General features: G+C 59.9%; 28 protein-coding genes, 2 tRNA genes and 4 rRNA genes (2 of these 34 running past the window's edge). 18 read left to right on the top strand and 16 right to left on the bottom strand.

Annotated features, from left to right (window positions below):
• The 5 genes from E4T63_RS00575 to E4T63_RS00595 all read right to left on the bottom strand — a co-directional run.
• Positions 1-794 carry the 5' portion of an acetyl-CoA hydrolase/transferase family protein gene (locus E4T63_RS00575; RefSeq protein WP_003220411.1) on the bottom strand. It extends 700 nt beyond the left edge of the window, so 794 of the gene's 1494 nt are visible here — the first part of the coding sequence; the start codon lies at positions 792-794; its stop codon lies beyond the left edge, outside the window.
• A 214-nt stretch (positions 795-1008) separates the two neighbouring features.
• Positions 1009-2442, bottom strand: a complete 1434-nt coding sequence (locus E4T63_RS00580) for an NAD(P)(+) transhydrogenase (Re/Si-specific) subunit beta (RefSeq protein WP_135294679.1) — start codon at positions 2440-2442, stop codon at positions 1009-1011.
• Positions 2442-2762 (bottom strand): NAD(P) transhydrogenase subunit alpha, encoded by a 321-nt coding sequence (locus E4T63_RS00585; protein WP_003220416.1) that lies wholly within the window; start codon positions 2760-2762, stop codon positions 2442-2444. Before E4T63_RS00585 ends, E4T63_RS00580 begins: the two co-directional genes overlap by 1 nt.
• A gap of 15 nt (positions 2763-2777) precedes the next feature.
• Complete coding sequence (locus E4T63_RS00590; RefSeq protein ID WP_135294680.1) at positions 2778-3899, bottom strand: Re/Si-specific NAD(P)(+) transhydrogenase subunit alpha; 1122 nt, start codon at positions 3897-3899, stop codon at positions 2778-2780.
• Between the two features lie 434 nt (positions 3900-4333).
• The gene (locus E4T63_RS00595) at positions 4334-5233 is read right to left on the bottom strand and encodes a LysR family transcriptional regulator (RefSeq protein ID WP_135294681.1); all 900 of its coding nucleotides are present in this window, start codon (positions 5231-5233) and stop codon (positions 4334-4336) included.
• A gap of 157 nt (positions 5234-5390) precedes the next feature.
• On the opposite strand from E4T63_RS00595, the gene E4T63_RS00600 reads away from it, so the two are divergent.
• The 9 genes from E4T63_RS00600 (at position 5391) to E4T63_RS00645 (ending at position 15248) form a co-directional block, all read left to right on the top strand.
• Positions 5391-6572: an acyl-CoA dehydrogenase gene (locus E4T63_RS00600; RefSeq protein ID WP_003220420.1), complete on the top strand. Its 1182-nt coding sequence runs from the start codon at positions 5391-5393 to the stop codon at positions 6570-6572.
• A 13-nt stretch (positions 6573-6585) separates the two neighbouring features.
• The gene (locus E4T63_RS00605) at positions 6586-7806 is read left to right on the top strand and encodes a CaiB/BaiF CoA transferase family protein (RefSeq protein WP_098966520.1); all 1221 of its coding nucleotides are present in this window, start codon (positions 6586-6588) and stop codon (positions 7804-7806) included.
• 643 nt (positions 7807-8449) lie between these two features.
• Positions 8450-9986: ribosomal RNA gene (locus tag E4T63_RS00615) — 16S ribosomal RNA — on the top strand.
• 81 nt (positions 9987-10067) lie between these two features.
• Positions 10068-10144 (top strand) — tRNA-Ile (locus tag E4T63_RS00620).
• A gap of 29 nt (positions 10145-10173) precedes the next feature.
• Positions 10174-10249: transfer RNA gene (locus E4T63_RS00625), tRNA-Ala, on the top strand.
• Between the two features lie 247 nt (positions 10250-10496).
• Positions 10497-13388 (top strand): 23S ribosomal RNA (locus tag E4T63_RS00630).
• Between the two features lie 153 nt (positions 13389-13541).
• Positions 13542-13657, top strand: a 5S ribosomal RNA gene (gene rrf, locus E4T63_RS00635).
• 107 nt (positions 13658-13764) lie between these two features.
• Positions 13765-13880: ribosomal RNA gene (gene rrf, locus E4T63_RS00640) — 5S ribosomal RNA — on the top strand.
• Together the 16S, 23S and 5S rRNA genes with 2 tRNA genes alongside form the textbook arrangement of a ribosomal RNA operon.
• 108 nt (positions 13881-13988) lie before the next feature.
• Positions 13989-15248 carry an IS256 family transposase gene (locus E4T63_RS00645; protein ID WP_098964685.1) on the top strand — a complete coding sequence of 420 codons (1260 nt, stop codon included), beginning with the start codon at positions 13989-13991 and terminating at the stop codon, positions 15246-15248.
• Between the two features lie 78 nt (positions 15249-15326).
• On the opposite strand, the gene E4T63_RS00650 is transcribed toward E4T63_RS00645, so the two are convergent.
• The 4 genes from E4T63_RS00650 to E4T63_RS00665 form a co-directional block, all read right to left on the bottom strand.
• Positions 15327-16505, bottom strand: a complete 1179-nt coding sequence (locus E4T63_RS00650) for a PepSY-associated TM helix domain-containing protein (protein WP_135294682.1) — start codon at positions 16503-16505, stop codon at positions 15327-15329.
• Positions 16506-16580: 75 nt separating this feature from the next.
• A complete protein-coding gene (locus tag E4T63_RS00655) occupies positions 16581-19082 on the bottom strand; it encodes a TonB-dependent siderophore receptor (RefSeq protein ID WP_135294683.1) in 2502 nt (833 codons plus the stop codon).
• A gap of 87 nt (positions 19083-19169) precedes the next feature.
• Entirely contained in the window at positions 19170-20171 is a 1002-nt protein-coding gene (locus E4T63_RS00660) for a FecR domain-containing protein (RefSeq protein WP_134785115.1), read from the bottom strand.
• Positions 20171-20671: a sigma-70 family RNA polymerase sigma factor gene (locus E4T63_RS00665; RefSeq protein WP_134785116.1), complete on the bottom strand. Its 501-nt coding sequence runs from the start codon at positions 20669-20671 to the stop codon at positions 20171-20173. Before E4T63_RS00665 ends, E4T63_RS00660 begins: the two co-directional genes overlap by 1 nt.
• A gap of 311 nt (positions 20672-20982) precedes the next feature.
• Here E4T63_RS00665 and E4T63_RS00670 point away from each other — a divergent pair, with 311 nt between their 5' ends.
• Positions 20983-22863, top strand: a complete 1881-nt coding sequence (locus tag E4T63_RS00670; RefSeq protein ID WP_135294684.1) for a methyl-accepting chemotaxis protein — start codon at positions 20983-20985, stop codon at positions 22861-22863.
• A 126-nt stretch (positions 22864-22989) separates the two neighbouring features.
• Here E4T63_RS00670 and E4T63_RS00675 read toward each other — a convergent pair whose 3' ends face one another.
• The 5 genes from E4T63_RS00675 to E4T63_RS00695 form a co-directional block, all read right to left on the bottom strand.
• Positions 22990-23457 carry an SRPBCC family protein gene (locus E4T63_RS00675; RefSeq protein ID WP_135294685.1) on the bottom strand — a complete coding sequence of 156 codons (468 nt, stop codon included), beginning with the start codon at positions 23455-23457 and terminating at the stop codon, positions 22990-22992.
• A 24-nt stretch (positions 23458-23481) separates the two neighbouring features.
• Positions 23482-26874 carry a non-ribosomal peptide synthetase gene (locus E4T63_RS00680; protein WP_135294686.1) on the bottom strand — a complete coding sequence of 1131 codons (3393 nt, stop codon included), beginning with the start codon at positions 26872-26874 and terminating at the stop codon, positions 23482-23484.
• 13 nt (positions 26875-26887) lie between these two features.
• A complete protein-coding gene (locus E4T63_RS00685; RefSeq protein ID WP_135294687.1) occupies positions 26888-27817 on the bottom strand; it encodes a diiron oxygenase in 930 nt (309 codons plus the stop codon).
• Complete coding sequence (locus E4T63_RS00690) at positions 27814-28590, bottom strand: DUF3050 domain-containing protein (RefSeq protein WP_135294688.1); 777 nt, start codon at positions 28588-28590, stop codon at positions 27814-27816. The genes E4T63_RS00685 and E4T63_RS00690 overlap by 4 nt, the downstream gene beginning before the upstream one ends.
• Positions 28591-29358: 768 nt before the next feature.
• The gene (locus E4T63_RS00695) at positions 29359-30069 is read right to left on the bottom strand and encodes a GntR family transcriptional regulator (RefSeq protein ID WP_135294689.1); all 711 of its coding nucleotides are present in this window, start codon (positions 30067-30069) and stop codon (positions 29359-29361) included.
• Positions 30070-30265: 196 nt separating this feature from the next.
• Between E4T63_RS00695 and lapG the strand changes: the two genes are divergently transcribed.
• Together lapG and lapD are read left to right on the top strand one after the other, a co-directional pair.
• Positions 30266-30958, top strand: coding sequence for a cysteine protease LapG (lapG, locus tag E4T63_RS00700; RefSeq protein WP_007962016.1), 693 nt, complete (start codon positions 30266-30268; stop codon positions 30956-30958).
• Positions 30959-30972: 14 nt separating this feature from the next.
• Positions 30973-32919: a cyclic di-GMP receptor LapD gene (gene lapD / locus E4T63_RS00705; protein WP_135294690.1), complete on the top strand. Its 1947-nt coding sequence runs from the start codon at positions 30973-30975 to the stop codon at positions 32917-32919.
• A 127-nt stretch (positions 32920-33046) separates the two neighbouring features.
• Here lapD and E4T63_RS00710 read toward each other — a convergent pair whose 3' ends face one another.
• Both E4T63_RS00710 and E4T63_RS00715 read right to left on the bottom strand, forming a co-directional pair.
• Positions 33047-33385 (bottom strand): tryptophan synthase subunit beta, encoded by a 339-nt coding sequence (locus E4T63_RS00710; RefSeq protein ID WP_098966540.1) that lies wholly within the window; start codon positions 33383-33385, stop codon positions 33047-33049.
• A gap of 147 nt (positions 33386-33532) precedes the next feature.
• Positions 33533-49771 (bottom strand): LapA family giant adhesin, encoded by a 16239-nt coding sequence (locus E4T63_RS00715; protein ID WP_135294691.1) that lies wholly within the window; start codon positions 49769-49771, stop codon positions 33533-33535.
• A 357-nt stretch (positions 49772-50128) separates the two neighbouring features.
• Between E4T63_RS00715 and E4T63_RS00720 the strand changes: the two genes are divergently transcribed.
• From E4T63_RS00720 to E4T63_RS00745, 6 genes are all read left to right on the top strand, one after another.
• On the top strand, positions 50129-51481 hold the full coding sequence (locus E4T63_RS00720) for a TolC family outer membrane protein (protein ID WP_007961502.1): 1353 nt from the start codon (positions 50129-50131) through the stop codon (positions 51479-51481).
• 42 nt (positions 51482-51523) lie between these two features.
• Positions 51524-53680: a type I secretion system permease/ATPase gene (locus E4T63_RS00725; RefSeq protein ID WP_135294692.1), complete on the top strand. Its 2157-nt coding sequence runs from the start codon at positions 51524-51526 to the stop codon at positions 53678-53680.
• Complete coding sequence (locus tag E4T63_RS00730) at positions 53670-55037, top strand: HlyD family type I secretion periplasmic adaptor subunit (protein ID WP_096796933.1); 1368 nt, start codon at positions 53670-53672, stop codon at positions 55035-55037. Before E4T63_RS00725 ends, E4T63_RS00730 begins: the two co-directional genes overlap by 11 nt.
• Before the next feature lie 373 nt (positions 55038-55410).
• Positions 55411-56307 carry a TauD/TfdA dioxygenase family protein gene (locus tag E4T63_RS00735; RefSeq protein WP_134785122.1) on the top strand — a complete coding sequence of 299 codons (897 nt, stop codon included), beginning with the start codon at positions 55411-55413 and terminating at the stop codon, positions 56305-56307.
• A gap of 18 nt (positions 56308-56325) precedes the next feature.
• On the top strand, positions 56326-57351 hold the full coding sequence (locus tag E4T63_RS00740) for an ABC transporter substrate-binding protein (protein ID WP_135294693.1): 1026 nt from the start codon (positions 56326-56328) through the stop codon (positions 57349-57351).
• A gap of 5 nt (positions 57352-57356) precedes the next feature.
• Positions 57357-57671, top strand: partial view of an ABC transporter ATP-binding protein gene (locus E4T63_RS00745; RefSeq protein WP_027611118.1) — the beginning only. It continues 546 nt past the right edge of the window; the window shows 315 of its 861 coding nt (coding positions 1-315); the start codon lies at positions 57357-57359; its stop codon lies off the right edge, out of view.

Genomic DNA, 57671 nt, shown 5'->3' on the forward strand with positions numbered 1-57671 from the left:
CCGATCCCGGCCTGCAACGGGCCGAGCTTGTTGGTCATGCGCCCGGCGTCGACCTCCTGCTTGAAGAAGGTGATCAGGTGTTCGGCGATGGCATTGGTGTCGACATCCGGGGTCGACACCGTGGACGGCGAATCCGCCTGCTGAGTGATGACGATGGCGACAATCTTCTCCGGCGGGATCGGGATCGCGGTGCTGCCGATGCGATCGTCGACTTTCACCAGCGGGATCGGCGTGCGCGTCGGGCGATAGGTGGGGATATAGATGTCATGCAGGCCTTCGAGGTTGGCGTTGTGCGCCAGGTTGATCTCGACAATCACTTGCTTGGCGAAAATCGCGAAGCTCGCCGAGTTGCCCACCGAGGTGGTCGGCACGATGTGGCCTTGCTCGGTGATGGCCACGGCTTCGATCACTGCGATGTCCGGCAGCTTCAGTTGCTGGTTGCGCAGTTGCTCGACGGTTTCCGACAGGTGCTGGTCGATGAACATCACTTCGCCGGCGTTGATCGCCTTGCGCAAGGTGCTGTCGACCTGGAACGGCATGCGCCGCGACAGCACGCCGGCCTCGGTCAGTTGCTTGTCGAGGTCGTTGCCCAGGCTGGCGCCGGTCATCAGGCTGATCTTCAGCGGCGTGACCTTGGCTCGCTCGGCCAGTGCGTGAGGGACGGCTTTGGCTTCGCCAGCGCGGGTGAAGCCGCTCATGCCGACGGTCATGCCGTCTTCAATCAGCGCGGCGGCGTCGGCGGCGCTCATCACTTTATCCAACAACGAAGGCAGGCGAATACGGTCACGGTACATGGATTATTTTCTCGGGAAGCGAGTAGCAGGATGCGCAGTCTAGTGAATTTCGCGGGCGCCTGTCCCGCTACCAAGGTCGCAAACGAGGCGTCTATTTAGCGGGTTTCAAGTAAAACACCGTTACTGGATCTGCAACAACGTGGCAAATTGTCCGACGGTTTGCGCAAACAAAAACGCCCCGACAAGTCGGGGCGTCCGGTGCAGCTGCGGAGGATTACTCCACCGCTTTGACCATGTCTTCGATGACTTTTTTCGCGTCGCCGAACACCATCATGGTCTTGTCCAGGTAGAACAGTTCGTTGTCCAGACCGGCATAACCGCTGGCCATCGAGCGCTTGTTGACGATGATGGTCTTGGCCTTGAACGCTTCGAGAATCGGCATGCCGGCAATCGGCGATTTCGGATCGTTCTTGGCGGCCGGGTTGACCACGTCGTTGGCGCCGAGTACCAGCACCACGTCGGCCTGGCCGAACTCGGAGTTGATGTCTTCCATCTCGAACACCTGGTCGTAAGGCACTTCGGCCTCGGCGAGCAGGACGTTCATGTGCCCCGGCATGCGACCGGCCACCGGGTGAATCGCGTACTTCACGGTCACGCCGCGATGGGTCAGTTTCTCGGTCAGCTCTTTCAATGCATGCTGCGCACGGGCCACCGCCAGGCCGTAACCCGGGACGATGATCACGGTGTCGGCGTTGGTCAGCAGGAACGTTGCGTCGTCGGCCGAACCGGATTTCACCGGACGGGCTTCTTTCGCACCGGCAGGTCCTGCGTCGGCCGTGTTGCCGAAACCGCCAAGCAGTACATTAAAGAAGGAACGGTTCATCGCCTTGCACATGATGTACGAGAGGATCGCACCGCTCGAACCCACCAGAGAGCCGGCAATGATCAGCATCGAGTTGTTCAGCGAGAAGCCGATACCTGCTGCCGCCCAACCCGAATAGCTGTTGAGCATCGACACCACCACCGGCATGTCGGCGCCGCCAATCGGGATGATGATCAGCACCCCCATCACGAACGCCAGAGCCAGCATCAGCGCGAACGCGGGGAGGTTGCCGGTGAGCATGAAGGTCACGCCCAGCACCAGTGTCGCCAGACCGAGTACCGCGTTCAGCTTGTGCTGACCGGCGAACTGTACCGGCGCGCCCTGGAACAGGCGGAACTTGTACTTGCCCGACAGCTTGCCGAAGGCGATCACCGAACCGGAGAAGGTGATTGCACCAATCGCCGCGCCGAGGAACAGCTCCAGACGGTTACCCGCCGGGATCGAGTCGCCCAGTTGCTTGACGATGCCCAGCGATTGCGGCTCGACCACCGCAGCAATGGCGATGAACACCGCCGCCAGACCGATCATGCTGTGCATGAACGCGACCAGCTCTGGCATCTTGGTCATTTCGACGCGCTTGGCCATGATCGAACCGGCGGTGCCGCCGATCAGCAGGCCGACGATCACGTAACCGATACCGGCAGTCGCCAGTTCCGCACCGAGCTTATAGATGAGGCCGATGGTGGTGAGGATGGCCAGCGCCATGCCGAGCATGCCGAACAGGTTGCCGCGCCGCGACGTGGTCGGGTGCGACAGGCCTTTAAGGGCCTGGATAAAGCAGATTGACGCGATCAGGTAGAGCGTCGTGACGAGATTCATGCTCATTACTTCGGCGCCTCTTCTTTTGCTTTCGGGGCTTTCTTCTTGAACATCTCAAGCATGCGGCGGGTAACCAGGAAGCCACCGAACACATTGACCGCAGCCAGTGCCACGGCGAGGGTGCCCATGGTCTTGCCTAGCGGCGTGACGGTCAGCGCAGCAGCGAGCATGGCGCCGACGATCACGATTGCCGAAATGGCATTGGTCACCGCCATCAACGGCGTGTGCAGCGCAGGTGTAACGTTCCAGACCACGTGGTAACCGACATAAATCGCCAGCACGAAGATGATCAGGTTGTAGATACCGGGGGAGATAAGCTCTTCCATCGTCTGAATCCCTGCTTAGGCGTTTTTGCGGATGACTTGGCCGTCGCGGCACATCAGGCACGCGGCGACGATGTCGTCTTCGAGGTTGACGTCGAACTGGCCTTCTTTGGTGAACACCAGCTTGAGGAAGTCCAGCAGGTTGCGGGCGTACAGCGCCGAGGCGTCTGCAGCGACTTCACCGGCCAGGTTGGTCGGGCCGACGATGGTCACGCCGTTCTCGACCACGACCTGATCGGCGACGGTCAGCGGGCAATTGCCGCCCTGCGCAGCCGCGAGGTCGATGACCACCGAGCCCGGCTTCATCTGCGCCACGGTGTCCGCGCTCAACAGTGTCGGCGCCTTGCGGCCCGGGATCAGTGCGGTGGTGATGACGATGTCGGCCTGCCTGGCGCGTTCGTGCACAGCCTGGGCCTGACGCTGCATCCAGCTTGCCGGCATAGGCCGCGCGTAACCGCCGACACCCACCGCGCATTCACGTTCTTCGTCAGTTTCGTACGGCACATCGACGAACTTCGCACCGAGGGATTCGATCTGTTCCTTCACTGCCGGACGCACGTCAGACGCTTCGATCACCGCACCCAGACGTTTCGCCGTGGCAATCGCCTGCAACCCGGCCACGCCGGCACCCAGAATCAGCACGCGCGCCGCTTTCACGGTGCCCGCAGCGGTCATCAGCATCGGCATGAAGCGCGGATAGTAGTGCGCGGCCAGCAACACCGCCTTGTAGCCGGCAATGTTCGCCTGCGACGACAGCACATCGAGACTCTGTGCGCGAGAGGTGCGCGGCGCCGCTTCGAGGGCGAACGCGGTGATCCCGCACTCGGCCATTTTGGCGATGGTTTCGTTATTGAAGGGGTTGAGCATGCCCACCAGCACCGTGCCGCGCTTGATCAGCGCCAGTTCGGCGTCGCTGGGGGCGACCACTTTGAGAATCAGCTCGGCGCCGAACGCGTCGTTGGCACTGCCAATGGTTGCGCCCGCCGCTTCATAGGCACTGTCGACAACACTGGCTTTAACGCCGGCGCCGGTTTGCACAGTGACCTTATGGCCTTGGCTGATCAGCTTTTTAATGGTTTCCGGGGTTGCAGCAACCCGTGTTTCACCGGTCTGGGTTTCGAGAGGAACACCAATGTGCACGTCAAATCTCCTGCGTGATCTTATTGAGTAAACCCAGGCACTGCGGATGGTGCGACTGGGGCGGCCGATCAGCACGATCCCGCCAAATCAGGGCGGGGCGCGGCATTTTGCAGGCGAACTTTATGCCCTTCAAGGGATTATGACGGGTGACGGAAAATTAACTACAAGTCATCCCGTGACCGAATGTCGCAGATGGCCAGATGAATCCCTTGCAGGCCGTGCCTTGCAAGGATTCTGGCTCAATTTGAAAATATTTCTCATCGGTGGCGTGAATAGGCTGTAATGAGTCGTGGATGGAGGCTCAAAGCCACGTCTTCAGGCGCTTGTGGGACGTCTGTACGACTTTCGGATACAGTCTGTGATTTTGCGACAAATACTTATATCTGTAGGGCTTTGATTTTCCTGACTACCGGGTTAGTAATCGCTTTAAGCCTTTATCCTTCTAGGCTGTAGCTGTTTGCCTGATTGACCAGCCAATCGCGAAAAGCCTTGAGTGATGCCGATTCGACCTTTCGCTCCGGAATCATCAGGTAATAAGCCTTGATGCTGGAGAGCGCATTCGGGTTGGCGACCACCAGGCGTTTCTCGGCCAGTTCGCGCTGAATCAGAAACGGTGGAATCAGCGCGATACCCATGTCGTGCATGGCCGCCTGAGCCAGCATGGAGAATAGCTCGTAGCGCGGACCTGTCATGTCGCGTGGGATGTTCAGGTGCTGTGAATTGAACCATTGGCGCCAGGCGTAGGGGCGAGTGGTTTGCTGCAACAGAGGCAGCTCGGCAATCTCGTCAGGAGTCAGATGTGTCCTGCTGCCGAGTAGGGTGTGGCTGCACACCGGCATCGGATTTTCGCCCATCAGCCTGTGGGATTCGGTACCCGACCAATCGGCGTCGCCGAAGTAGATCGCTGCGTCGAAATCGGTGTCGGCAAACAGGAACGGGCGAGTGCGGTTGGTCAGGTTGACGGTGACCTCGGGGTGCTTGAGCTGGAAGTCCTTGAGTCGTGGCAGCAGCCATTGCGTGCCGAAGGTGGGCACCACCGCCAGTTCGATCACATTTGTGCCCTGCTGGCCCATCACCGAAAGCGTGTCGCGCTCGACGGCGTCGAGCTGCGTGGCCACCCGACGGCTGTAGGAAAGTCCCGCTTCCGTCAGCTTCACTCCACGTCGCGAGCGTCGGAACAGTTCCACACTGAGGAACTCCTCAAGGCTGGCGATCTGTCGGCAAATGGCGCCCTGGGTGAGGGAAAGTTCTTCGGCAGCCTTGGTAAAGCTTTCGTGGCGGGCGGCGGCTTCGAAGCTGATCAGGGCCGTGGTGCTGGGTATCTTCCTGCGCATGTACGTCAACCTCACTAATGCGCCGCATAAAAGGCATTCAGCGACGTTTCGGAGTGAGAAATTAGCACAACAGGATGCGAAATCCTCGTTTGCCGCGCTGGCCAACCGGGCCTAGGATCAATGCCACGTTAATTCACCGATTTGCGAGGACTCACTCATGGGCGGTAAAGCTAGCTTCAACTGGATCGATCCCCTGCTGCTGGATCAACAGCTCACCGAAGAGGAGCGCATGATCCGCGACACCGCCGCCCAATTCGCTCAGCAGAGCCTGGCGCCACGCGTGCTTGAAGCTTTCCGCCATGAGAAAACCGACCCGGCAATCTTCCGCGAAATGGGCGAAGTCGGTCTGCTCGGTGCGACCATCCCTGAACAATACGGTGGCAGCGGTCTGAACTACGTCAGCTACGGGCTGATTGCTCGCGAAGTCGAGCGTGTCGACTCTGGCTACCGTTCTATGATGAGTGTGCAGTCCTCATTGGTGATGGTGCCGATCAACGAATTCGGCACTGAAGCACAGAAACAGAAATACCTGCCGAAATTGGCTTCCGGCGAATGGATCGGCTGCTTCGGTCTGACCGAGCCAAACCACGGCTCCGACCCGGGCGCGATGATCACCCGTGCGCGCAAAGTCGACGGCGGCTACAGCCTGACCGGCGCCAAGATGTGGATCACCAACAGCCCGATCGCCGATGTGTTCGTGGTCTGGGCCAAGGACGATGCCGGCGACATCCGTGGCTTCGTCCTGGAGAAAGGCTGGAAGGGCTTGAGCGCTCCGGCGATTCACGGCAAGGTCGGCCTGCGCGCCTCGATCACCGGCGAAATCGTCATGGACAACGTGTTTGTGCCGGAAGAAAACATCTTCCCGGACGTGCGCGGCCTGAAAGGCCCGTTCACCTGCCTTAACTCCGCACGCTATGGCATCTCCTGGGGCGCATTGGGCGCTGCCGAGTTCTGCTGGCACACCGCTCGCCAGTACACCCTTGATCGTCAGCAGTTCGGGCGCCCATTGGCTGCCACCCAGCTTATTCAGAAGAAGCTGGCCGACATGCAGACCGAGATCACTCTGGCGCTGCAAGGCTGTCTGCGCCTGGGTCGCATGAAGGATGAGGGCACTGCCGCGGTCGAAATCACTTCGATCATGAAGCGCAACTCCTGTGGCAAGTCGCTGGATATCGCTCGCATGGCCCGTGACATGCTGGGTGGTAACGGTATCTCTGACGAGTTCGGTGTGGCCCGTCATCTGGTCAACCTGGAAGTGGTGAATACCTATGAAGGTACTCACGACGTTCACGCGCTGATCCTCGGTCGCGCGCAAACCGGTCTGCAGGCGTTCTATTAACAGGAGAGCGACCATGGGCGCGCTGTCGCATCTGCGGGTACTGGATTTATCGCGCGTGCTGGCCGGGCCGTGGGCCGGGCAGATTCTCGCCGACCTTGGCGCCGAGGTGATCAAGGTCGAGCGCCCGGGCAATGGCGATGATACGCGCGCCTGGGGGCCGCCGTTCCTTAAGGATGCTTATGGGGAAAACACCAGCGAGGCGGCCTATTACCTGTCGGCCAACCGCAACAAGCAATCGGTGACGATCGACTTCACTCGGCCTGAAGGGCAGAACCTGGTACGGGAGCTGGCGGCGAAGTCGGACATTCTGATCGAGAACTTCAAGGTCGGTGGGCTGGCTGCCTATGGGCTGGACTACGAGTCGCTGAAGGCGATCAATCCGGATCTGATCTATTGCTCGATCACTGGCTTCGGTCAAACCGGGCCGTATGCCAAGCGTGCGGGTTATGACTTCATGATTCAGGGGCTGGGCGGGTTGATGAGCCTGACCGGTCGCCCTGAAGGTGATGAAGGCGCCGGGCCGGTGAAGGTGGGAGTGGCGCTGACGGACATTCTTACGGGGCTGTATTCGACCGTGGCGATACTGGCGGCGCTGGCTCATCGTGATCACGACGGTGGCGGGCAACACATCGATATGGCTTTGCTGGATGTGCAGGTCGCATGTCTGGCGAATCAGGCGATGAACTATCTGACTACCGGCAATGCGCCGAAGCGTCTGGGTAATGCACACCCGAACATCGTGCCTTATCAGGACTTCCCGACGGCCGACGGTGATTTCATTCTTACCGTTGGCAATGACGGCCAGTTCCGCAAGTTTGCCGAGGTGGCGGGCCAGCCGCAGTGGGCGGACGATCCGCGATTCGCGACTAACAAGCTGCGGGTGGCTAACCGCGCGGTGTTGATTCCTCTGATCCGCCAGGCGACGGTATTCAAGACTACCGCCGAATGGGTGGCTCAGCTGGAGCAAGCGGGTGTGCCGTGTGGGCCGATCAATGATCTGTCCCAAGTGTTTGAGGATCCGCAGGTGAAGGCGCGTGGGTTGGCGATAGAGCTTCCGCACGCATTGGCGGGGATGGTCCCGCAGGTGGCGAGTCCGATCCGGCTGTCGCAGACGCCGGTCGAGTACCTTCGCGCGCCTCCTTTATTGGGCGAGCATACGTTGGAGGTTTTGCAGCGGGTGCTGGGTCTGGGCGCTGGCGCGGTAGAGGCACTCAAGGCTGATGGAGTGCTTTGAGTATCGCTTCTATATAGAAGAAGGCTGTTTTCTGTCTATATATAGATGGATTTGTGCGTTTTTTAACCGATCTGTAAGTTGTTGAAAGAAAACTGAAATTAACGGTTGACGGCAGATTCAGGAGGTCTATAATTCGCCCCACTTCCGGCGCAGTCGAAACGGAAAACTCCTTGAGATTCAATGAGTTACGCAGTTTTCGACGGCGACTTGCTTCAGTTCATCGAAGCCTGGAAGGAGTTGAAAGAGCGGTGATGTTTGGCTCTTTTGACGGTTCGATCTTCTCGGTCGAAAGCGGAGAAAAAGAGGTGTTGACAGCAGCGTGTAACGCTGTAGAATTCGCCTCCCGCTAACGAGAGATCGGAAGCGCAAGTGGTTGAAGTTGTTGAAGAAATCTTCGAAAACTTCTGAAAATAATCACTTGACAGCAAATGAGGCTGCTGTAGAATGCGCGCCTCGGTTGAGACGAAAGATCTTAACCTACCGCTCTTTAACAACTGAATCAAGCAATTCGTGTGGGTGCTTGTGGAGTCAGACTGATAGTCAACAAGATTATCAGCATCACAAGTTACTCCGCGAGAAATCAAAGATGTAACCAACGATTGCTGAGCCAAGTTTAGGGTTTCTTAAAAACCCAAAGATGTTTGAACTGAAGAGTTTGATCATGGCTCAGATTGAACGCTGGCGGCAGGCCTAACACATGCAAGTCGAGCGGATGAAAGGAGCTTGCTCCTGGATTCAGCGGCGGACGGGTGAGTAATGCCTAGGAATCTGCCTGGTAGTGGGGGACAACGTTTCGAAAGGAACGCTAATACCGCATACGTCCTACGGGAGAAAGCAGGGGACCTTCGGGCCTTGCGCTATCAGATGAGCCTAGGTCGGATTAGCTAGTTGGTGAGGTAATGGCTCACCAAGGCGACGATCCGTAACTGGTCTGAGAGGATGATCAGTCACACTGGAACTGAGACACGGTCCAGACTCCTACGGGAGGCAGCAGTGGGGAATATTGGACAATGGGCGAAAGCCTGATCCAGCCATGCCGCGTGTGTGAAGAAGGTCTTCGGATTGTAAAGCACTTTAAGTTGGGAGGAAGGGTTGTAGATTAATACTCTGCAATTTTGACGTTACCGACAGAATAAGCACCGGCTAACTCTGTGCCAGCAGCCGCGGTAATACAGAGGGTGCAAGCGTTAATCGGAATTACTGGGCGTAAAGCGCGCGTAGGTGGTTTGTTAAGTTGGATGTGAAATCCCCGGGCTCAACCTGGGAACTGCATCCAAAACTGGCAAGCTAGAGTATGGTAGAGGGTGGTGGAATTTCCTGTGTAGCGGTGAAATGCGTAGATATAGGAAGGAACACCAGTGGCGAAGGCGACCACCTGGACTGATACTGACACTGAGGTGCGAAAGCGTGGGGAGCAAACAGGATTAGATACCCTGGTAGTCCACGCCGTAAACGATGTCAACTAGCCGTTGGGAGCCTTGAGCTCTTAGTGGCGCAGCTAACGCATTAAGTTGACCGCCTGGGGAGTACGGCCGCAAGGTTAAAACTCAAATGAATTGACGGGGGCCCGCACAAGCGGTGGAGCATGTGGTTTAATTCGAAGCAACGCGAAGAACCTTACCAGGCCTTGACATCCAATGAACTTTCCAGAGATGGATTGGTGCCTTCGGGAACATTGAGACAGGTGCTGCATGGCTGTCGTCAGCTCGTGTCGTGAGATGTTGGGTTAAGTCCCGTAACGAGCGCAACCCTTGTCCTTAGTTACCAGCACGTTATGGTGGGCACTCTAAGGAGACTGCCGGTGACAAACCGGAGGAAGGTGGGGATGACGTCAAGTCATCATGGCCCTTACGGCCTGGGCTACACACGTGCTACAATGGTCGGTACAGAGGGTTGCCAAGCCGCGAGGTGGAGCTAATCCCACAAAACCGATCGTAGTCCGGATCGCAGTCTGCAACTCGACTGCGTGAAGTCGGAATCGCTAGTAATCGCGAATCAGAATGTCGCGGTGAATACGTTCCCGGGCCTTGTACACACCGCCCGTCACACCATGGGAGTGGGTTGCACCAGAAGTAGCTAGTCTAACCTTCGGGAGGACGGTTACCACGGTGTGATTCATGACTGGGGTGAAGTCGTAACAAGGTAGCCGTAGGGGAACCTGCGGCTGGATCACCTCCTTAATCGACGACATCAGCTGCTCCATAAGTTCCCACACGAATTGCTTGATTCATTGAAGAAGACGATAGAAGCAGCCCGAAATTGGGTCTGTAGCTCAGTTGGTTAGAGCGCACCCCTGATAAGGGTGAGGTCGGCAGTTCGAATCTGCCCAGACCCACCAATTTTTGTGTGGGAAACCTGTAGAAATACGGGGCCATAGCTCAGCTGGGAGAGCGCCTGCCTTGCACGCAGGAGGTCAGCGGTTCGATCCCGCTTGGCTCCACCACCACTGCTTCTGAAGTTTGAAAGCTTAGAAATGAGCATTCCATCGCTGTGATGGTGAATGCTGATTTCTAGTCTTTTGATTAGATCGTTCTTTAAAAATTTGGGTATGTGATAGAAAGATAGACTGAACGTTACTTTCACTGGTAACGGATCAGGCTAAGGTAAAATTTGTGAGTGACTCTTAAGAGTTTTGCGAATTTTCGGCGAATGTCGTCTTCACAGTATAACCAGATTGCTTGGGGTTATATGGTCAAGTGAAGAAGCGCATACGGTGGATGCCTTGGCAGTCAGAGGCGATGAAAGACGTGGTAGCCTGCGAAAAGCTTCGGGGAGTCGGCAAACAGACTTTGATCCGGAGATGTCTGAATGGGGGAACCCAGCCATCATAAGATGGTTATCTTGTACTGAATACATAGGTGCAAGAGGCGAACCAGGGGAACTGAAACATCTAAGTACCCTGAGGAAAAGAAATCAACCGAGATTCCCTTAGTAGTGGCGAGCGAACGGGGACTAGCCCTTAAGTGGCTTTGAGATTAGCGGAACGCTCTGGAAAGTGCGGCCATAGTGGGTGATAGCCCTGTACGCGAAAGTCTCTTAGTCATGAAATCGAGTAGGACGGAGCACGAGAAACTTTGTCTGAATATGGGGGGACCATCCTCCAAGGCTAAATACTACTGACTGACCGATAGTGAACTAGTACCGTGAGGGAAAGGCGAAAAGAACCCCGGAGAGGGGAGTGAAATAGATCCTGAAACCGTATGCGTACAAGCAGTGGGAGCCCACTTTGTTGGGTGACTGCGTACCTTTTGTATAATGGGTCAGCGACTTATTTTCAGTGGCGAGCTTAACCGAATAGGGGAGGCGTAGCGAAAGCGAGTCTTAATAGGGCGTCTAGTCGCTGGGAATAGACCCGAAACCGGGCGATCTATCCATGGGCAGGTTGAAGGTTAGGTAACACTGACTGGAGGACCGAACCGACTACCGTTGAAAAGTTAGCGGATGACCTGTGGATCGGAGTGAAAGGCTAATCAAGCTCGGAGATAGCTGGTTCTCCTCGAAAGCTATTTAGGTAGCGCCTCATGTATCACTGTAGGGGGTAGAGCACTGTTTCGGCTAGGGGGTCATCCCGACTTACCAAACCGATGCAAACTCCGAATACCTACAAGTGCCGAGCATGGGAGACACACGGCGGGTGCTAACGTCCGTCGTGAAAAGGGAAACAACCCAGACCGTCAGCTAAGGTCCCAAAGTTATGGTTAAGTGGGAAACGATGTGGGAAGGCTTAGACAGCTAGGAGGTTGGCTTAGAAGCAGCCACCCTTTAAAGAAAGCGTAATAGCTCACTAGTCGAGTCGGCCTGCGCGGAAGATGTAACGGGGCTCAAACCATACACCGAAGCTACGGGTATCACGCAAGTGATGCGGTAGAGGAGCGTTCTGTAAGCCTGTGAAGGTGAGTTGAGAAGCTTGCTGGAGGTATCAGAAGTGCGAATGCTGACATGAGTAACGACAATGGGTGTGAAAAACACCCACGCCGAAAGACCAAGGTTTCCTGCGCAACGTTAATCGACGCAGGGTTAGTCGGTCCCTAAGGCGAGGCTGAAAAGCGTAGTCGATGGAAAACAGGTTAATATTCCTGTACTTCTGGTTATTGCGATGGAGGGACGGAGAAGGCTAGGCCAGCTTGGCGTTGGTTGTCCAAGTTTAAGGTGGTAGGCTGAGATCTTAGGTAAATCCGGGATCTTAAGGCCGAGAGCTGATGACGAGTTACCTTTTAGGTGACGAAGTGGTTGATGCCATGCTTCCAAGAAAAGCTTCTAAGCTTCAGATAACCAGGAACCGTACCCCAAACCGACACAGGTGGTTGGGTAGAGAATACCAAGGCGCTTGAGAGAACTCGGGTGAAGGAACTAGGCAAAATGGCACCGTAACTTCGGGAGAAGGTGCGCCGGTGAGGGTGAAGGACTTGCTCCGTAAGCTCATGCCGGTCGAAGATACCAGGCCGCTGCGACTGTTTATTAAAAACACAGCACTCTGCAAACACGAAAGTGGACGTATAGGGTGTGACGCCTGCCCGGTGCCGGAAGGTTAATTGATGGGGTTAGCTAACGCGAAGCTCTTGATCGAAGCCCCGGTAAACGGCGGCCGTAACTATAACGGTCCTAAGGTAGCGAAATTCCTTGTCGGGTAAGTTCCGACCTGCACGAATGGCGTAACGATGGCGGCGCTGTCTCCACCCGAGACTCAGTGAAATTGAAATCGCTGTGAAGATGCAGTGTATCCGCGGCTAGACGGAAAGACCCCGTGAACCTTTACTATAGCTTTGCACTGGACTTTGAATTTGCTTGTGTAGGATAGGTGGGAGGCTTTGAAGCGTGGACGCCAGTTCGCGTGGAGCCATCCTTGAAATACCACCCTGGCAACTTTGAGGTTCTAACTCAGGTCCGTTATCCGGATCGAGGACAGTGTATGGTGGGTAGTTTGACTGGGGCGGTCTCCTCCTAAAGAGTAACGGAGGAGTACGAAGGTGCGCTCAGACCGGTCGGAAATCGGTCGTAGAGTATAAAGGCAAAAGCGCGCTTGACTGCGAGACAGACACGTCGAGCAGGTACGAAAGTAGGTCTTAGTGATCCGGTGGTTCTGTATGGAAGGGCCATCGCTCAACGGATAAAAGGTACTCCGGGGATAACAGGCTGATACCGCCCAAGAGTTCATATCGACGGCGGTGTTTGGCACCTCGATGTCGGCTCATCACATCCTGGGGCTGAAGCCGGTCCCAAGGGTATGGCTGTTCGCCATTTAAAGTGGTACGCGAGCTGGGTTTAGAACGTCGTGAGACAGTTCGGTCCCTATCTGCCGTGGACGTTTGAGATTTGAGAGGGGCTGCTCCTAGTACGAGAGGACCGGAGTGGACGAACCTCTGGTGTTCCGGTTGTCACGCCAGTGGCATTGCCGGGTAGCTATGTTCGGGAAAGATAACCGCTGAAAGCATCTAAGCGGGAAACTTGCCTCAAGATGAGATCTCACTGGAACCTTGAGTTCCCTGAAGGGCCGTCGAAGACTACGACGTTGATAGGTTGGGTGTGTAAGCGCTGTGAGGCGTTGAGCTAACCAATACTAATTGCCCGTGAGGCTTGACCATATAACACCCAAGCAATCTGCATGCTCGAAAGAGACCAGATTGCGGTGTGTGAAGACGCAATGAACCGAAAGTTCGCGATGCTCACAAACACCTGTATCACATACCCGATTTGCTGAAGCGAGGCCAACCGGTCACGAGTCAGTACCCGAATTTCTTGACGACCATAGAGCGTTGGAACCACCTGATCCCATCCCGAACTCAGAAGTGAAACGATGCATCGCCGATGGTAGTGTGGGGTTTCCCCATGTGAGAGTAGGTCATCGTCAAGATTAAATTCCGAAACCCCAATTGCGAAAGCAGTTGGGGTTTTGTTTTTTAGTAGAAGTCACCGATTTTGCTGGCACGTTACCGTGTTGACGGGCCAGATACAGAATTTCTTGACGACCATAGAGCGTTGGAACCACCTGATCCCATCCCGAACTCAGAAGTGAAACGATGCATCGCCGATGGTAGTGTGGGGTTTCCCCATGTGAGAGTAGGTCATCGTCAAGATTAAATTCCAGAACCCCTGTCTGCTAACGCAGACAGGGGTTTTGTCGTTTCAGGGCGGGAGTGTCATAAATTTTGTGTTCGGGCATAACATGTCGCAGAGGTGCATGTATGCCGACCAAAAAGAAACCGGCCCGAGAGGCCCAGCGTGACCTTCCTTCCATTCCCCAAGAGCTGATCGACCAGTTCGTCAGCGGCCCGATGAGTGCCGACGCTATTCAGGATGCCGCGATGGCGTTTAAGAAAGCGCTGATCGAGCGAGCCCTTGGCGCCGAGATGGGGCACCACCTTGGTTATCCTCAGGGCGCGGAGCGCCCTGAGGATTCGAGTAATCAGCGTAATGGCAGAAGCAGCAAGACCGTGCTGACCGAAGACGGCCCGTTGCGTCTGGATATTCCCAGAGACCGCGACGGCAGTTTCGCCCCGATCCTGATCCCCAAGCACGAGCGCCGTTTCACGGGTTTCGACGACAAAATCATCGCCATGTATGCCCGTGGCATGAGCGTTCGCGAGATTCGTGCTTTCCTCTCGGAACAGTACGGCACAGATGTCTCTCATGACTTCATCAGCTCCGTCACCGATGCGGTTCTGGAGGAAGTCAGTACCTGGCAGCAACGCCCGCTTGAGCCCATGTATCCGGTCATTTTCTTCGATGCTCTGCGGGTCAAGATCCGTGACGAAGGCGTGGTTCGCAATAAGGCCATCTACTTGGCTCTGGGCGTGCTGCCGGATGGGACCCGAGATATTTTGGGGATCTGGATCGAGAACACTGAAGGTGCCAAGTTCTGGATGAAGGTCTTCAATGACCTCAAAACCCGGGGCGTCGAAGACGTGCTGATCGCGGTAACTGACGGGCTCAAAGGTATGCCGGAGGCTTTGAGTGCGGTGTTTCCAGAGACAACGCTGCAGACATGCATCGTCCATTTGATCCGCAACAGCCTTGATTACGCGGCGTGGGACAAGCGCCGTGAACTGGCCAAGGCCCTTAAGCCGATTTATCAAGCTCTCAATGCCGATGTCGCCGAACAGGCTCTGGACGCCTTCGAAGCGGGGCCGTGGGGCAAGCAGTATCCGACGATAGCGGCGGCTTGGAGACGCGCCTGGGAGCGGGTTATCCCATTTTTCGTGTTCCCACCCGCGATACGCAAAGTGATCTACACCACCAACGCGATCGAAAGCATCAATTCGCAGTTACGCAAGATCATCAAGACAAGAGGCCACTTTCCAACCGATGAGGCGGCGACAAAACTGATCTGGCTGGCGCTGAAAAACATCACCGCCAACTGGGGCAGCGCCGCCCATGACTGGAAAAGCGCCATGAATCAGTTTGCGGTTTTATATGGAGACCGATTCATCAGGCCGAACTGGTGAAATGAAGGCCTGCCTGACGGCAGGCCATTACCGGCCCGCACACAAAAAATCTGACACTCTCTTCAGGGCTCCCAAAACTCAGGCCGCTTTGCGAGCCTTGCTGATGCGCCGGGCCTGCCACTTGCGCCACCAGATGTAGACGCCAGTCCCTGACAGCCCCGCAATCACAACCCCCAATACCGCGATGATCACTTGCCCGGTGAAGCCGATGATCCGTCCGCCATGTATCGGTAGTTGCAAGCGGTAAAACCGTTCCCCCAGTGTCCCTTGTCCGGCAATTTCCTGACCTAATAATCGCCCGTCAGTACCGTGAAAAAACAACCAGGACTTGCCATGCGCTTCAGTGTCGTGATGCCCGAGTCCTGCGCCGTAGAAGTTGTACTCAAAGCTGTAATACAACTCCCCGATCGCCGCTGTCAGTCCTAGCCTCTTCCCCTCGACCAATGCCCTTTCGTACGCCTGTTGATAACTCAACTGTGTCACCCCCAACTCAGATGGAGGCATTCGCCCTCGAGCCTCATAAACGCTCGGCTCGATCGGTGAAAGCAGCGACACCGCCGGTTTGAAGACCTGACTGGGCAAGTTCATCGCGACACTGCTGACCGCAATCGGTAGCAACAACAACCACAGCCACAATCCACCGGCCCGATGCAGATCGAAGTTGAGTCGATAAACGTGGCCGCCCTTGATCTTCCAGGCCGCCGACCACTTTTTCCAGAACGGCTTGCCACGAGGAAACGTCAGCCACAGCGCGATGAAACAATCGATCACCCAGGCGCTGGCAACCAGCCCCATCAACCACAAGCCCCAGTTTCCGGGCAGCGTCAAGTTGTAATGAAACTCAAGAATGAACGGAATGAAGTTCTCCCGGGAAAAGCAGCACTCGCCCCAGTAACGTTGCCCTTTCTGCTCGGCACTCACCGGGTCCAGGTAGAACACCTGATTGCGCTCATCAAACGGTTTGCCCGTCGCCGGATCCTTACGTGGAACAGCTGCCAATAGCGCGGTATGCCCCAACTCGTCCGGATACTCCATGTACCAGACCTGCAGCTTCGGATGCGTGGTCTGCACAGCGTCGACCAACGCCCCGGGAGGCAATCTTTGCCCCTCAGATGAGGCCGCGTAGAACTTCGGATTCAGCCACTCATCCAGCTCATGATTAAACGCCAGAATGCTCCCGGTGATCCCGGCCAGCAGTAAAAATACCGCTGTTGCCAGCCCGATATAGCGATGCAACAACACCAACAATGCGCGCATGAGAATTTCCCCACAGAAGCGACAAAGCCAGCCCCTGAAAACAGGGGCTGGCCTTTTTATGCACAAGGCAAAGGTTTAGAACTGGTAGCTGACCGTGGCGGCGACGTTGCGCTCTTCGCCCATGTAGCAGAAGTTCAGACTCGCGCAGGAGGCTACGTAGGATTCATTGGTCAGGTTGTTCGCGTTCAGGCGCACGTCGACGCCCTTCAAGCCGACCTTGCCCAGGTCATAACCGATGGATGCGTCGAACAAGGTGTAGGCAGGTACCTTCAGCGTGTTTTCCGCATCCGCCCAGCTGTAACCGACATAACGCACACCACCGCCCAGGCGCAGGCCGTCGAGTGCCGCACTGTCGAATTTGTAGTCGGCCCACAACGAGGCCATGTGCCGCGGTGCCTGAGTTGGCGAGTTGCCCTTGTTCTCGATCACATCGGTCGGCGTGCTCAAGGTGCTGACCATCGACTTCGAGTACTCGATATCGGTGAAGGTATAGCTGCCGAGCACTTTCAGGTTGTCGGTCAACTGCATGTGCGCTTCCAGCTCCAGGCCTTGCGAGCGGACAGCGCCTACCGCGCGGTAGAAGTTTTCCTGAGGCAGCTTGGTCGCCAGATTTTCCTGATCGATCCGGAACAGCGAGGCGGTGAACAGGTTGTCGGTGCCCGGCGGTTGATACTTCAGGCCGACTTCCCACTGTGTGCCATCGGTCGGAGGCAGAGGATTGCCAGCGCTGTCGGCATACGAGTTCGGGTTAAACGACTCGGAGTAGCTGATGTACGGCGCCAGGCCGTTATCGAACAGATACAACGCGCCAGCACGGCCGGTCAGTTTGGTGCGACGGTCATTGATTTCAGTACCGACCGGACGGCCCGCTTCGGCGATACGGTTCTCATCCGACGTCTCGACCCAGTCCTGACGCAGGCCCACCGAGAACCGCCACTGGTTCATCTCGATCAGGTCTTGCAGGTAGACCCCGGTCTGCTCCAGGCGCCGCAGGTAACTGGTGTCGCCGTACATATCGATCGCCGAGTTGCCATAGACCGGGTTGAACGCGTTGATCGGGGCCAGGCCGCCACTGGTCCAGTCGACCACGGTTTTGCGCCGTTGATAGTCGGCGCCCATCAACACGGTGTGCTTGGTGGCACCGGTGAAGAATTCGGCCTGCAGCATGTTGTCGACGATGAACGCATGCAGACGTTCATCGCCGCCGGTGTAGTAGCGGTTCAGTTCGTTGCTGGTTGGCGTCGTCCAGCCGTAGGCGTAGACCTGATCCATGTTGACCTTGGAGTCGAGGTAACGGAAATTCTGCCGCGCCGTGAAGACATCGTTGAAGCGATGTTCGAACTGATAGCCGAACGATTGCTGATCCCGCGAGTAGCCATCAATCCTCGGCTCACCCTCGAAGAAGTGCGGCGAGATGCGATTGCCGTTGCGCTGATGAATCGTCCCGTCCGCCGGCACGCCGCCGTGGTAGCCGCCATCCGGATCGTGCTGCAGATACGCCTGCAGTGTCAGCGAGGTGTCTTCAGTGAAATCGATACTCAGGGTCGGGGCGAGGGCGAAGCGTTTTTCCTTGTTGTGGTCGAATTGTGTGTCGGACTGATCCGACAAACCGGTCAGACGATAGGCAATGCGCTTGTCGTCATCGACTGGGCCGCTGAAGTCAAACCCGACCCCGCGCTGACCTTGGGTACCGACCGTGGCCTGAACCTGATGATAGGCCTCGTACAACGGCTTTTTGCTGGTCAGCGCCACCAGGCCACCGGGCGAACTGCGGCCATACAAGACCGACGACGGGCCTTTGAGAATATCCACGCGCTCGAGGAAATACGGATCGACCTGCATGGTGCTGTAGGTCCCGCTGTCGCCCATCGACTTGAGGCCGTCGAGGTAGATGTTATCCACCGAGCCATCGTTGAAGCCGCGCATCGCCACATAGTCGTAGCGATGGGTCGCCCCGTAAGGGTTGGTCAGCACGCCGGGGGTATAACGCATCGCCTGGGAGACGGTCTGCGAGCCTTGATCGTCCATTTGCTCGCGGGTGACCACGGAAACGCTTTGCGAAGTTTCCAGCAACGCGGTACTGGTCTTGGTGGCGATCTGGCTGTGGGTGGCGTTATAGCCTTCCATGCTGCCGAGTGCGTTGCCGAGGGCGAAACCTTTGATATCGGTGGTTGGCAGAGCCAGCGCATCGGTTTCACTGACTGGACGCAGGACGTAGCTGCTGCCGTCCTGGCTGACTGCTTCCAGGCCCGAACCGCTGAGCAAATGGCTCAACGCCTGATCAGTTGAATATTCGCCCTGTACGCCCGGAGACTGTTGTCCCTGCGTTTGCTGCGGAGTCATCGCCAGGGTAATGCCGGCCTGACGGGCAAACTGGTTCAGCGCTTCGCCCAGCGGGCCGGCGCCGATGCTGTAGCGATGACTGCTCGCTTCACTGGCAGGGGCGGCGACGCTCAGGCCGGGCAGCGCACCGGCACCCAGAACGGTGGACAGCAGGGCGGCGCGAACGGCGTGGCGCAGCAGGCCCGATTCGGCAGTGAAATTCAGCGGTTTCTTACAGGTGAGGCGGACAGTCATTGTCGGTTTCCGTGGCAAGTCGCAAAGGCTGAGTTGAAGTGCTTACTGACCAAGCCGGACTTGTCGCGAAAACCCGCCAAAATAATTTCAGGCCACCGCCTCGAGTGTGACCCACCATCGGGTGCGATAACGCAATTGCACCGGCAGGGTCTGCGGCAGGATGGCCAGCAGCGTGTCGGTGTCCTCCAGGCGGAACACTCCGGACAGGCGCAAGTCCGCCACCTGCGGCGCGCACGTCACGAAGCCCTGCCGATAACGTCCGACTTCATTGAGGAAATCGCCCAGGCGCATGTTGCGAGTGACGATCAAACCGTCGACCCACGCACCCGCCTCCATACTCAGTGGCAGTGCCGGGCGCACCTGATGGTGATCGATCAGATAGGTCTGCCCGGCGAGCGCCTCGACGGAGGTTGCGCCGCTGCGAATGGCGACGCTCCCTGAGCTGACGGTGAGCCGTGTGCAATCGCTGTCCTGACGCAGGATGAAGCGGGCTTTTATCGGCTCATAAATGCCATGACGACTTTGCACGCGAAGTGGCCGGTTGAACGTCGCGCCTTCATCGTTACCGCCGCATGTGACGATGATTTCGCCGCGAGTGAGTTTGATCAGCCGCTGCTGCGCGGTGTAGTCCAGATCCACTGCGCTGGCAGTGTTCAGCTCGATCCGCGTGCCGTCGGGCAACTGGAACCCGCGACGCTCGCCGGTCGCCGTAGCGTAATCAGCGCGCCACTGCTGCCACACGGAGGTGTCCTTGGCCAGCCATGCCGCGGAGCCCATCAGCACCGCGCCAGACAGCAGCTTCAAGGCTTGTCGCCGCCCCAGCCCTTGCGCACTGTTTTCCAGCGTATTGAACGCCACGTGCGCGCCGGGCACTGCGCGCAGGTTATGGCTCAATTCCGCCTGCAGCGACTGCACGCGCTGCCAGGCCAGTTCATGTTCATGATGTTCGGCGCGCCACGCGTCGCACTGATGACTCAGGCGCGCATTGCCATGGTTGTTACGCAGCCGCAGCAACCAGTGGATGGCTTGCTTGACCACCTGTTGCTGCGGCTCGGCGCGGCGCGCGACTGAGTTGTTATCCACAGGCATCAACTTGCGTACCGCAACACGTAGCAGTGATACATCGCATCGGCGACGTAACGTTCGACGGAGCGCAGTGACAAGCCCATCTGCGCGGCGATCTGCTTGTGGGTCAAACCTTCGCACTGCGCCAGCAGAAACGCCTGACGCACTTTCGGTCGCAAGCCTTCAAGCATGCGCGCGATGCTCTCGAGCAACTCGATTACCAGCGCGCGGGTTTCGGCGCTTGGGGTTTCGGCTTCGGGCAAATGGGCGATGGTTTCGAGATAGGCGCGTTCGATTTCTTCACGACGCCAATGATCGATCACCAGGCCACGGGCGATGGTGCGTAAAAATGCGCGAGGCGCCTTGAGTTCCAGGCGTTCGCTGCGCTGCAACAGGCGGACGAAGGTGTCCTGGGCCAGATCTGCGGCATCCGCGGCATTGCCCAGCCGCGCCCGCAGCCAGGCGTTGAGCCAGCCGTGATGACTCCTGTAAAGCGCCTGCACTGCAAACTCAGGTGAGGACATGAACGCGACAGCCCGAACGTCACAAATGATAATTAGTCGCATTTTTATCGGGGGCTGCGAATTTTGCAACCTCTGCTCGGAGAACCAGCAAAAAAACTTCGTGGCGAACGCTCTGGCACGCCGTTCGGCGGGAATCTGACAGAAATGCAGGCCATTTCCCACGCAGCCCTAAGATTTCCGTGAATGGTGCCGACAGACTGGTGAGACATGCGTGCACCAAAGTAGAGCGGCCGTCAGAACGCCGCCTGCGCTGTACATGGAATGTTGCATCCCGGAACGCATCCCCACTTTTGCATAAGAAGTCCCATGAAATGAATCTCAAGTTCAGCCATAAAATCCTGTTGGCCGCCTCGGGCGTCGTGGTCCTGGCTTTCGCTTTGTTCACCCTCTACAACGACTATCTGCAGCGCAACACCATTCGCCAGAACCTCCAGTCGTCCGTACAGCAGGCCGGCGATCTGACCGCCAGCAGCGTGCAGAACTGGATGAGCGGGCGAATTCTGGTGCTGGAAAACCTCGCGCAGAACGTTGCCCATCAGGGCAAGGACGCCGACTTCCCGGGGCTGGTCGATCAACCGGCCTTTACCTCGAACTTCCAGTTCACCTACGTCGGTCAGGCCAACGGAGTATTCACCCAGCGCCCTGACGCGAAGATGCCCGACGGCTACGACCCGCGTCAGCGCCCTTGGTACAAGCAGGCCGTGGTCGCCGACAAAACCATGTTGACCCCGCCATACATGGCGGCGGTCGGTGGTCTGGTCGTGACCATCGCCATGCCGGTGAAAAAGAATGGCGAACTGCTGGGTGTGGTCGGCGGTGACCTGAGCCTGGAAACCCTGGTGAAGATCATCAACTCGGTGGACTTCGGTGGCCTCGGCCACGCATTCCTGGTCAGCGGTGACGGCCAAGTGATCGTCAGCCCGGACAAAGACCAGGTGATGAAGAACCTCAAGGACATCTACCCGAACGCCGGCGTGCGCATCGAGAAGGGCAACCAGAACGTGGTGCTCAGCGGCCAGGAACGCATCCTGTCGTTCACCCCGGTCAGCGGTTTGCCGAATGCCGACTGGTACATCGGGCTGTCGATCGATCGTGACAAGGCCTACGCCGCCCTCAGCCAGTTCCGTACTTCGGCGCTGATCGCGATGTTCGTCGCGGTCGCGGCGATTGCGCTGCTGCTGAGCCTGCTGATCAACGTCCTGATGCGTCCGCTGACCACCATGGGCCGCGCGATGCAGGACATCGCTCAAGGCGAAGGCGACCTGACCCGGCGTCTGGTCGTGGCAGGCAAGGATGAGTTCGCCGAACTGGGCAGCGCGTTCAACCAGTTCGTCGAGCGCATTCACGCGTCGATTTCCGAAGTGTCCTCGGCTACCCGTCATGTGCACGACCTGTCGCAACGGGTAATGGCCTCGTCCAACGCCTCGATCATCGGTTCCGACGAACAAAGCGCGCGCACCAACAGTGTGGCCGCCGCGATCAACCAGTTGGGCGCCGCCACTCAGGAAATCGCCCGCAACGCCGCCGACGCTTCGCAGCACGCCAGCGGCGCGAGCGAGCAGGCCGATGACGGTCGTCAGGTGGTCGAGCAGACCATTCAGGCGATGACCGAGCTGTCGCAGAAGATCAGCCTGTCATGCACCCAGATCGAAACCCTGAATGCCAGCACCGACAACATCGGCCACATCCTCGATGTGATCAAAGGCATCTCGCAGCAGACCAACCTGCTGGCACTCAACGCGGCGATTGAAGCGGCCCGTGCCGGTGAAGCCGGGCGCGGTTTTGCGGTGGTGGCGGACGAAGTGCGTAACCTCGCGCATCGCACCCAGGAATCGGCGGAAGAGATCCACAAGATGATCACCTCCTTGCAGGTCGGTTCGCGTGAAGCGGTGACCACCATGAACGCCAGTCAGGCGTCCAGCGAAGAGAGCGTGGAAGTGGCCAATCAGGCCGGTCTGCGCCTGGTCAGCGTGACCCAGCGCATCGGTGAAATCGACGGCATGAACCAGTCGGTGGCCGCTGCAACCGAAGAGCAGACGGCGGTGGTGGAAACCCTCAACGTCGACGTCAACCAGATCAACCTGCTGAACCAGCAGAGCGTCGCCAACCTCAATGAAACGTTGAAGGATTGTGATGCGTTGTCGCAGCAGGCGAATCGGTTGAAGCAGTTGGTCGATAGCTTCAAGATCTGATTTTCAGATTCGAGACCGCGTTATCGTTGATCGCGAGCAGGCTCACTCCTACAGGGGAACGCATTCCAACTGTAGGAGTGAGCCTGCTCGCGATTGCGGCAGATCAGTCACTGCCAAACCGAAGCCTTAGACAAACAGCTTCAGCACATTCCCCATCGCATCATCGGCGAACCCCTGCACGAAATCCTTGAACCCCGGCAGCACCTCCTCCCCACCTGAAGCCGGCTCGGCAATGATCGTCCAGGTCGCCCGCGACTTGCCCGCCCCCAAAGATTCCACGTTCATCGCCGCCCACAAATTCGCCACGCCCAGCGTGTTGTAGATCGTGGTCCAGGTCATGGCCCGTGCCTGCTCATCGCGTGAGTTGAGTTGTTCGACCACCACGTTACCGTCCTTGAAGCATTTCTTGCGCAGCGAGGACACGCCTTCGCCGGTCATTTCGATGTGCGACAGCGCCGGGATGAAGCGGTCGAAGCCAGCGAAATTGCCGACCACCGCCCAGACCTGCGCCGCGTCCGCCGGCACTTCCACCGAAGAGATGACATGGCAGCCGTGAGGGTTTTTGATCAGGGTGTCCGGTTGCAGAGTGCTCATGGTGTTGCTCCTTTTTTGGATGAATCAGATGAAGTTGATTTCTTTCAGGTAATCGCAGCCGCGACGCAGCAGCGCCGGGGATTTTTCCGGGTAGTGCGCGCCCATCTGTTGCACGCCGGCTTCGGCGTTGGCGTGGCCGATAAGGGAGATGTCGCCAATGTCCTCCTCGAAGCCGTTGAGGTAGAAACCGAGCACGCCAAACAGCGCGTTGTCGGTGTCGACCCGGCCCAGTTGCTGCTGCCAGTCGGCGACGCTGACCAGCGAGAATTCGCTGCCGGTTTCGCGGAACGAGGCGACGTAGGCATCCCAACTCAGCGGTTCGGGGTTGTGCAGGTTGAACACCGCGTGCTCGGTCGAATAACGGCTGGCGTGGAAGGCGATGAAACGCGCTAGAAAGTCCACCGGCATCAGGTCGAAATTCAGCGCAAAGGCCGGCACCTGACCGAGCTGGATCGAGCCTTTGAGCATCAGCATCAAACGGTTTTTGTGCGGCTGGCAGACGCCGCTCAGGCTGTTGAAACTGATGTTGCCGGGGCGATACAGGTTGACCCACACCCCCCGCTCGCGCGCCCGTTCGAGGACGCGTTCGCCGACCCACTTCGACAGGTTGTAGCCGTTGCGGATGTAAATCGGCGGAGTCGGCGCGGCGGGCAATTCGAGCACTCGGCCTTCGCTATCGACGGTGCTTGAAGCGGACAGCGTCGAGACAAAGTTGAAGACCTTTTTGCTGCGTCCTTCACACAGGCGCAGCAGCTCGAAAATCGGCTCGACGTTATCCGCTGCCAGCGACTCGTAATCGAGCACGTGATTGACGTTGGCGGCGTTGTGCACCAGTGCGCCGAACTCGCGATCGAGGCGCTGATAATCGTCGTCGGTCAGGCCCAGTTGCGGGCGGGTGAGGTCTGCCGAATAGATCCGCACCCGACTCAGATCCAGGTGCTCGAGACGGTTCTCGCGCAATGCCTGAGCAAAACGCTGCGCCGCCGTTTGCCCGCCACCATCACGCACCAGACACGCCACTTCGCTGGCGCCCCAACCGAGCAGCGCTTCGACGATGTGCACGCCGACAAAACTGTTGGCGCCGGTGACGATCACCTTGTGCACATCGCCCAGGCGACTGATCGGCAGCGGCTCGATGTTCAGCGGGCGTTCGGCGTCGGCCATGGCCTGGGCGCTGAGCACCGCGCTGTCATCGGTACCGCGCACCAGCGTCGCGAGTTTGATGATGGTCGGTAATTCGATGAAGCGGTTGATCGAGATGCTGCGCCCGAACTCCTCACGCAAGCGCAGCAACATCCGCGACAGCAGAATCGAATGCCCACCGAGATTGAAGAAACTTTCGTCGGTGGAAATATCGCTGCTCGGCAACTCCAGCAGTTCCGCCCAGATCTCCAGCAGCAACGCTTCGTCAGCGTTTGCCGGCAGGCATTTCGGGCCGCTGTCCTGCACGCTCACCGGCAGCTCCAGCAACGCCTTGCGGTCGACCTTGCCGTTGCTGGCGAACGGCATCTGCGCCAGTTCAGTCCACGCCACCGGTTGCATGTAGTCCGGCAGAAACTGCTGGGCATGCGCCTTCAACAGATCGCGGGCAGCGTCCGATTGCGGCTGGGCGAGGAACGCCAGAATCCGCCGCTGACTGTCGATCACCACCGCCACCTGACGGTACAACTGGCTCTCGCGCAGGCAGCGCTCGATCTCTTCCGGCTCGACCCGGAAACCGCGAATCTTCACCTGATTGTCGCGTCGTCCGCACAGCTCGATGCCATGTTCGCCCCACTTGGCCATGTCGCCGCTGCGGTAGGCGCGCAAGGTCTCACCGTGCGGCAGTTGCAGGGTCAGATAGCGCTCGGCGGTCTGCTGCGCATTGTTCAGATAGCCGAGGCAAACGCCGGGGCCGACGATGAACAATTCGCCGACGGTGTTATCCGGCACCGGTTGCAGATCGTCATCGAGAATCAGCACCTGACTGTTGGCAATCGGTGCGCCAAGAGTGCGGTTGCTGTCACCCGGTTTGAGCTGGCGAGCGGTAATCAGTACCGTCGCTTCGGTGGGGCCGTAGAGGTTGTGCAGCTTGCCCTGACGGGTCAGTTGCTCGATGACGAAGGGCTCGCAGACGTCGCCGCCGGTCATCACTTCGACGCCATGCAAATGCTCCAGCGGCAGGATGCTCAACAGCGCCGGCGGCAGGAACGCGTGGGTCAGTTGCCGGCGGCGGATCAACGCCACCAACTGCAGCGGATCGCGGCGTTGAGTGTCATCGGGCACCACCAGTTCGGCGCCTTCGAGCAGCGTCGGAAAGATATCGATCAGCGATGAGTCGAAGCTCAGCGAAGAGAACTGCAACACCCGGCTTTCGGCGCGCAATTGCACGTAATCGGCGTACCACGCGGTAAAGTGCGCGAGGTTCGCCTGGCTCAGCAGTACACCCTTCGGATGCCCGGTGGTGCCGGAGGTGTAGAGCGCCATGCACGGTGCTTCAAGCGTCGGCCGTTGACGCATCAACGGTTGGCTGAGATCCGCGTCGGCACTGTCGATATGACTGACATCCAACCCGGGCATCGACTCACCGAGCGGATGCTCGCCGTCGTGCAGCAACAACACCGCGCCGGCGTTTTGCAGGATGTATTGCTGGCGCTGCAAAGGATGACTCGGCTCGAGCGGCAGATACACTGCGCCACTGCCGAGCACCGCCAGAATCGAGGCGAACAGCGCCGGGCTTTTCGGCTGGCAGATACCCACGATCCACGGCTGCGGATGCTGCTCTAGCAGTGGCTGCAGACGTTGCTGGATCGCACGGCTGTGCGCGTGCAACTGGCGGTAGCTGAGCGAGTGCTCGGCCAGGTGCAGCGCCGGTCGCTCGGCGTGTTCGATCAGGCTGCGTTGCAGGCGTTCGATCAACGGCGTCTGCGCCTGTTGCAACAATGCCGGATGCGTCGTGGCGTTGAGGCGATGGACGTAAGCCAGACTGTCGAGAAACGACAGGTCCTCCACCTGTTCAAAGTCCGGCGCCGTGGCCGGCAATGCCTGCTGAAAATACTCGGCATCGCGGGAGAAACGGCTGACCAGCAGCGCGACTTCGTCTACCACCTGCGTCAGCACTCGCTGGCGCAGTGCCTGACCATTGCCGGACGGCTCATCGCCAATCGGCACACGGCTGATCAGTGACGAGCCGAGGAAGCACAACAGGTCGAGCGTCGGTAAACCGCTAAGGCGCTGCGCAGCGATACCGAGGCGCAGATGCAAGTGCGGGATGGCGCAGAAATCACCGGCGCCGATGAAGCCATCGTCGATGATCAGGTCTACCGGCGATTGCGCCGCGCCGCTGCGCCGCAAGGAGTGGCCGTGTTGTTCGAGTTCCTGCACCAGGTCGGTCATGGCCTGGCTGGCGCCAATCAATAAAATGTCGAGACGTCTCATGTCGGCCTCCTCATCAAACCAGATAGTCACGCAGGGCGTGCTGCACGCAGGGCGTGTCGAGCAGCGAGCTGTTGTGGAAAAACCGCACGATGTTGCCCACCAGCGGATGGTGGCGATTGATCGGGAAGGCCAACCCGGCCATTTCGTCCTTGAGCGAGCGGCGCACTGCCTCGCTGACCGGCAAGGCGTCGATCAGGCGCAGATCGAAGGACTTCTGGATGTCGTTGGTCAGGTAATGGCCGATGAACACCGGCAGGATCTGCGCGATGGTTTCCCGGTCCGCGTCATTGGCGGTGTGCCAATAGATGCGCACCATGCGCGCCCAGAAACTGGAGTGCCGGCCCTCGTCGAGCAGGTGATCGGCCATCAGCCCTTTGATCGACGGCTTGACCGTGTCGTCCCGGGCGAATGCGGCGACGTCACCAGTCACGGTGTTCTCGGCGATGGCCACGCAGATCAGTTCCACCGCGCTGCGCAGGTGTTCGGGCGCCAGTGCCACAGCGGCAGGAATTGCCCGGCTCAATTCGATTTCAGTGGGCAGTTCGATCGGCTCGATGCCGGTCATGGCTACGGTCTGCTGCATGAAGTCCATCGCCACCAGCGCGTGGTAATCCTCGTCCACCACCACGGTCATGGCGTCGTAGCGACAGGCGAACGGGAACGGCACGGCGAAGCGATTCTTGGCGATGGCGCGGGCGGTCTGGTCGACGATTTCGGTTTCGAAAATCACCACGTCGTTGATGAACTTGTACAGCGTCTGCACCAACGCAAAATCACGCTGCTGCGGGCACTCGCGCAGGAAGGTTTCGCTGAGCACCAGGGGCTGGCGGCTCAGCGGATAGATCAGGCGTTCATCGTCTTCCAGAACACGCCGTGGCCGGGTGCGGATGGTGGCGCGGGTTTCCCAGGCGTCGGCGAAGGATTGATAGTCGGCGGCGTTCATTGGGCCACCTCCGCCAAAGGTTCACGCATGCTCAGACGCAGGCCGTCCCACAGGGCGATGCGGCTTTCCACGGCCGCGATGGCGCTGGCGTAGACCTCGGCTTCACGCTGCGGATCGCCATCGACCAGGCGCTCGAGCAGTTGCTCTGCCGCCGGGCCGTGATCTTCGGAGTCGACCTCGATGTGGCGCTCCAGGTAATAGCGAAAGGTGGGTGCCTGTTCGATGCCGATCCCCCAGTCATCGAGGATGCGCTGGAACATCGTCGGGATTACGCTTTCGCGGCCATGCAGGAACGCGGCGGCGACACTGTGGCCCGGTGCGTGCAGCGCGGTGTGCAGCGTCTCGCGCACAAATTTCGCCGCTGCCGGATCAACCTCAACGCTTTGCAGGGCGACGTCGTAACTCACGCCTTCCTGTTGCAGCGCGACAAACCGTTCGACCGCCGTGGTGCTCGCACCGACTTCGCGCATGGCGTCCAGGTACAGCTCGAAATGGCTGTAATGGCCGTGGGCGGGACGATCATCCGACTCTTCGCCAAGCACGATCTCGTTGATCAGCCGCGCAGCATGCGGATCGCGTGGCGGCAGCCATGGCAGGCGGGTGCAGGTCAGTTCCTGCTGCAGGCGTTTGGTCAGCGACATGAAATCCCACACGGCGAAGACGTGAGACTCCATGAACCGGCGCAGTACCGATAGCGAATCGATTTCGGTAAAGATCGGGTGAACGCTCAATTGCGCTTTTTTCAGGGCGAGTTGTTCTTTAGTTGGCATCATGGCGAACCTCGGTGTTATTGGAATAGAGGGAGTTGCTCGTTCAGTGCATCAACACGGACTTGATAAGTTTGAAATGTTTTCTATTGGCGAACGCGGGCCTCATTCGGATTAATGAAAGTTTGCAAAGTGCATGAAAGGCTCTCGACCATGCGTTGGCGAATATTTGCCAAAGCTATTGGATGACTGCAGAGCCGTGCCGTGTTTGCAGGTAGAACCTGCTCGGCGAGGAAAAGCTAATACATCGTCAAATAACTTAACAAGTTTATTTTTAATTATTTTTAGTTGTGTGTTTTTCAAGTATGAGTCGGCCCGCTAAAACTTTTTGTTTGAGTTTTACTTGGGCGTAGTTGCTCCTTTCGGCAAATAATGGCCAAAATTGAAGACAAGAGTGAATGCCTCACTCAAAGCAACTTTAAGAAGCGGAAATTGAATGTGATGTATAGGAATGAAAGTGGGCCGGAAACGGCGCCGTAACTTCCTTTTATCCCGTGGCAAGGCTCCTTCCGTAGGTTCCTGGTGCGGGGACTGCGCCGGCGGTGCGGCGCGTCGCCCGTTCTTCATGGGGTGGCCGTTAAAGAGTGCGGGTAAATTGGCGGGACGGCTATGACCGATTCGTCCGCGCCGAGCCGCAATGGCGGGCTTGCGAGCGCTGGGAGGTTAGAGCGAACACGCGGATCCGCCACCAGGTTTGCGGAGGATCGGGGAGAGGATTTGTAAGCGGGTTATTCGCCGGTCGGGCGCGAAGGCCTGAGACCGGCGTGAAGGGTGTCAGCGCACGGCCTTGCGGTTTTGTCCGGCGGGACTGGCGAGGAAGCGGGTGATGACCTCGACGCCACGGTTGAGGTGATGTGTGAGCAACTTCACCGACAGTTCGACATCGCGCTCGATCACGGCCTGGAGCATGGCGCGGTGATCTTCCTGGGAGAGTTTGCCCAGGCCCATGGCTTCGAGGTTGAAACGCAGGAAGCGCTCCTCCTCGTTGAGGCCGTCTTCGACCAGCCGCAGCAGACGCTTATTCGGTGCCTTGCTGTACAGGGCCATGTGGAACAGACGGTTGAGCCGACCGATTTCGCTGTAGTCGTGCTGGGTTTCGAGTTCTTCGATATAGCCGGCGGCGTGCGCATGATCGGCGCTGGTCAGCAACGGGATCGACTGGCGCATGGCCTCGGATTCGAGGAGGATCCGCAACTCGTAGGTTTCGGTGGCGTCGCCCTGGATCAGCGGCGCTACAACGGCGCCCTTGTGGGTGGTGACGCTCAGCAGTTCCTGCGCTTCGAGCTGGCGCAGAGCCTCGCGCACCGGCATGCGGCTGACCCCGAACAGGTCGGCCAGATCCTGCTGGCGCAGGGCGGTGCCGCAGGGCAAGCGACCGTCAAGGATCGCCGAGCGCAGGGTTTCTTCGATGATCGAGCGGGCAAGGTGTGCGGGAATCGGCCCATCGACTTTGATGCTGTGCAGCGGTTTGGGCTTCTGTGTCACAACTACTCACCCTGAATGACGACGGAATTTGGATCCAAAGACACTAGTGATTGCTCTACAGGTTGTCAAACCATGTAAAGGATTGCTGTCCTGAATGAAGTTTAGCGCGATGGCGATGATCTCATGGTGCCATTGTTTTTTGCCGGGCTAAGCTTCACCATCAAACGCTTTCCTTCCTGCCCCCTGGAAACCTGCTGTGGCGGTACGTTTCGCGATCCCCCGGACTCTGCGCTGGCTAGGCTGCGCACTGTTGCTGGCCGGCGTCATGCTGGGCGGCCTGCATGCCGATTGGGATTTTTCCGCGATCAGCCGCAAGGCTACGGCGCTCTACGGCCCGTTGGGTGCCGGGCAGCAGCGGATCGATGCCTGGCAAAACCTGCTGGCCACGCAGAAACAGGTCAGCGAGATGGAAAAGCTGAAAGTGGTGAACCTGTTTTTCAACAAACAGGTGCGTTATGTAGAAGATATCGATCTGTGGGGGCAGGTCGATTATTGGGAGACGCCCATCGAAGCGTTGTGGAAAGGCGCCGGCGATTGCGAAGACTATGCGATCGCCAAGTATTTCAGCCTGCGTCATCTCGGGGTCTCCAGTGACAAGCTGCGCATCACCTACGTCAAGGCACTGCGCCAGAATCGCGCGCACATGGTGCTGACTTACTACGCCACCCCCGATGCCATGCCGCTGGTGCTCGACAGCCTGATCGATCCGATTCAGCCTGCGTCCCAGCGAACCGATTTGCTGCCGGTCTACTCTTTCAATGCTGAAGGTCTGTACCTGCCGGGAGCCAAGGGCAACAAAAAGGTCGGTGACACCAAACGCCTGTCGCGCTGGCAGGATGTGCTGAAGAAAATGCAGGCCGAAGGTTTCCCGGTCGAAACGACTAACTAGGAGCACGCGCTCAGATGTCTTTGTTCAAACAGCTGTTGATCGCTATCTGTCTGTTCCTGGTGGTCGCCTTCACCGGCAGCTTCATGGTCAGTCTGGAGAGCTCGCGCACCCAGTACGTCAACCAGCTGCGCTCCCATGCCCAGGATGCCGCCACGGCGCTGGCGTTGTCGCTGACGCCGAATATCGACGACCCGGCGATGGTCGAGCTGCTGGTCAGCTCGATTTTCGACAGCGGCTATTACGCGAGCATCCGCGTGGTCGATCTCAAGGCCGACCAGACCATTGTCGAGCGCAGCCGGATTCCGGCGGTGAGCAATGTGCCTGACTGGTTCGTCAAACTGATCGGCCTGGAGCCGGCCGGTGGCGACGCGCTGGTCAGCCGTGGCTGGGAGCAGGCAGCGCGGGTCGAGGTGGTCAGTCACCCGATGTTTGCCGTGGCCAAGCTGTGGCAGAGCGCGTTGGGCAGCCTCGGCTGGCTGCTGCTGTGCGGCGCGGTCAGTGCAGTGCTCGGCGCGTTGCTGCTGCGCCGGCAATTGCGCCCGCTGGATTACATGGTCAAACAGTCCCACGCCATCGCCCGCCGCGAATTCCTCAGCCTGCCGGAGTTGCCGCGTACCCCGGAACTGCGGCGCGTGGTGCAGGCGATGAACCAGATGGTCGAGAAGCTCAAGGCGCTGTTCCAGGAGCAGGCCGAGCGCAGCGAAAAACTGCGTGCCGAGTCTTATCAGGACAACCTCACGGGGCTTGCCAACCGGCGCTATTTCGAGATGCAACTGCACAACCGCGTGAGCAACCCGGAGCAGGCCAGTTCCGGTTATCTGCTGCTGTTGCGGGTCAAGGATCTGGCCGGGCTCAATCAGCGTCTGGGCGGTCAGCGCACCGATGAATTGTTGAAAGCTGTCGGCGAGCAACTGTCCCGCGAGTGCGCCAAATACCCTGAAACCCAGAACCTCGTCACCCGTATTCGCGGTGGTGAATTCGCCGTGCTGGCGCCGGGACTGGTGCGCGAAGAAGCGCTGCAACTGGCGCAGAACCTCGACAGCGCGCTGAGCAGCCTGCACGCCACTGGCGCAACCGATGTGCCGGCCGTGGCTTCCATTGGCCTCGCCCCGTTTGCCCACGGCGATTCACCGCAAGCAGTACTGACCCTGGGCGATCAGGCGCTGGCGCAGGCCGAGGGGCAGGGCGAGCAAAACTGGGCGTGCATCGATCAGAGCCTGGTGGCGGACGTCGGTGACGATCACCACGCTTGGCATCGCTTGCTCGATCAGGCGCTGAATCAGCAGCGTTTCGAACTGTATTTCCAACCGGTGGTGGCCGCTCAGGACACGCAATTGGTGCTGCATTACAAAGTGCTTTCGCGCTTGCTGGATGAACAGGGCCAGACCATCCCGGCCGGGCGTTTCCTGCCGTGGCTCGAGCGTTTTGGCTGGACCGCACGGCTTGACCGCTTGATGCTCGAGCGCGTGCTGGAGCAGATGAAAGGGCATGAGGATTCGTTGGCGCTGAACCTCTCTTCGGCAACCCTGGCCGATCCACAAGCGCTGAACAAAGTGTTCGAGATTCTGCGCGCGCACTCCGACCTCGGCGAGCGCCTGACGCTGGAGATCGGCGAGGAGCAATTGCCGGAGCAAGCGGTGCTGGAGCAGTTGACCCGGCGCCTGCGTGAACTCGGTTTCTCCCTGAGCCTGCAGCGCTTTGGTGGACGCTTCAGCATGATCGGCAACCTGGCGCGGCTGGGGCTGGCGTACCTGAAGATCGATGGCAGTTACATCCGCGCCATCGATCAGGAGAGCGACAAGCGCCTGTTCATCGAAGCGATCCAGCGTGCGGCGCACAGCATCGATCTACCGTTGATTGCCGAGCGGGTGGAGACCGAGGGCGAGTTGTCGGTGATTCGCGAGATGGGCTTGTATGGGGTGCAGGGGCAGTTGTTTGGTGAGCCCACGCCCTGGAAGTAACCTGTTCGTTATTCGTTGTCGGTAAATCAGCCTTCGCGAGCAAGCCCGCTCCCACATTGGAATGCATTTCAAATGTGGGAGCGGGCTTGCTCGCGAAGGGGTCAGTCCGGTCACTGAAGATCGCGGATCAGATCAGCCCGGTCTCTTCGTCGTCGATCAAGTGGCTCAACCCGCCCAGCGCTTCCCGCGCCTGGGTGCGGTCCATCAACTTGGCCTGCGCCGCCGGCGGCAGGTCGGTGACGCGGATCACGCCCTTTTGGGTCAGTACCTGGATCAGGTCGTCGAGTACCCGAATCATTTCCAGGTCGCTCTGCTTGAGCTGTTTCAGGCTGGTTTCCACCACTTCATTGGCGAACCAGGCCTGGATTTCATGGCTGTCGGCCGGCAGCGTTTCCGTGGCCTCGGCGTAGGCCGCGGCTTCCACGCGAATCAACAGACCTTGCGCATCGCGTTGCACGTAAAACATTGAGCATCCCTCAGAAAGATCCAGCGTCATGCTGTCAGCAGCATAGGCCAACTGCGCGCGAGTATGCGGGGTGGCGACGAAATCGTCACCGCCGAGTTAGCCGCAAACGTGACGGCCGCCCCAAGGGGCGGCCGTTTTGTTCACGCATCAGCTGTTGTTGTGGTCGACCTTGATGGTCGGATCGCTGCCGGCAATCAGGTTGTGAATGTTGGCGCTCGACCAGTTGTTGCCTTCCAGTTTGATCGTCACGTCCGGCGTGGCGGCTGCCGCGTCGCCGGAGTTGAACTTGCCCGCCGAGCTGACTTGCAGCGACGACGTGCCATCAACCGTGGTGATCTTCAGAAAGTTGTCGATGGTGCTGCCGGTTTCACCCTGCAACAGATCGCGCAGGTCGATGCGGTCACCTTCGTTGGCGTTGAAGTCCTTGATCACGTCATTGCCGGTGTCGCCTGCTTTCCAGACGAAGGTGTCGGCACCGGAACCACCGATCAGGATGTCGTTGCCCTGGCCGCCGATCAGCGTGTCATTGCCGGTGCCGCCGAGCAGGATGTCATTGCCCTTGCCGCCGTCGAGCAGGTCGTTGCCGCCCGAGCCGAACAGGATGTCATTGCCTGCGCCACCCAGCAGCGTGTCGTTGCCGTCATGCGCACCGGACACATCGAACGCCTGATAGTGCTCGGTGATGTACTGGTGCACGTTGCTGGTGGTGACTTTGCTGACATCCACACCTGTTTGCTGTGCGACGTACGCCTGCATCGCCTGATAACCCTCGCCGGCAATGCCGTTGAAGCTCACCAGGTCGCCGAACAGGATGTCGTTGCCGTCGCCACCGCTGACGGTGTCGTTGCCCGGCATCGTCGCTTCGGTGTGGCCGATGATCGAGTTGGCCAGATCCTTCGGATCGATGTTGGTCTGCGGCGAGTGATCCGAGTCATACGGTTTCAGGTCGTTGAGGCTGACACCGCTGTTGATACCGATCGCCTCGACGTTCGACAGACCGCTGAGCAGAGCGAAGCTGCTGTTGGAGTTGGAGGTTGTCGCCGAATCCGTACTGCTACCGCTACCGGCCAGGCTCGACAACTCGTAAGTGCCGTCACCCTGAGCGTGGATGGTGCCCAGGTTGCTGCTGCTCCAACCCCACCAGGAACTGTAGGTTTTCAGTGTAACGGCGCCAGCACTGCTGATACTCAGGGTGTGGGTGCTGTCGATCGTGGTGTTGAATGTGTCACCCAGTTTGTAGTTACTGGTTTTCACCACGTCATCGAGCTTCACGCTGCCGTACAGCGTCGGGTTGGTCTGCTCGCCGCTCTGGTAGTAGGTCGGCTGGCCGTCGGTGATGAAGTACGTGAGGTTCTTCGCCCCGGTGTTGGCCACAGCTTCCGCGCTCTGGAAGAAGTTGGCCGTGGTCTTGAACACGTCCTCGTAGTTGGTGCCGCCGCCGGACGCCATCGAGTCGAGCACGGCTTTGAGCTTGGTCAGCGCGTTCGGGTCGTTGAGGTTCACCGACACCGACTTGTTGACCTGGGTATCGAAGTCCGCCAGGAAGATGTTCACCGTGCCCGAGTTGCTGCCGCCCAGGCTCTGCTTGAGGGTGTTGAACACCGAGGTCAGCGAGTCCTTGGCCGCGTTGATCGACGAGGTGCTCATGCTACCCGAGCTGTCGACCATGAACGCGATGTTGTAGTTGGTGCCCGGCACCACGGTCAGACCACCGATGTCGGCGACCATGATGTCGTTGCCATCGGTACCGTTGAAGGTGTCGTCGCCAGAGGTACCGACTACGGCGTTGTACACCGCCGGCACCACGGTGACCGGAATGGTCGCGGTGCTGCTGGCCGAGCCGCCGACCATCTCGGTGGAGGTCGAGGTCACGGTCAGGTTGAACTGGCCGTTGTAGTAGGTCGGCGGGGTTACGGTCAGGCTGCCCAGGTTCCAGCCGGTGACGTTGGCTTCGCCGTTGCTTGCGGTGACTGTGAAGGTGTGACCGTTGCCGTCGGAGAGAACCGAGCCGACCGGCGCGCCACTGATCTTCACGCTCAGGGTTTCCGAGCCGTCGGTGTCGGTCAGCGCGGTGTTGATCGCCGACAGTTTCACCGTGGTGCCTTCGGCGCCAGTGTTGAGCTTGTAGCCGTCGTAATAGCCTTCGCCGTTGGTGCCGTGCAGGTCGGAGACGGTCACACCGGAATTCACCAGATCCTGCACCCCGGTGTAGATCGGCACGCCGGCGCTGCTCAGGTCGATTGGCGTGCTGCCGTTGACCGACAGGTTCACGTCATAGCTGCCCGGGCCGCTCTGGTTGTGGTGGTAGATGTCCAGGGTGTAGTAGCCGCTGGTGGTCGGGGTGAACGAACCGCTGATCGCACCGCCCGCGCCCCAGGTACCCGACGCCACGCTCTTGCCGCCAATGGTGATCAGCAGGCTGTCGTCAGCCACACCGCTGAAACTGTAGGTCTTGCCGGCTTCCAGATAGATCAGGCCCGAGGTCTTCGACGCGGTACCGGCGGTCACGCTGCCGTCGGACTGCACGTTATTCACGTTGGTGCTGGAGTTCGGGGTGCCGGCGCCGTCGATCACGTTTTTCAACGTGGTCGAGTCAGCGCCGTTGCCGCTGGTACCCAGGCCCGACAGGCCGGTCCAGACTTCCTTGACCAGTCCGGTGGACTTCACGCTGTTGTCGGCCACGCTCACGGTCGGTGCATCCGCCACCGGAGTGATATCGATCTTCACGGTGCCGGTGTTGCCCAGCAGTTGGCCGTCGGTGGGCTGGAACTTGATCTGTGCATAGTCAGCCTGGTTGTTGCCCAGGCCGGTGCCGCCGTAACCGTTGACGCCCGACTCGTTGGCATCCGGCATGAAGCGCAGTTTGCCGGCGTCGATGTCAGCCTTGCTGAAGGTCTGGTTATTGGCGACGTCTTTCCAGGTCGAACCGTCCAGATACTGCAGTTTGCCTTCGCCCGGCAGCTGGGTGATTTTGATGCCCAGGCTGCTGGCCGGACTGTCGACGTCAGTCACCCCGAAGGTCGACCAGCCGAGGATCAGCGGCGTGTCTTCGGTGCCGGTGACGTTGACTGGCGCGGCGACTGGCGCATCGTTGACCGCCACCACGTTGACCGTGGTGGTCGCGGTGTTGGAGTAGTTGCCGCCATCGGTCACGGTCACGGTGATGATCCGCGGCACGGTGCTCGGGTCTTCACTGCTGTTGGTGAAGCTGATGTTCTTGATCGCCTGCATGTAATCGGCCAGCGTCGCGTTACCCGACAGGGTCAGGGTCACGGTGCCGTTGGTGCTGTTGGCATTGATGGTGATGCCGTTGACGCTGTTGCCGAGGTTCAGTGCATCGCCGTCCTGACGGTTGGTCAGCACGATGGTCGCGCCGGTCAGCATGGTGCTGTCCGGGTCGGTGATCGTCAGGTCAGTGTCGGCAATCGACACGCCGGCGCCCGGGGTGTTTTCGGTGAACGTCACCTTGTAGTCGGCACCGGTGGCGCCGCTGGAGTTGTTGGCATCCAGGTCGATGACCGGTGGCGCATCGTTGTCGATGATCGAGGTGCTGACGCTGCCGTTGGTGCTGCTGACGGCCAGGTTCTCGAAGTTGCCGCCGGTGGCCGAGTCGATCTTGACCACGAAGTTCTCGGTGCCTTCGGTGATCTTGTCATCGATGGTCGCGACGTTGAACTGCGCGCTGCTGGCGCCCGCCGGAATCTTCACGGTGTACACGCCAGTGAAGTCCGAACCGTCGGCAGCGGTGCCGCTGTAGACGATCTTCAGGGTCACGTCGGTTTGCGCCGGGTGCGTCAGGCTGACGGTGTAGCTGGCGGTCTGGCCTTCGGTCACCGAGGTGCTGCCGGTGATGCTGACGGTGGTGGTGTCGATGGTATCGGCGACGTTGGTCACGGCCGGTGTCGTGCTCGGTACCAGGTTCTCGAAGTTGCCACCGCTGGCGTTGGTGATGGTCGCCTGCACGCTGCCGGCGTCTTTGTAGACGTCGTCAGCCGGAGCCGGAACGGTCACGGTGCCAGTGGTTTTGCCGGCGTCGATGGTGATCACCGAGCCGTTGCTCAGGGTCACGGTTACCGGGGAACCGGCAGCGTTGCTCAGGGTTGCGGTGTAGGTGATCTGGCCGCCCTCGTTCACCGCCGGGGTCGCGCTCAGCGACAGGCTGGTGGTGTCGACGGTGTCGGTCACGGTGGTGCTGACCGGGGTTTTGTCGGCTACGAGGTTTTCGTAGTTGCCGCCGCTGACGTTGGTGATCGCATTGGTCAACGGTGCGTGGCCGGTCAACACGTCGTTCGGCGCAGTGGTGGTCACGGTGCCGGTGGTTTTGCCGATGTCGATGGTGATCGTCTGGCCGTTGGACAGGCTTACGGTCACTGGCGAACCGGTGACCGGAGCGCCGACAGTGGCGGTGTAGGTGACAGTGCCACCCTCGGCCACGGTGCCAGTGGCGGTGAGTTTCACGCCAGTGGTGTCGATGGTGTCGGTGACGCTGGTTACGGCTGGCGTGGTGCTTGGCACCAGGTTTTCGAAGCTGCCACCTGTCGCCGACTTGATGGTCGCCTGCACGGTGCCGGCGTCTTTGTAGACGTCATCGGCTGGTGCAGGAACAATCACGGTGCCGGTGGTTTTACCGGCGTCGATGGTGATCACTGCGCCGTTGCTCAGGGTCACGGTCACTGGCGAGCCAGCGGCGTTGGTCAGGGTTGCGGTGTAAACGATCGAGCCACCTTCGGCCACGGTGCCGGTCGCGGTCAGCGACAGGTTGGTGGTGTCGACGGTGTCGGTCACGGTGGTGCTGACCGGAGTCTTGTCGGCAACCAGATTCTCGTAGTTGCCGCCGCTCACGTTGGTGATTGCGTTGGTCAACGGCGCGTGACCGGTCAGCGCATCGTTCGGTGCGGTGGTGGTTACGGTGCCGGTGGTTTTTCCGATGTCGATGGTGATGGTCTGGCCGTTGGACAGAGTCACCACGACTGGCGAACCAGTGACTGGCGCACCGACGGTGGCGGTGTAGACGACGTTGCCGCCTTCAGCCGCTGTACCGGTGGCAGACAACTTCACGGTAGTGGTGTCGATGGTATCGGTGACGCTGGTCACGGCCGGTACGGTGCTTGGTACCAGGTTTTCGAAGTTGCCGCCGCTGGCATTGGTGATGGTTGCCTGCACGGTGCCGGCGTCTTTGTAGACGTCATCAGCCGGGGCAGGAACGGTCACGGTGCCAGTGGTTTTACCGGCGTCGATGGTGATCACTGCGCCGTTGCTCAGGGTCACGGTCACTGGCGAACCAGCGGCGTTGGTCAGGGTGGCGGTGTAAATGATCGAACCGCCCTCGGCGACCGTGTTGGTGGCGCTCAGGGTCAGGTTGGTAGTGTCGACAGTGTCGGTCACGGTGGTGCTGACCGGGGTTTTGTCGGCTACCAAATTTTCGTAGTTGCCGCCGGTCACGTTAGTGATCGAGTTGGTCAACGGCGCGTGACCGGTCAGCGCATCGTTCGGTGCGATGCTGGTCACGGTGCCGGTGGTTTTGCCGATGTCGATGGTGATGGTCTGACCGTTGGCCAGGGTCACGACGACAGGCGAGCCGGTAACTGGCGCACCAACGGTAGCGGTGTAGGTGACGGTGCCACCTTCGGCCACGGTGCCCGTGGCGGTGAGTTTCACGCCCGTGGTGTCGATGGTGTCGGTGACGCTGGTCACTGCTGGCGTGGTGCTTGGTACCAGGTTCTCGAAGCTGCCACCGGTCGCGGTTTTGATCGTTGCCTGAACAGTGCCGGCGTCTTTGTAGACGTCGTCGGCCGGGGCAGGGACGGTGACGGTACCGGTGGTTTTACCGGCGTCGATGGTGATGACTGCACCGTTGCTCAGCGTCACGGTCACTGGCGAACCCGCGGCGTTGGTCAGCGTTGCGGTGTAAACAATCGAGCCACCCTCTGCCACGGTGCCGGTCGCGCTCAGCGACAGGTTGGTGGTGTCAATGGTGTCGGTGACCGTGGTGCTGACCGGAGTCTTGTCGGCGACGAGGTTCTCGTAGTTGCCGCCGCTGACGTTGGTGATGGCGTTGGTCAGTGGCGCATGACCGGTCAACACGTCGTTCGGTGCGGTGGTGGTCACGGTGCCGGTGGTTTTGCCGACTTCGATGGTGATGTTCTGGCCGTTGGCCAGAGTCACGGTCACTGGCGAACCGGTTACCGGTGCACCAACGGTCGCGGTGTAGGTGACGGTACCGCCTTCAGCAGCAGACTCGGTCGCGGTCAGTTTGACCGTGGTGGTGTCGATGGTGTCGGTGACGCTGGTCACGGCCGGGGTGTTGCTGGTCACCAGGTTTTCGAAATTGCCGCCAGTCGCGGTCTTGATCGTGGCCTCAACGGTGCCGGCGTCTTTGTAGACGTCATCCGCTGGAGCCGGAACGGTCACGGTGCCGGTGGTTTTGCCCGCGTCGATGGTGATCACGGCGCCGTTGCTCAACGTCACGGTAACCGGCGAGCCGGCAGCGTTGGTCAGCGTCGCGGTGTAAACGATCGAGCCGCCTTCGGCCACGGTACCGGTCGCGGACAGCGACAGGTTGGTGGTGTCGACTGTATCGGTGACCGTGGTATTGACCGGGGTCTTGTCGGCAACGAGGTTTTCGTAGTTGCCACCGCTGACGTTGGTGATCGCGTTGGTCAGCGGCGCGTGGCCGGTCAGCGCATCGTTCGGTGCGGTGGTAGTTACGGTGCCGGTGGTTTTGCCGACTTCGATGGTGATGTTCTGACCATTAGCCAGGGTCACGACCACAGGCGAACCGGTTACCGGAGCACCGACAGTCGCGGTGTAGGTGACGGTGCCACCTTCCACAGCAGACTCGGTCGCGGTCAGTTTCACTGTGGTGGTGTCGATGGTGTCAGTGACCTGAGTCACGGCCGGAACGGTGCTCGGTACCAGGTTTTCGAAGTTGCCACCGGTAGCGTTGGTGATCGTTGCCTGAACGGTGCCGGCGTCTTTGTAGACGTCATCGGCAGGTGCCGGAACGGTCACGGTGCCAGTGGTTTTACCGGCTTCGATGGTGATCACAGCGCCGTTCGACAGGGTCACGGTGACTGGCGAGCCAGCCGCGTTGGTCAAGGTCGCGGTGTAGATGATCGAACCACCCTCGGCGACCGAGTTGGTTGCGCTCAGCGACAGGTTGGTGGTGTCGACGGTGTCAGTCACGGTGGTGCTGACTGGCGTTTTGTCGGCGACCAGGTTTTCGTAGTTACCGCCGCTCACATTGGTGATCGCGTTGGTCAAAGGCGCATGACCGGTCAGCGCATCGTTCGGTGCGAGGGTGGTTACGGTGCCGGTGGTTTTACCCACTTCGATAGTGATGTTCTGACCGTTGGCCAGTGTCACAACGACAGGCGAACCGGTCACAGGCGCACCGACAGTGGCGGTGTAAGTGACGGTGCCACCTTCCGCAGCAGACTCGGTCGCGGTCAGCTTGACCGTGGTGGTATCGATGGTGTCGGTGACCTGAGTCACAGCCGGCACGGTGCTCGGTACCAGGTTTTCGAAGTTGCCACCGGTAGCGGTGGAGATGGTCGCTTCGACTTTACCCGCATCTTTGTAGACATCGTCGGCCGGTGCCGGAACGGTCACAGTGCCGGTGGTTTTCCCAGCCTCGATGGTGATCACGGCGCCGTTGCTCAACGTCACGGTGACTGGCGAGCCAGCGGCGTTGGTCAGGGTCGCGGTGTAAATGATCGAGCCACCTTCGGCCACGGTACCGGTCGCGGACAGCGACAGATTGGTGGTGTCGACGGTGTCGGTGACGTTAGTGCTGACCGGGGTTTTGTCAGCCACGAGGTTTTCGTAATTGCCACCGGTGACGTCGGTGATCGCGTTGGTCAGAGGAGCATGACCGGTCAATGCATCATTAGGCGCAGTGGTAGTCACGGTGCCAGTGGTTTTACCCACCTCAATGGTGATGTTCTGACCGTTTGCCAAGGTCACGACCACAGGCGAACCGGTCACTGGCGCGCCGACGGTTGCGGTATAGGTGACGGTGCCGCCTTCGGCCACTGAGGTATCGGCAGTGAGTTTGACGGTCGAGGTGTCGATCGTGTCGGTGACTTCGGTGACAGCCGGCACGGTACTTGGCACCAGGTTTTCGAAGTTGCCACCGGTGGCGGTGGAAATGGTCGCTTCGACTTTACCGGCATCTTTGTAAACGTCGTCCGCCGGAGCTGGAACAGTCACGGTGCCGGTGGTTTTGCCGGCCTCGATGGTGATGACAGCGCCGTTGCTCAGCGTCACGGTAACTGGCGAGCCAGCGGCGTTGGTCAGGGTTGCTGTGTAAACGATCGAACCGCCCTCGGCGACCGAATTGGTAGCGCTGAGCGACAGGTTGGTAGTGTCGACGGTGTCAGTCACGGTGGTGCTGACTGGCGTTTTGTCGGCCACCAGATTCTCGTAGTTACCGCCAGTCACGCCGGTGATCGCGTTGGTCAGAGGAGCATGACCGGTTAACGCATCGTTCGGTGCGGTGGTGGTGACCGTACCGGTGGTCTTGCCGACTTCGATGGTGATGTTCTGACCGTTGGCCAGGGTCACGACCACAGGCGAGCCGGTTACCGGAGCACCGACGGTGGCGGTGTAGGTGACGGTTCCACCTTCAGCAGCGGACTCGGTCGCGGTCAGTTTGACCGTGGTGGTGTCGATGGTGTCGGTAACGTTGGTGACGGCCGGAACGGTGCTTGGCACCAGGTTCTCGAAGTTGCCACCGGTAGCGCTGGAAATGGTCGCTTCGACTTTAGCGGCGTCCTTGTACACGTCATCGGCTGGCGCCGGAACGGTCACGGTGCCAGAGGTTTTACCAGCCTCGATGGTGATCACCGCGCCGTTGGACAGGGTCACGGTGACTGGCGAACCAGCGGCGTTGGTCAGGGTTGCGGTGTAGACGATCGAGCCACCCTCGGCCACGGTGCCGGTCGCACTGAGCGACAGATTGGTGGTGTCGACGGTGTCGGTGACATTGGTCGAAACCGGCGTTTTATCCGCCACGAGGTTTTCGTAGTTACCGCCGCTCACGTCGGTGATGGCGTTGGTCAGCGGCGCGTGGCCGGTCAACGCATCGTTCGGCGCAGTGGTAGTCACGGTGCCAGTGGTTTTACCCACTTCGATGGTGATGTTCTGACCGTTGGCCAAGGTCACCACGACCGGCGAGCCAGTCACTGGCGCGCCGACAGTCGCGGTGTAAGTGACGGTGCCACCTTCCGCAGCCGATTCGGTCGCGGTCAGTTTGACCGTGGTGGTATCGATGGTGTCGGTCACGTTGGTGACCGCCGGAACGGTGCTCGGCACCAGATTCTCGAAGTTGCCACCGGTAGCGCTGGAAATGGTCGCTTCGACTTTACCCGCGTCTTTGTAAACGTCATCAGCCGGAGCTGGAACGGTCACGGTGCCCGACGTTTTACCGGCTTCGATGGTGATCACCGCGCCGTTGGACAGGGTCACGGTCACCGGCGTCCCGGCCGGATTGGTCAGGGTCGCGGTGTAAACGATCGAACCACCCTCGGCCACCGAGTCGCTGGCGGTCAGGTTCAGGTTGGTGGTGTCGACAGTGTCCGACACTGAGGTGTTCGCCGGTGTCTTGTCGGCCACCAGGTTTTCATAGTTACCGCCGGCAACCTTGTCGATGGCCACGCTCAACGAGCTGCCGCCCGCCAATGGGCTGTTCGGCGCGACGAAGTTCACGCTGCCGGTGGTCTCACCGACGGCGATGGTGATGGTCTGGCCGTTGGACAGGGTGACCACAACAGGCGAGCCTGTTACTGGTGCAGTCACGCTTGCGGTGTAAACCACGGTTTCGCCTTCGGCGACGTTGGCGGTGGCAGTCAGCGACACGGTGGAGGTGTCGATGGTGTCGTTGACGGTGGTCACCGCCGGGGTGTTGCTGGTCACCAGGTTCTCGAAGTCGCCACCGGTCGCGCCCTTGATGGTCGCTTCAACGGTACCGGCGTCCTTGTAGACGTCATCCTTCGGTGCATCGACGGTCACGGTGCCGGTGGTCTTGCCGGCGTCGATGGTGATCACCGCGCCATTGCTCAACGTCACGGTCACCGGGGTGCCGGCGGCGTTGGTCAGGGTGGCGGTGTAGGTGATCTGGCCGCCTTCGTTCACCGCCGGCGTCGCGCTCAGCGACAGGTTGGTGGTGTCGACGGTGTCGGTCACGGTGGTGCTGACTGGCGTCTTGTCGGCGACGAGGTTTTCGTAGTTGCCGCCGCTGACATTGGTGATCGAGTTGTTCAGCGGCTCGTGACCGTTCAACGCATCGTTCGGTGCGGTGGTCGTCACGGTGCCGGTGGTCTTGCCGATGTCGATGGTGATGGTCTGACCGTTGGCCAGGGTCACAACAACAGGCGCGCCAGTCACTGGAGCGCCGACAGTAGCGGTGTAAGTGACAGTGCCGCCTTCAGCCACCGAAGTATCGGCGCTCAGCTTCACGGTCGAGGTATCGATGGTGTCGGTGACTTCGGTAACGGCTGGAACGGTGCTTGGCACCAGGTTCTCGAAGTTGCCGCCCGCAGCATCCTTGATCGTGACTTCGACCTTGCCGGCGTCTTTGTAGACGTCATCGGCAGGTGCTGGAACGGTCACGGTGCCGGTGGTTTTGCCCGCGTCGATGGTGATCACGGCGCCGTTGGACAAAGTCACGGTTACCGGCGTACCGGCCGGGTTGGTCAAGGTTGCGGTGTAGACGATCGAACCGCCTTCAGCGACGGTGCCGGTCGCGGCCAGCGACAGGTTGGTGGTGTCGACGGTATCGGTCACGGTGGTGCTGACCGGGGTTTTGTCGGCAACCAGATTCTCGTAATTGCCGCCGCTCACGTCGGTGATGGCGTTAGTCAGCGGCGCATGACCGTTCAACGCATCGTTCGGTGCGGTGGTGGTCACGGTGCCGGTGGTCTTGCCGACTTCGATGGTGATGTTCTGACCGTTGGCGAGGGTCACGACCACAGGCGAGCCGGTCACTGGTGCACCGACAGTTGCGGTGTAGGTGACGGTGCCACCTTCAGCAGCAGACTCGGTTGCGGTCAGTTTCACCGACGTGGTGTCGATGGTGTCAGTGACTTCAGTCACTGCCGGAACGGTGCTCGGAACGAGGTTCTCGAAGTTGCCGCCGGTTGCACCGTTGATGGTGACTTCGACTTTGCCGGCATCTTTGTAGACGTCATCGGCAGGCGCTGGAACGGTCACGGTGCCGGTGGTCTTGCCCGCTTCGATGGTAATCACCGAACCGTTGGACAGGGTCACGGTGACTGGCGAGCCGGCAGCGTTGGTCAGGGTCGCGGTGTAGGTGATCGAACCGCCCTCGGCGACCGAGTTGGTGGCGCTGAGCGACAGATTCGTCGTGTCCACGGTGTCAGTGACGGTGGTGCTGACCGGGGTTTTGTCAGCGACCAGATTTTCATAGTTGCCACCGGTGACGCCGGTAATCGAGTTGGTCAGCGGTTCGTGACCGTTCAGCGCATCGTTTGGCGCAGTGGTGGTCACGGTGCCGGTGGTTTTGCCGACTTCGATGGTGATGTTCTGACCGTTGGCCAGGGTCACGACCACAGGCGAGCCGGTTACCGGAGCACCGACAGTAGCGGTGTAGGTGACAGTGCCGCCTTCAGCGACCGAAGTGTCGGCGGTCAGTTTGACGGTCGAAGTATCGATGGTGTCAGTGACTTCGGTGACAGCCGGAACCGTGCTCGGCACCAGTTTCTCGAAATTGCCGCCTGCAGCGTCTTTGATCGTAACTTCAACCTTGCCAGCGTCCTTGTAGACGTCATCGGCTGGCGCTGGAACGGTCACGGTGCCGGTAGTTTTACCCGCTTCAATGGTGATCACCGAGCCGTTCGACAGGGTCACGGTCACCGGCGTACCGGCCGGATTGGTCAGGGTCGCGGTGTAAACGATCGAACCACCTTCGGCAACGGAGCCAGTGGCGCTCAACGTCAGGTCGGTGGTGTCGACGGTGTCGGTAACGGTGGTCGAAACCGGGGTTTTGTCAGCGACCAGATTTTCGTAGTTGCCACCGGTGACGCCGGTAATCGAGTTGGTCAGCGGTTCGTGACCGTTCAGCGCATCATTTGGCGCGGTGGTGGTCACGGTGCCGGTGGTTTTGCCCACTTCGATGGTGATGTTCTGACCATTGGCCAAGGTCACAACAACCGGCGAGCCGGTTACCGGTGCGCCGACGGTGGCGGTGTAAGTGACAGTCCCGCCTTCAGCTACCGAAGTGTCGGCGGTGAGTTTGACCGTCGACGTATCGATGGTATCGGTAACTTCGGTAACAGCCGGAACGGTGCTCGGCACCAGGTTCTCGAAATTGCCGCCTGCGGCGTCTTTGATCGTGACTTCAACCTTGCCAGCGTCTTTGTAAACGTCATCGGCTGGTGCTGGAACGGTCACGGTGCCGGTAGTTTTACCGGCTTCGATAGTGATCACCGAGCCGTTGGACAAGGTCACGGTCACCGGAGTACCGGCCGGATTGGTCAGGGTTGCGGTGTAGACGATCGAACCGCCTTCCGCCACGGTGCCGGTCGCAGTCAGCGACAGGTTGGTGGTGTCGACGGTGTCGGTGACGTTGGTCGAAATCGGGGTTTTGTCAGCGACCAGGTTTTCGTAGTTGCCACCGCTCACGTCAGTGATCGCGTTGGTCAGTGGCTCGTGACCGGTCAACGCATCGTTCGGTGCGGTGGTGGTCACGGTGCCAGTGGTTTTGCCCACTTCGATGGTAATGGTCTGACCGTTGGCCAACGTGACGATCACTGGCGAGCCGGTGACAGGCGCGCCAACGGTCGCGGTATAGGTGACGGTGCCACCTTCAGCCACCGAGGTATCGGCGGTCAGCTTGACGGTCGAGGTGTCGATGGTGTCAGTCACTTCAGTGACCGCAGGGACGGTGCTCGGCACCAGGTTCTCGAAATTGCCGCCGGTTGTTCCGGTAATGCTGACTTCCACTTTGCCGGCGTCTTTGTAGACGTCATCGGCTGGCGCCGGAACGGTCACGGTGCCGGTGGTTTTACCCGCTTCGATGGTGATGACGGAGCCATTGCTCAGGGTCACGGTTACCGGCGTGCCGGCCGGATTGGTCAGGGTTGCGGTGTAGACGATCGAGCCACCTTCAGCCACGGTGCCGGTCGCAGTCAGCGACAGGTTGGTGGTGTCGACGGTGTCGGTGACGCTGGTCGAAACCGGGGTTTTATCCGCTACAAGATTCTCGTAGTTGCCGCCGCTCACGTCAGTGATCGCGTTGCTCAGTGGCTCGTGACCGTTCAATGCATCGTTCGGCGCAGTGGTGGTGACGGTGCCGGTGGTTTTACCCACTTCGATGGTGATGGTCTGGCCGTTTGCCAACGTGACGGTCACTGGCGAACCGGTTACCGGGGCCCCGACAGTCGCGGTGTAGGTGACGGTGCCGCCCTCGACCACCGAGGTATCAGCGGTCAGTTTGACGGTCGAAGTATCGATGGTGTCAGTGACTTCGGTGACAGCTGGAACGGTGCTCGGAACAAGGTTCTCGAAATTGCCACCCGTGGTGCCGGTGATGCTGACTTCCACTTTGCCGGCGTCTTTATAGACGTCATCGGCTGGGGCCGGAACGGTCACGGTACCGGTGGTTTTACCGGCTTCGATGGTGATGACGGAGCCATTGCTCAGGGTCACGGTCACCGGGGTGCCGGCCGGGTTGGTCAGGGTCGCGGTGTAGACGATCGAGCCGCCTTCAGCGACGGAGCCAGTGGCACTCAGCGAGAGGTTGGTAGTGTCGACGGTATCAGTCACGGTGGTGCTGACCGGCGTCTTGTCGGCGACCAGATTTTCGTAGTTGCCACCGCTCACGCCAGTGATCGAGTTGCTCAGCGGCGCCTGGCCGTTGAGCACGTCGTTCGGTGCGGTGGTGGTCACGGTGCCAGTGGTTTTACCCACTTCGATGGTGATGGACTGACCGTTGGCCAGAGTCACGACAACCGGCGAGCCAGTCACAGGCGCACCAACGGTCGCGGTGTAAGTGACGGTGCCACCCTCGGCGACCGAGGTGTCAGCGGACAGTTTGACCGTCGAAGTGTCGATGGTATCAGTCACTTCGGTGACCGCAGGGACAGTGCTTGGCACCAGATTTTCGAAGTTGCCGCCGGTTGCACCGTTGATGGTGACTTCGACTTTGCCGGCGTCTTTGTATACGTCATCCGCAGGCGCCGGAACCGTCACGGTGCCGGTGGTTTTACCGGCTTCGATGGTGATCACGGCGCCGTTGCTCAGGGTCACGGTGACCGGCGAGCCGGCAGCATTGGTCAACGTCGCGGTGTAAACGATCGAACCGCCCTCAGCCACGGTACCGGTCGCGTTCAACGACAGGTTGGTGGTGTCGACGGTGTCGGTAACGGTGGTCGAAACCGGGGTTTTGTCGGCGACGAGGTTCTCGTAGTTACCGCCACTGACATTGGTGATGGCGTTGGTCAGCGGTGGGTTGCCGGTCAGCGCGTCGTTCGGCGCGGTGGTGGTCACGGTGCCGGTGGTTTTGCCCACTTCGATGGTGATGGTCTGACCGTTGGTCAGGGTCACGGTCACTGGCGAACCGGTCACAGGTGCACCGACGGTGGCGGTGTAAGTGACGATGCCGCCCTCAGCGACTGAGGTATCGGCAGTCAGTTTGACGGTCGAGGTATCGATGGTATCGGTGACTTCGGTGACCGCCGGAACGGTGCTCGGCACCAGATTCTCGAAATTGCCGCCGGTAGTGCCGGTGATGCTGACTTCGACTTTGCCGGCGTCTTTGTAGACGTCATCGGCTGGAGCCGGAACGGTCACAGTGCCGGTGGTTTTGCCAGCCTCGATGGTGATGACGGAGCCATTGCTCAACGTCACGGTCACCGGGGTGCCGGCCGGGTTGGTCAGGGTGGCGGTATAAACGATCGAGCCGCCTTCAGCGACGGTGCCGGTGGCACTCAGCGACAGGTTGGTGGTGTCGATGGAGTCGGTGACGGTGGTGGTCGCCGGGGTGGTGTTTGGCACCAGATTCTCGAAGTTGCCGCCGGTTGCGCCGGTAATCGTGGTGCTGACGGTGCCGCCGTTGTTGTAGACGTCGTTCGGCGCGGTCGGCACGTTGACGGTGCCAGTGGTCTGGCCGGCTTCGATGGTGATGGTCGAACCGTTGGACAGGGTGACGGTGACCGGGGTCTGTGCCGGATTGGTCAGGGTCGCGGTGTAGGTGATCTGGCCACCTTCGACCACGGTACCGGTGGCGGTGAGGGTCAGGCCGGTGGTGTCGCGCGAATCGACGATGTTCGTTACGACTGGCGTCGTATTCGGCACCAGGTTCTCGAAGTTGCCGCCGGTGGCACCGGTGATGGTGGTGCTGACGGTGCTGCCGTTGTTGTAGACGTCATTCGGCGCGGTTGGCACGTTGACGGTGCCAGTGGTCTGGCCGGCTTCGATGGTGATGGTCGAACCGTTGGACAGGGTGACGGTGACCGGTGTCTGCGCCGGGTTGGTCAGTGTCGCGGTATAGGTGATCTGACCGCCTTCGGTGACGCTGTTGCCAGCGGTCAGGGTGACGGTGGTGGTGTCGATGGTGTCGGTGACCTGAGTCGTCGCCGGGGTGGTCGGCGGGGTCACGGTAATGCCGTTGCCGCCGGTGGTGCCGGTGACGGTCACGTTGATCTGGGTCGGGTCGTTATAAACGGTGTCGTTCGGTGCCAGCGGCACGTTGACGGTGCCGGTGGTGGAGCCGGCCGGAATCACGATCACCGAGCCGTTGGACAGGGTGATGGTCAGGTCGGTCAACGGCGCCTGGGTCAGGGTCGCGGTGTACACCAGCACGCCGCCGGCTTCGGTGATGGTCGGCGTGGCGCTGAGGCTCAGAGTCGACTCACGCAGGGCGTTGGTGGTGGTGTCGGTGGTCTGGCCACCGGTGATGTTCTGTGCCGCTTGTGCACCGGCGTTGATGCCCGCGGTCGGGAAGCCGATGGTCGGGTCGACGCGGCCAGCGGTGGCATCGAGCATCACGAAGCTGTGGCCGCCGCCTGCCGCGCCGCCAGTCCCTGCGGCGGTAGCGCCGGCAGCGGTGGCTTCAAGGGCGGTGGTCGGGTCGGCACCGGCGGCGATGGCCTGCTGCAGCTCGGCTACGGACGGTGCGGCCTGCGCGGTGGCTTCGGCCAGGTCAGTGCTGGAGTCGGGCGCGTTGGCGCTCCACTGGGTTTCACGGCCCAGGTCCAGGGTGCGGCCATCCGCCAGTTCCAGCGACACGGCGCCGGAGAGGCCGGTATCGATCTGGTCGCCGACGAACAGGCGATCGCCTTCAACGAGCACGCGGCGTACACCCTCGGGGGAGACCACGAATACCTGACCGACAATGCTTTTGACGATGGCAACAACACTGCTCATTGAAGACTCTCCGGGTGTCACGTTCAGTTGACTTCCATAGCCTGATGGCTTCGGCGCCGATTCAGTCTGGACGTACTTTAAAAATTTGCGAATCAAGATTGACGCTGTTCTTCGTCAATAATTTGGCTAGATTCTTTCGCTATTAACTTTATGCCAAACTATTGACCTTCTGGGTGCCATCCTAAACAATCGCCCCACTAATGTCACATTGATATTTCCGCGGCGACCTGTCCCTCAGCGTGTGATCCAGTTCCTATTTTGAACTTTCCGACATACGGTCATTCCGGTTGCCAATCATCCGACGCAGCAGCACGTTTTGCTGTGATTCAAGACAAGAAGTCCTGGGAAATCTTTACCATGCGTTTGCACTTGTTCAAGGCTCTACCGTTCGCCCTCGCCGCCTCTTTCGTCCAAGCACAATCCTTACCAGAAGCCATGCAACAGGCACTGGATGTCCATCCGGAAATCCAGGCGGGGGTCAACAGTCGTTTGGCCGCGGATTATCAGTTAAAGGCAGCCAAAGGTGGATACCTGCCCAAGGTAGATCTGCTGGGCGGTTATGGCCGTGAGGGCACTGACAGCGTGACCACGCGCGCCAACGGTGGCGGCAACCACTGGGAAACTTTGAACCGCAGCGAGTCAAGTTTACGTCTCTCGCAAATGGTTTTTGACGGTTTTGCCACGTCCAGCGAAGTCGGGCGTCAACAAGCCACCGTCAACTCCCGCGCCTACTCGCTGCTCGGCACTTCCGAGCGCACCGCGCTGACCGTCGCCCAGGTGTACCTGGACGTGCTGACCCGCCGCGAATTCGTGCGTCTGGCCGAAGAAAACCTCAAAAGCCACCAGCGCATCTATGATCAGATCCAGCTACGCACCCAGCGCGGCGTTGGTAGCGGCGCTGACCTTGATCAGGCTGAAGCGCGGATGGCTCAGGCCCGCAACAACCTGATCACCGAACAGACCAACCTCGCCGACTCCGAGACCAACTTCCTCAGTGCCGTCGGCCAGATGCCTGACCAGTTGGAGCGCCCGGCGCCGTTCATGGCGATGATGCCGGCCAACCTCAATGAAGCCCGTACGCAGATGCTGGAAAACAGCCCGATCCTGCGCTCGGCCGAGTCCGATATCGCCGCTGCCGAGAAGCAGTACGAAACCGCCAAGTCGACGTTCTACCCACGTTTCGACGCCGAGCTGGGACGCACCGCCGACAACGATCTCGATGGTCAGAACGGCCACAACAACGAGTGGCAGGCGATGCTGCGCATGCGCTTCAACCTGTATTCGGGCGGCAGCAACAAGGCCGATCTGGAATCCAAGTCGTACCTGTCGAACCAGGCGCTGGACATCCGCAACAACGCCCTGCGTCAGTTGAACGAAGAACTGGGCCTGGCCTGGAACGCCCTGAACAACGCCAATGCGCAGGTGCCGATCGCGCAGCAGTACGTTGATCACAGCACCGCCGTGCGTACCGCCTACCAGCGTCAGTTCAGCCTCGGCGAGCGCACCCTGCTCGATTTGCTCGACAGCGAAAACGAGTTGTTCACCGCTTCGCGCCGTTTGGCCGAGATCAAGAACATTCAGTTATTTACTCAGTATCGAATCAAGGCGACCATGGGCGAGTTGCTCAAGAGCCAGGGAGTGGTCGCACCATTGGCATCCGTCGTGCAGAACGATGTGAAGCCGAAGGTCCAACTGCCGGGTATGAATTGAGCAGAACCTTCATTGTTCAATTGTTAGCCAAGAGTGCCGAGCGTGGAATCAGAAGTCAGTCGAGTTCAACTCATTCATGATCCGCGCGCGATGCACGACGATCCGTTACTGGATGGCTTGCTCGCTCTATGCATGTTGCACCAGAAGCCGGCCAGTGCCGCGATGCTCACCACTGGCCTGCCGTTGCCCAAGCAGCGCCTGAGTGTCGAGTTGCTGCCCCGCGCAGCGGCTCGCGCCGGGCTGCAGGGTCGGGTGCTGCAACGCAAGCTGGAAGAGATTCCGGCGATTGCCATGCCGGCGTTGTTGCTGCTCAAGGATGGCCGCAGTGCTGTCCTGCTCGGCTGGCAAGGCGAAAACGAAGCACGGGTGCTGCTCAGCGAAAGTGATGGCGGCGAATCGGTGGTCAGCCGCGAACTGCTGGCCGACGACTACACCGGCAAAGTGTTTTTCGCCCAGCCGCAGCACAAATTCGACGTTAATCACGGCACGCTGATCCCGCGTGCGCGCTCGTGGTTTCGCGACACCCTCAAGCGTTCGCGCTGGTTGTATGCGGATGCGATCGCCGCGAGTTTCCTGATCAACATCATCGCCATGGCCGCGCCGCTGTTCGTGATGAACGTCTACGACCGCGTGGTGCCGAACCAGGCCGAAGCGACCCTGTGGGTGCTGGCGCTGGGCATCACCGGTGCCTACATTTTCGACCTGATCCTCAAAAGCCTGCGCAGCCTGTGCCTGGATCTGGCCGGCAAGAAAACCGACCTGATCATCTCCGCGACGCTGTTCGAGCGCATCGTCGGCATGGCCATGAAGTACCGCCCGGCGCGGGTCGGCAGCTTCGCGCAGAACATCCATGAGTTTCAGAGCCTGCGCGACTTCCTCGCCTCGCTGACCCTGACCAGTCTGATCGACCTGCCGTTCACCATCCTGATCTTCATCGTCATCGCGATTCTCGGCGGGCATCTGGTGTGGATTCCGGTGCTGGCGTTCCCGATTGCGCTGTTGATCGGCTACGCGTTGCAGAAGCCGCTGGTCGCAACCATGGAACGCACTATGGCGCTGGGCGCCGAGCGTCAGTCGAGCCTGATCGAAACCCTCGCCGGCCTCGACGCGGTCAAGGTCAACAACGCCGAAAGCGAACGCCAGTACCAGTGGGAACAGACCATCGGCACCCTCAGCCGCCTCGAGCTGCGAGTGAAAATGCTCTCCGGTCTGGCGATGAACATCACCCTGCTGATCCAGCAACTGGCCGGGGTGATCATGATCGTCTTCGGCGTGTACCAGATCATCGCCGGCAACCTGAGCATGGGCGGTCTGATTGCCTGCTACATGCTCAGCGGCCGCGCGCTCAGCCCGCTGGCGTCGCTGTCCGGTCTGTTGACCCGCTACCAGCAGGCACGGGTAACCATGACTTCCGTCGACCAGATGATGGAGCTGCCGCAGGAGCGCAATTTCGAAGAGCGTCCGCTGAGCCGCAAGGTGTTGCAGGGCGCGATCGAGTGCCGTCAGTTGAACTTCACCTACCCGGAGCAACAGAACCCGGCGCTGAAGAACATCAACCTGGTGATCCGTCCCGGCGAGAAGATCGGCATCATCGGCCGCAGCGGCTCGGGCAAGAGTTCGTTGGCGAAACTGCTGGTGGGCCTGTACCAACCGGACGACGGCGCGTTGCTGGTGGACGGCGTCGACATCCGCCAGATCGACGTCAGCGAGCTGCGCTACAACATCGGCTACGTGCCGCAGGATATCCAGCTGCTGGCCGGTACCCTGCGTGACAACCTGGTCTCTGGCGCGCGCTATGTAGAAGACGAGCTGGTACTGCAAGCCGCCGAACTGGCCGGCGTGCACGAATTCGCCCGCCTGCATCCGCAGGGTTATGAGCTGCAAGTCGGCGAGCGCGGGCAGAACCTGTCCGGTGGCCAACGGCAGAACGTTGCTCTGGCGCGGGCGCTGCTGCTCAACCCGCCGATCCTGCTGCTCGACGAACCGACCAGCGCCATGGACAACACCGGCGAAGAACGCCTCAAGCAGCGTCTGGCCGCCGTCGTTGAAAACAAGACCGTGGTGCTGGTGACGCACCGGGCCTCGCTGCTGTCGCTGGTCGACCGCCTGCTGGTGGTCGACCGTGGACAGATTCTCGCCGATGGCCCGAAAGCCGCCGTGATGGAAGCGTTGAAGAAGGGGCAGATCAGTGTTGCTTAAGTCGGGTGTCAAAGAGTCGATCCGTCGCTACTTCAAGGGTTCTGCCTCGCTGCAGGGCCAGCCGCTGCCGGAGGTCAACAAGGCGCTGATCGAGGACGCCCCGCGCGTCGTGCGCCTGACCATCTGGGCAATCATCGGCTTCTTCCTGTTCCTGCTGCTGTGGGCCAACTTCGCCGTGATCGACGAAGTGACCAAGGGCGACGGCAAGGCGATTCCGTCGTCGAAGATCCAGAAAATCCAGAACCTTGAGGGCGGGATCGTCTCGGAAATGTTCGTCAAGGAAGGTCAGATCGTCGAGGCCGGCGCACCGCTGATTCGCCTGGACGACACGCGGTTTGCTTCCAACGTCGGCGAAACCGAAGCTGATCGACTGTCGATGCTGTTGCGCGTCGAGCGTCTGAGCGCCGAGGTCGATGACCGTCCACTGAATTTCCCGGAAGACGTGCTCAAAGCCGTGCCGGGCCAGGCGAAAAGCGAAGAATCGTTGTACATCAGTCGTCGTCAGCAACTGCACGACGAGATCGGCGGTTTGCAGGAGCAGTTGATCCAGCGTCAGCAAGAGCTGCGCGAGTTCAGCTCCAAGCAGGCGCAGTATCGCCAGCAACTGGGATTGCAGCGCCAGGAAATCAACATGTCCGAGCCGCTGGTGGCGCAAGGCGCGGTGTCGCCGGTCGAGGTGCTGCGACTCAAGCGTGCCGAAGTCGAAACCCGTGGTCAGCTCGACGCCACCACGCTGGCGATCCCGCGCGCCGAATCGGCCATCAAGGAAGTCCAGCGCAAGATCGACGAGACTCGCGGCAAATTTCGCAGCGATGCGCTGACCCAGCTCAACGAAGCCCGCACCGACCTGAACAAGGCCCAGGCCACCGGCAAGGCCCTGGAAGACCGGGTCAGCCGGACGCTGGTCACCTCGCCGGTACGCGGGATCGTCAACAAGTTGCTGGTCAACACCATCGGCGGTGTTATTCAGCCGGGCAGCGACATGGTGGAAATCGTGCCGCTGGATGACACCTTGCTGGTCGAAGCCAAGATCCGTCCGCAGGACATTGCCTTCCTGCACCCGGGGCAGGAAGCGATCGTCAAATTCACCGCGTACGACTACACCATTTATGGCGGGCTGAAAGCCAAACTGGAGCAGATCGGTGCCGACACCATCACCGACGAAGACAAGAAAACCACCTACTACATCATCAAGGTGCGCACTGAGCGCAGCCACCTGGGCACTGATGAAAAGCCGTTGCTGATCATCCCGGGGATGGTGGCGTCGGTGGATATCATCACCGGCAAGAAATCGGTGTTGAGCTATCTGCTCAAGCCGATCATCCGGGCGCGGGCCGAGGCGTTGCACGAGCGGTAGGTCTTCAGCGCGGCACATGGCCCCTTCGCGAGCAAGCCCGCTCCCACAGTGGATCCCGGTCGAACACAGAACTTGTGTCCACTGAAGATCAAATGTGGGAGCGGGCTTGCTCGCGAAGGGGCCAGCAAAATCACCACACCCCTGTCAGTAAGTGACACAAATCGTCACTCACCATCCAGTCCATTCCTCACCATCTGCCATATCGTTATTCATTAACGGTATTTAATTTCCAGTTCTTATAGCTTTAAAGTCATCCACCTGCGTACCTGCCGACCAATCGGCGCGCCGCACGACCTGAACCGACACGCAATTCAGCGTGAGTGTCTGATCGACGTGCGCGCCTGTGAGCGCGCCGTGCGTGGGAGATTGAAAGATGTCCGCAGCTACTGCCACCCCAAGCGCCGCGACTGCCGCGCCGCAAACCTTTGAAATTCGTCCGTTCAGCGGTGCCGTCGGTGCCGAGATCATCGGCCTGGATCTGACCCGGCCGGTCGCCGATCAGGACTTCGCGCGCATTCATCGTGCGCATCTGGATCACCACGTCGTGGTGTTCCGCGACCAGCGCATCACCCCGCAACAGCAGATCGATTTCAGCCGCCGCTTCGGCGTGTTGCAGATCCACGTGCTCAAGCAGTTCCTGCTGGCCAATCACCCGGAAATCCTCATCGTTTCCAACATCGTCGAGAACGGCCAGAACATCGGCCTCGGCGATGCCGGCAAGTTCTGGCACTCCGACCTTTCCTATAAAGAGCTGCCGAGTCTCGGCTCGATGCTGCACGCCCAGGAGTTGCCGTCCGAGGGCGGCGACACCTTGTTTGCCGACATGCACAAAGCCTGGGACAACCTGCCCGAAGCGCTGCGTAAAGCCGTAGAAGGGCGCTCCGCCGCACACTCCTACACCGCGCGTTACAGCGAAACCAAATTCGAAGGCAACTGGCGTCCGACCCTGACCCCGGAGCAACTGGCGCAGGTCGCCGAAGTGGTGCATCCGATCGTCCGCACCCACCCGGAAAACGGCCGCAAGGCGTTGTTCGTCAGCGAGGGCTTCACCACCCGCATCGTCGGTCTGCCGGAGGACGAGAGCAAACAACTGCTCGCCGAGCTCTACGCCCACAGCGTGTTGCCGCAGAACATCTACCGCCATCAGTGGCAGCCCCACGACATGGTGTTCTGGGACAACCGTTCGCTGATCCACCTCGCCGCCGGCTGCCCCGCGCACCTGCGCCGCAAGCTGTATCGCACGACCATTCAGGGCGACGCGCCTTTCTGATTTGCAGGAGATTCGATCATGTCCAAACGTCTTCCATTTGCACCGCTGGCGGCGGCCATTGGCCTCGGTTTTAGCCTGATCGCTGGCAGCCTGGTGGCGCCGACCGTGGCCCACGCCGAAGGTGAAATCCGCATCGCCGAACAGTTCGGGATCGTCTATTTATTGCTCAACGTGGTGCGCGATCAGGGCCTGATCGAGAAGTACGGCAAGCAGGAAGGCCTCGACATCAAGGTCGACTGGACGCAGCTCTCGGGCGGCGCCGCGGTCAACGATGCGCTGCTGTCCGGCTCCATCGACATTGCCGGTGCCGGCGTCGGCCCGCTGCTGACCATCTGGGATCGCACCCACGGCAAGCAGAACGTCAAGGCCGTGGCCTCGCTCGGCAACTTCCCGTACTACCTGGTCAGCAACAATCCCAAGGTCAAAACCATTGCCGACTTCACCGAGAAGGACCGCATTGCGGTGCCGGCGGTGGGCGTTTCGGTGCAGTCGCGCTTCCTCCAATACGCGGCGGCCAAGCAGTGGGGGGACAAGGAATTCAATCGCCTCGACAAGTACACCATCGCCGTCCCGCACCCGGATGCGACCGCTGCGTTGATCGCCGGCGGCACCGAACTGACCGGGCACTTCTCCAACCCACCGTTCCAGGATCAGGCGCTGCAGAACCCGAACGTGCACGTGGTGCTCAACTCCTACGACATCCTCGGCCCGAACTCGCCGACGGTGCTGTTCGCCACCGAGAAATTCCGCAACGACAATCCGAAAACCTACAAAGCCTTCGTCGAGGCGCTGACCGAAGCCGCGCAATTTGCGCAGAACGATAAGGGCGCGGCGGCGGACACGTATATTCGCGTGACCAAGGCCAGGATCGACCGCGCCGAGTTGCTGAAAATCATCGACAACCCGCAATTCGAATTCAGCGTCACGCCGAAAAATACTTATCCACTGGCTGAATTCCTCTATCGCGTCGGTGCGATCAAAAACAAACCGGAATCGTGGAAGGACTACTTCTTCCAGGACGCCAAACCGCTGCAAGGGAGCTGATCGAGATGAATGCCCCTTTGCAAGGCCACGCGGCCAGCAACCCGGTCGCCAGTACGCAAGCGCTGCTGGCGGTGGATAACGTCAGCCTCGAATACCGCACCCCGCAACGGGTGGTACGCGCCACTCATCAGGTCAGCTTCGAAATCGATCCGGCGGACCGCTTTGTGCTGCTCGGCCCGTCCGGCTGCGGCAAGTCGACTTTGCTCAAGGCGGCCGCCGGTTTCATTGCGCCGAGCGAAGGCGAGATTCGCCTGCAAGGTCAGCGGGTCGATGGACCCGGTCCGGACCGGATCGTGGTGTTCCAGGAGTTCGATCAACTG

It is taken from the genome of Pseudomonas fluorescens (genome assembly GCF_004683905.1).
GTDB classification, from domain to species: domain Bacteria; phylum Pseudomonadota; class Gammaproteobacteria; order Pseudomonadales; family Pseudomonadaceae; genus Aquipseudomonas; species Aquipseudomonas putida_A.

What these genes read in the sequence shown, in the direction of transcription:
- E4T63_RS00735 (WP_134785122.1), top strand. Translation starts at nt 55,411, where the DNA reads ATGTCCGCAGCTACTGCCACCCCAAGCGCCGCGACTGCCGCGCCGCAA.
- E4T63_RS00670 (WP_135294684.1), top strand. Translation starts at nt 20,983, where the DNA reads ATGAATCTCAAGTTCAGCCATAAAATCCTGTTGGCCGCCTCGGGCGTC.
- E4T63_RS00595 (WP_135294681.1), bottom strand. Translation starts at nt 5,233, where the DNA reads ATGCGCAGGAAGATACCCAGCACCACGGCCCTGATCAGCTTCGAAGCC.
- E4T63_RS00740 (WP_135294693.1), top strand. Translation starts at nt 56,326, where the DNA reads ATGTCCAAACGTCTTCCATTTGCACCGCTGGCGGCGGCCATTGGCCTC.
- E4T63_RS00680 (WP_135294686.1), bottom strand. Translation starts at nt 26,874, where the DNA reads ATGAGACGTCTCGACATTTTATTGATTGGCGCCAGCCAGGCCATGACC.
- lapD (WP_135294690.1), top strand. Translation starts at nt 30,973, where the DNA reads ATGTCTTTGTTCAAACAGCTGTTGATCGCTATCTGTCTGTTCCTGGTG.
- E4T63_RS00715 (WP_135294691.1), bottom strand. Translation starts at nt 49,771, where the DNA reads ATGAGCAGTGTTGTTGCCATCGTCAAAAGCATTGTCGGTCAGGTATTC.
- E4T63_RS00685 (WP_135294687.1), bottom strand. Translation starts at nt 27,817, where the DNA reads ATGAACGCCGCCGACTATCAATCCTTCGCCGACGCCTGGGAAACCCGC.
- E4T63_RS00645 (WP_098964685.1), top strand. Translation starts at nt 13,989, where the DNA reads ATGCCGACCAAAAAGAAACCGGCCCGAGAGGCCCAGCGTGACCTTCCT.
- E4T63_RS00720 (WP_007961502.1), top strand. Translation starts at nt 50,129, where the DNA reads ATGCGTTTGCACTTGTTCAAGGCTCTACCGTTCGCCCTCGCCGCCTCT.
- E4T63_RS00690 (WP_135294688.1), bottom strand. Translation starts at nt 28,590, where the DNA reads ATGATGCCAACTAAAGAACAACTCGCCCTGAAAAAAGCGCAATTGAGC.
- E4T63_RS00650 (WP_135294682.1), bottom strand. Translation starts at nt 16,505, where the DNA reads ATGCGCGCATTGTTGGTGTTGTTGCATCGCTATATCGGGCTGGCAACA.
- E4T63_RS00660 (WP_134785115.1), bottom strand. Translation starts at nt 20,171, where the DNA reads ATGCCTGTGGATAACAACTCAGTCGCGCGCCGCGCCGAGCCGCAGCAA.
- E4T63_RS00665 (WP_134785116.1), bottom strand. Translation starts at nt 20,671, where the DNA reads ATGTCCTCACCTGAGTTTGCAGTGCAGGCGCTTTACAGGAGTCATCAC.
- E4T63_RS00580 (WP_135294679.1), bottom strand. Translation starts at nt 2,442, where the DNA reads ATGAGCATGAATCTCGTCACGACGCTCTACCTGATCGCGTCAATCTGC.
- E4T63_RS00600 (WP_003220420.1), top strand. Translation starts at nt 5,391, where the DNA reads ATGGGCGGTAAAGCTAGCTTCAACTGGATCGATCCCCTGCTGCTGGAT.
- E4T63_RS00585 (WP_003220416.1), bottom strand. Translation starts at nt 2,762, where the DNA reads ATGGAAGAGCTTATCTCCCCCGGTATCTACAACCTGATCATCTTCGTG.
- E4T63_RS00655 (WP_135294683.1), bottom strand. Translation starts at nt 19,082, where the DNA reads ATGACTGTCCGCCTCACCTGTAAGAAACCGCTGAATTTCACTGCCGAA.
- E4T63_RS00710 (WP_098966540.1), bottom strand. Translation starts at nt 33,385, where the DNA reads ATGTTTTACGTGCAACGCGATGCGCAAGGTCTGTTGATTCGCGTGGAA.
- E4T63_RS00605 (WP_098966520.1), top strand. Translation starts at nt 6,586, where the DNA reads ATGGGCGCGCTGTCGCATCTGCGGGTACTGGATTTATCGCGCGTGCTG.
- E4T63_RS00675 (WP_135294685.1), bottom strand. Translation starts at nt 23,457, where the DNA reads ATGAGCACTCTGCAACCGGACACCCTGATCAAAAACCCTCACGGCTGC.